The 57,671-nt window shown below is 57.4% G+C and carries 37 protein-coding genes and 3 pseudogenes (2 of these 40 running past the window's edge); 25 read left to right on the forward strand and 15 right to left on the reverse strand.

Going from position 1 to position 57,671, the window contains the following annotated elements:
- Window positions 1-221, forward strand: the 3' end of a protein-coding gene (locus RYC17_RS01195) for an ABC transporter ATP-binding protein (protein ID WP_316902397.1). 1,357 nt of this gene lie to the left of the window's left edge; only the last 221 of its 1,578 coding nucleotides appear in the window; its start codon lies beyond the left edge, outside the window; it ends in the stop codon at window positions 219-221.
- Between the two features lie 48 nt (window positions 222-269).
- Here the strand turns inward: RYC17_RS01195 and RYC17_RS01200 are convergent, their stop codons facing one another.
- Window positions 270-1,439, reverse strand: a complete 1,170-nt coding sequence (locus RYC17_RS01200; protein WP_230016303.1) for a PilT/PilU family type 4a pilus ATPase — start codon at window positions 1,437-1,439, stop codon at window positions 270-272.
- A gap of 123 nt (window positions 1,440-1,562) precedes the next feature.
- Here RYC17_RS01200 and RYC17_RS01205 point away from each other — a divergent pair, with 123 nt between their 5' ends.
- Window positions 1,563-1,838: a peptidylprolyl isomerase gene (locus tag RYC17_RS01205; RefSeq protein ID WP_002553334.1), complete on the forward strand. Its 276-nt coding sequence runs from the start codon at window positions 1,563-1,565 to the stop codon at window positions 1,836-1,838.
- A gap of 74 nt (window positions 1,839-1,912) precedes the next feature.
- Here RYC17_RS01205 and pgm read toward each other — a convergent pair whose 3' ends face one another.
- The 4 genes from pgm to RYC17_RS01225 all read right to left on the reverse strand — a co-directional run bounded on the left by pgm (window position 1,913) and on the right by RYC17_RS01225 (window position 9,108).
- Window positions 1,913-3,559 carry a phosphoglucomutase (alpha-D-glucose-1,6-bisphosphate-dependent) gene (gene pgm / locus RYC17_RS01210; RefSeq protein ID WP_316902272.1) on the reverse strand — a complete coding sequence of 549 codons (1,647 nt, stop codon included), beginning with the start codon at window positions 3,557-3,559 and terminating at the stop codon, window positions 1,913-1,915.
- A 115-nt stretch (window positions 3,560-3,674) separates the two neighbouring features.
- Entirely contained in the window at window positions 3,675-6,002 is a 2,328-nt protein-coding gene (locus RYC17_RS01215; RefSeq protein ID WP_316902274.1) for an ATP-dependent DNA helicase, read from the reverse strand.
- A 105-nt stretch (window positions 6,003-6,107) separates the two neighbouring features.
- Window positions 6,108-7,514 carry a PLP-dependent aminotransferase family protein gene (locus RYC17_RS01220; protein ID WP_316902276.1) on the reverse strand — a complete coding sequence of 469 codons (1,407 nt, stop codon included), beginning with the start codon at window positions 7,512-7,514 and terminating at the stop codon, window positions 6,108-6,110.
- A 91-nt stretch (window positions 7,515-7,605) separates the two neighbouring features.
- Window positions 7,606-9,108 (reverse strand): hypothetical protein, encoded by a 1,503-nt coding sequence (locus tag RYC17_RS01225; RefSeq protein ID WP_316902278.1) that lies wholly within the window; start codon window positions 9,106-9,108, stop codon window positions 7,606-7,608.
- 659 nt (window positions 9,109-9,767) lie between these two features.
- Between RYC17_RS01225 and RYC17_RS01230 the strand changes: the two genes are divergently transcribed.
- Window positions 9,768-17,594 (forward strand): neuraminidase-like domain-containing protein, encoded by a 7,827-nt coding sequence (locus tag RYC17_RS01230; protein ID WP_316902280.1) that lies wholly within the window; start codon window positions 9,768-9,770, stop codon window positions 17,592-17,594.
- A gap of 52 nt (window positions 17,595-17,646) precedes the next feature.
- On the opposite strand, the gene RYC17_RS01235 is transcribed toward RYC17_RS01230, so the two are convergent.
- A complete protein-coding gene (locus RYC17_RS01235; RefSeq protein ID WP_316902282.1) occupies window positions 17,647-18,669 on the reverse strand; it encodes a zinc-dependent alcohol dehydrogenase family protein in 1,023 nt (340 codons plus the stop codon).
- Between the two features lie 309 nt (window positions 18,670-18,978).
- Between RYC17_RS01235 and RYC17_RS01240 the strand changes: the two genes are divergently transcribed.
- The 3 genes and pseudogenes from RYC17_RS01240 to RYC17_RS01250 all read left to right on the forward strand — a co-directional run.
- Complete coding sequence (locus tag RYC17_RS01240) at window positions 18,979-19,893, forward strand: LysR family transcriptional regulator (protein WP_002553328.1); 915 nt, start codon at window positions 18,979-18,981, stop codon at window positions 19,891-19,893.
- A 288-nt stretch (window positions 19,894-20,181) separates the two neighbouring features.
- A complete protein-coding gene (locus tag RYC17_RS01245) occupies window positions 20,182-20,973 on the forward strand; it encodes a hypothetical protein (protein WP_058408125.1) in 792 nt (263 codons plus the stop codon).
- Window positions 20,974-21,033: 60 nt separating this feature from the next.
- Window positions 21,034-21,159: pseudogene (locus tag RYC17_RS01250) on the forward strand (IS5/IS1182 family transposase); the annotation flags it as partial.
- Window positions 21,160-21,515: 356 nt separating this feature from the next.
- Here the strand turns inward: RYC17_RS01250 and RYC17_RS01255 are convergent.
- From RYC17_RS01255 to RYC17_RS01270, 4 genes and pseudogenes are all read right to left on the reverse strand, one after another.
- Complete coding sequence (locus tag RYC17_RS01255; protein WP_316902284.1) at window positions 21,516-27,098, reverse strand: DUF3320 domain-containing protein; 5,583 nt, start codon at window positions 27,096-27,098, stop codon at window positions 21,516-21,518.
- Between the two features lie 457 nt (window positions 27,099-27,555).
- Window positions 27,556-27,840: pseudogene (locus tag RYC17_RS01260) on the reverse strand (integrase); the annotation flags it as partial.
- A 338-nt stretch (window positions 27,841-28,178) separates the two neighbouring features.
- Entirely contained in the window at window positions 28,179-29,831 is a 1,653-nt protein-coding gene (locus RYC17_RS01265) for a methyl-accepting chemotaxis protein (protein ID WP_410478440.1), read from the reverse strand.
- Window positions 29,832-29,929: 98 nt separating this feature from the next.
- The gene (locus tag RYC17_RS01270; RefSeq protein ID WP_316902399.1) at window positions 29,930-31,507 is read right to left on the reverse strand and encodes a sensor domain-containing diguanylate cyclase; all 1,578 of its coding nucleotides are present in this window, start codon (window positions 31,505-31,507) and stop codon (window positions 29,930-29,932) included.
- A 238-nt stretch (window positions 31,508-31,745) separates the two neighbouring features.
- Between RYC17_RS01270 and RYC17_RS01275 the strand changes: the two genes are divergently transcribed.
- Entirely contained in the window at window positions 31,746-32,438 is a 693-nt protein-coding gene (locus tag RYC17_RS01275) for a hypothetical protein (protein WP_044317378.1), read from the forward strand.
- Window positions 32,439-32,545: 107 nt separating this feature from the next.
- Here RYC17_RS01275 and RYC17_RS01280 read toward each other — a convergent pair whose 3' ends face one another.
- A complete protein-coding gene (locus RYC17_RS01280) occupies window positions 32,546-33,733 on the reverse strand; it encodes an MFS transporter (RefSeq protein WP_122280798.1) in 1,188 nt (395 codons plus the stop codon).
- A 110-nt stretch (window positions 33,734-33,843) separates the two neighbouring features.
- Between RYC17_RS01280 and RYC17_RS01285 the strand changes: the two genes are divergently transcribed.
- The 3 genes from RYC17_RS01285 to RYC17_RS01295 all read left to right on the forward strand — a co-directional run bounded on the left by RYC17_RS01285 (window position 33,844) and on the right by RYC17_RS01295 (window position 37,425).
- Window positions 33,844-34,470, forward strand: a complete 627-nt coding sequence (locus tag RYC17_RS01285; protein ID WP_058408130.1) for a TetR/AcrR family transcriptional regulator — start codon at window positions 33,844-33,846, stop codon at window positions 34,468-34,470.
- Between the two features lie 101 nt (window positions 34,471-34,571).
- Entirely contained in the window at window positions 34,572-36,425 is a 1,854-nt protein-coding gene (locus RYC17_RS01290) for an ABC transporter ATP-binding protein (protein WP_122260018.1), read from the forward strand.
- Between the two features lie 124 nt (window positions 36,426-36,549).
- Window positions 36,550-37,425: a LysR family transcriptional regulator gene (locus RYC17_RS01295; protein WP_122260058.1), complete on the forward strand. Its 876-nt coding sequence runs from the start codon at window positions 36,550-36,552 to the stop codon at window positions 37,423-37,425.
- 59 nt (window positions 37,426-37,484) lie between these two features.
- Here RYC17_RS01295 and RYC17_RS01300 read toward each other — a convergent pair whose 3' ends face one another.
- Window positions 37,485-37,910 carry a VOC family protein gene (locus RYC17_RS01300; RefSeq protein WP_024660034.1) on the reverse strand — a complete coding sequence of 142 codons (426 nt, stop codon included), beginning with the start codon at window positions 37,908-37,910 and terminating at the stop codon, window positions 37,485-37,487.
- A gap of 247 nt (window positions 37,911-38,157) precedes the next feature.
- On the opposite strand from RYC17_RS01300, the gene RYC17_RS01305 reads away from it, so the two are divergent.
- From RYC17_RS01305 to RYC17_RS01320, 4 genes are all read left to right on the forward strand, one after another.
- A complete protein-coding gene (locus tag RYC17_RS01305) occupies window positions 38,158-38,739 on the forward strand; it encodes a TetR/AcrR family transcriptional regulator (RefSeq protein WP_058408132.1) in 582 nt (193 codons plus the stop codon).
- Window positions 38,740-38,793: 54 nt separating this feature from the next.
- Window positions 38,794-39,897 (forward strand): alkene reductase, encoded by a 1,104-nt coding sequence (locus RYC17_RS01310; protein ID WP_122260019.1) that lies wholly within the window; start codon window positions 38,794-38,796, stop codon window positions 39,895-39,897.
- 47 nt (window positions 39,898-39,944) lie between these two features.
- Window positions 39,945-40,331 (forward strand): nuclear transport factor 2 family protein, encoded by a 387-nt coding sequence (locus RYC17_RS01315; RefSeq protein ID WP_058402302.1) that lies wholly within the window; start codon window positions 39,945-39,947, stop codon window positions 40,329-40,331.
- Window positions 40,332-40,392: 61 nt separating this feature from the next.
- Entirely contained in the window at window positions 40,393-41,049 is a 657-nt protein-coding gene (locus RYC17_RS01320; protein WP_122260020.1) for an NAD(P)H-binding protein, read from the forward strand.
- Between the two features lie 16 nt (window positions 41,050-41,065).
- On the opposite strand, the gene RYC17_RS01325 is transcribed toward RYC17_RS01320, so the two are convergent.
- Entirely contained in the window at window positions 41,066-42,163 is a 1,098-nt protein-coding gene (locus RYC17_RS01325) for an NADH:flavin oxidoreductase (protein WP_122260021.1), read from the reverse strand.
- A gap of 138 nt (window positions 42,164-42,301) precedes the next feature.
- Between RYC17_RS01325 and RYC17_RS01330 the strand changes: the two genes are divergently transcribed.
- From RYC17_RS01330 to RYC17_RS01370, 9 genes are all read left to right on the forward strand, one after another.
- On the forward strand, window positions 42,302-43,204 hold the full coding sequence (locus tag RYC17_RS01330) for a LysR family transcriptional regulator (RefSeq protein ID WP_122260022.1): 903 nt from the start codon (window positions 42,302-42,304) through the stop codon (window positions 43,202-43,204).
- 447 nt (window positions 43,205-43,651) lie between these two features.
- A complete protein-coding gene (locus RYC17_RS01335; protein WP_316902298.1) occupies window positions 43,652-45,283 on the forward strand; it encodes an ABC transporter substrate-binding protein in 1,632 nt (543 codons plus the stop codon).
- A complete protein-coding gene (locus RYC17_RS01340; RefSeq protein WP_316902300.1) occupies window positions 45,280-46,230 on the forward strand; it encodes an ABC transporter permease in 951 nt (316 codons plus the stop codon). Before RYC17_RS01335 ends, RYC17_RS01340 begins: the two co-directional genes overlap by 4 nt.
- A 4-nt stretch (window positions 46,231-46,234) precedes the next feature.
- Window positions 46,235-47,167: an ABC transporter permease gene (locus RYC17_RS01345; RefSeq protein WP_316902302.1), complete on the forward strand. Its 933-nt coding sequence runs from the start codon at window positions 46,235-46,237 to the stop codon at window positions 47,165-47,167.
- Window positions 47,164-48,807, forward strand: coding sequence for an ABC transporter ATP-binding protein (locus RYC17_RS01350; protein WP_316902303.1), 1,644 nt, complete (start codon window positions 47,164-47,166; stop codon window positions 48,805-48,807). The genes RYC17_RS01345 and RYC17_RS01350 overlap by 4 nt, the downstream gene beginning before the upstream one ends.
- A gap of 241 nt (window positions 48,808-49,048) precedes the next feature.
- Window positions 49,049-49,921 carry an ectoine/hydroxyectoine ABC transporter substrate-binding protein EhuB gene (gene ehuB / locus RYC17_RS01355; RefSeq protein ID WP_058408140.1) on the forward strand — a complete coding sequence of 291 codons (873 nt, stop codon included), beginning with the start codon at window positions 49,049-49,051 and terminating at the stop codon, window positions 49,919-49,921.
- 57 nt (window positions 49,922-49,978) lie between these two features.
- Window positions 49,979-50,656 carry an ectoine/hydroxyectoine ABC transporter permease subunit EhuC gene (ehuC, locus tag RYC17_RS01360; RefSeq protein WP_058408141.1) on the forward strand — a complete coding sequence of 226 codons (678 nt, stop codon included), beginning with the start codon at window positions 49,979-49,981 and terminating at the stop codon, window positions 50,654-50,656.
- 3 nt (window positions 50,657-50,659) lie between these two features.
- On the forward strand, window positions 50,660-51,310 hold the full coding sequence (ehuD, locus tag RYC17_RS01365) for an ectoine/hydroxyectoine ABC transporter permease subunit EhuD (protein WP_004664960.1): 651 nt from the start codon (window positions 50,660-50,662) through the stop codon (window positions 51,308-51,310).
- The gene (locus RYC17_RS01370; protein WP_058408142.1) at window positions 51,303-52,100 is read left to right on the forward strand and encodes an amino acid ABC transporter ATP-binding protein; all 798 of its coding nucleotides are present in this window, start codon (window positions 51,303-51,305) and stop codon (window positions 52,098-52,100) included. The genes ehuD and RYC17_RS01370 overlap by 8 nt, the downstream gene beginning before the upstream one ends.
- A 67-nt stretch (window positions 52,101-52,167) precedes the next feature.
- Here the strand turns inward: RYC17_RS01370 and RYC17_RS26835 are convergent, their stop codons facing one another.
- A complete protein-coding gene (locus RYC17_RS26835; RefSeq protein ID WP_404944469.1) occupies window positions 52,168-53,040 on the reverse strand; it encodes a methyl-accepting chemotaxis protein in 873 nt (290 codons plus the stop codon).
- Window positions 53,041-53,073: 33 nt separating this feature from the next.
- A pseudogene (locus tag RYC17_RS26840) lies at window positions 53,074-54,096 on the reverse strand (methyl-accepting chemotaxis protein); the annotation flags it as partial.
- Window positions 54,097-54,411: 315 nt separating this feature from the next.
- Between RYC17_RS26840 and mexE the strand changes: the two are divergent.
- Together mexE and RYC17_RS01385 are read left to right on the forward strand one after the other, a co-directional pair.
- Window positions 54,412-55,653 (forward strand): multidrug efflux RND transporter periplasmic adaptor subunit MexE, encoded by a 1,242-nt coding sequence (mexE, locus tag RYC17_RS01380; RefSeq protein WP_002553305.1) that lies wholly within the window; start codon window positions 54,412-54,414, stop codon window positions 55,651-55,653.
- A gap of 12 nt (window positions 55,654-55,665) precedes the next feature.
- Window positions 55,666-57,671, forward strand: partial view of an efflux RND transporter permease subunit gene (locus tag RYC17_RS01385; RefSeq protein ID WP_122280806.1) — the 5' portion only. 1,186 nt of this gene lie beyond the right edge of the window; the window shows 2,006 of its 3,192 coding nt (coding positions 1-2,006); the start codon lies at window positions 55,666-55,668; its stop codon lies beyond the right edge, outside the window.

Raw genomic sequence — 57,671 nt, forward strand, 5'->3', positions numbered from 1 at the left:
TGCAGAAACAAATCGTCGCACTGCTGCGCGAGCTTCAGGAAAAGCACGGCCTGACGTACCTGTTCATCAGTCATGACCTGGCGGTGGTCAAGGCGCTCGCCCATGATGTCATCGTGGTAAAGGACGGCAAGGTTGTCGAGCGCGGTGCCAGCCACGATGTGTTCGAATCACCGCAGCACCCCTATACACAGGAATTGCTGGCTGCTGCGCGCCCTGAATAAACTGGTCCACAACGAAGCTTCTGCCCGGAGCGCAGGAGCTTCACCGATTTACGCCTGCGGCCCCGGCGCGTCGTCATCGACCAGCCCCCACTCGGCGGTACTTGCCGTGCTGCTGCCGGTCGGGGCCGGGGGCGGCGTCGTCAGGCTGGCGACTCCGCCTTCACTGTGCAGTTTGAGGCGCAGACGAACGTTGTTCTGCGAGTCGGCATTCTTCAGCGCCTCCTCCTCGCTGATCGCCCCCTCGACGGCCAGATTGAACAACGCCGTGTCAAAGGTTTGCATACCGAGGCTGCCGGATTTCTCCATGATGCCCTTGAGTTCGGTCAGTTCATTGCGCTGGATCAGGTCGCGAATGGTCGGCGTGCCCATCATCACCTCCACCGCTGCGCGACGTTTGCCGTCCGGGGTTCTAACCAGCCGCTGGGACACGAACGCCTTGAGGTTATTGCCCAGGTCATGCAGCAACTGCGCACGACGCTCTTCCGGGAAGAAGTTGATGATCCGGTCCAGCGCCTGATTGGCGTTGTTGGCATGCAGGGTCGAGATCGCCAGGTGGCCGGTGTCGGCAAACGCCAGCGCATGCTCCATGGTCTCGCGGTCACGAATTTCGCCGATCAGAATCACATCCGGAGCCTGACGTAACGTGTTCTTCAGCGCCGCGCGGAAGCTTCGGGTATCGACCCCCACTTCGCGCTGGTTGACGATGGACTTCTTGTGCCGATGGATAAATTCGACCGGGTCTTCAATGGTGATGATATGGCCGCTGGCGTTGCGATTGCGGTAATCGATCAGCGCCGCCAGCGAGGTCGATTTGCCCGAACCGGTGGCACCGACGAACAACACCAGCCCGTGCTTTTCCATGATCACATCGAGCAGTACGGGCGGCAGGAACAGGTCCTCGAAACGCGGAATATCCAGCTTGATATTCCGCGCGACGATGGACACCTCGTTACGCTGCATGAAGATATTGATCCGGAACCGGCCGATGCCCGCCAGCGAAACGGCAAGGTTCATCTCCAGTTCGCGCAGGAATTCGAGCTTCTGCTCCTCGTCCATCAGCCCCTGAGCAATCAACGCCACCTCGCCAGGCTTGAGGGTTTCACTGCCCAGCGGCTTGAGCACGCCGTTGAACTTGGCGCACGGCGGCGCTCCGGTGGAAAGATACAGGTCCGATCCGTCCTGACTGGCCAGAATCTTCAACAGCGCCGGAAAATCCATAATCAATACCGTACAAAATGAAGTAAAAAGACGACGACCGTCATGACGGCACGCGTGACGCGCGGGCGTCGATCAGCAAGTGCAGGCATAATGGCAGCCTTTTGCAGCAGGTGATATTGCGACATGAAAGCCCAAGCCCGCCATATTCTGGTGAAGACCGCCGAAGAGGCCGAACAGCTCAAGCTGCGCATTGCCAAGGGTGAGGCGTTTGACGTGCTGGCTAAAAAGCATTCTAGCTGCCCGTCCGGCAAACGTGGCGGCGATCTGGGCGAAGTCCGGCCAGGGCAAATGGTCGGTGCCATCGATCAGGTGATCTTCAAGAAGCCGCTACGCGTGGTGCACGGCCCGATCAAAAGCAAATTCGGTTATCACCTGGTGCAGGTCTTCTATCGCGACTGAACCACAGGTCAAAAGCTGAAAAACCCCGAACCGGGTCAGGTTCGAGGTTTTTCGGGCGTTGACCAGAGCGGTGATTACTTCGGCGAAATCGCCCCGTCCACCAGCACTTGAGCTTCTGCTACCAGGCGCTTGAGGTGATCTTCGCTGACAAAACTCTCGGCGTAGATCTTGTAGATGTCCTCGGTGCCTGAAGGGCGTGCCGCAAACCAGCCGTTTTCGGTCATGACTTTCACGCCACCGAACGCCTGATCATTACCCGGTGCGTTGCTGAGTACCTTCTGAATCGGCTCACCCGCCAGTTCGGTGGAAGTCACCTGCTCTGGCGACAGCTTGCTCAGCAGCGCCTTCTGCTGCGGGTTGGCCTTGGCGTCGACGCGGGTCGAGAACGGCTCGCCCAGCTCGTCGGTCATGGTCTTGTACGTTTCGCTCGGGTCACGACCGGTACGGGCAGTCATTTCCGCAGCCAGCAAGGCCGGAATCAGACCGTCCTTGTCAGTGGTCCAGACCGTACCGTCGCGGCGCAGAAACGAGGCTCCAGCGCTTTCTTCACCGCCAAAGCCCAGCGAACCCTCGAACAGGCCCTGCGCGAAATACTTGAAGCCGACCGGCACTTCGTACAGGCGTCGGCCCAGGCGCGCAGCAACACGATCAATCATGCCGCTGCTGACCACCGTCTTGCCGACTGCCGCATCGGCGCGCCACTCAGGACGGTTCTGGAACAGGTAATCGATGGACACCGCCAGGTAGCTGTTAGGCGTCATCAGGCCACCGCTCGGAGTCACGATGCCGTGGCGGTCGTGGTCCGGGTCACAGGCAAATGCCACTTGATAACGGTCCTTGAGACCGATCAGGCTCTGCATGGCATGGCTGGAAGACGGGTCCATACGAATCTGGCCGTCCCAGTCAACGGTCATGAAACGGAACGTAGGGTCGACAAATTTATTGACCACATCCAGGTTCAGGCCGTAATGCTCGCCAATCGCCGACCAGTAGTTCACCCCGGCCCCACCCAGCGGGTCGACACCGAGACGCAGGCCCGAATCGCGAATAGCGTCCAGATCGATGACGTTCTTCAGGTCGGCTACGTAAGTGTTGACGTAATCATGGCGGTGAGTGGTGTCGGCACGCAGCGCTTTTTCATGGCTGATGCGTGAAACGCCAGTGACTTTCCCGGCCAGCAGTTCGTTGGCCTTGTTCTCGATCCACTTGGTGATATCACTGTCAGCCGGGCCGCCATTGGGCGGGTTGTACTTGAAGCCACCGCTTTGCGGCGGGTTGTGCGACGGCGTAATGACGATGCCATCAGCCAGCCCCGAAGTACGGCCACGGTTGTAACAGATAATGGCGTGAGACACGGCAGGGGTTGGCGTGTATTCATCGCCCTGCGAGATCATCACCTCAACGCCGTTGGCGGCCAGCACTTCAAGAGCAGTGGCAGCGGCTGGGGTGGACAACGCATGGGTATCAGCCCCAAGGAACAAAGGGCCGTCGATACCATTTGCCTTACGGTACAGGCAGATCGCCTGGCTGATAGCAAGCACGTGCCACTCGTTGAAGCCCAGATCGAACGACGTGCCACGGTGTCCGGAAGTGCCGAACGCAACGCGTTGAGTGGGCACCGATGCATCAGGCTGACCGGTGTAGTAAGCCGTGACCAGTCTCGGAATATCGACCAGTAACTGCGCAGGTGCCAGCTTGCCGGCGAAAGGACTGAGACTCATACAACCTCCACGAAGAAATGAAATACGGAGAAAAAATAAAGACTTGCTGCAGCTAAAAACATAATCGATGCGGCAGTTTACTGGCAGTTCGACAGCGCTGCTTGAGTATCGATCCCTAGGCCGTTGACGTTTCAGGCCGCCACCACGCCGGAAACAGCTGCTTGACCTTGTGCTCGGCAAAACGATCGTCGATCAGCATCACCACGCCACGATCACTCTGGCTGCGGATCACCCGCCCCGCTGCCTGCACCACCTTCTGCACGCCGGGGTAAAGATAGGTGTAGTCGTAGCCAGCACCGAACAATGCGGCCATACGCAGCTTGAACTGTTCGTTGACCGGGTTGAGCTGCGGCAGCCCCAGCGTGGCGATGAATGCGCCGATCAAACGCGCGCCCGGCAAGTCGATGCCCTCACCAAAGGCACCACCCAGTACGGCAAAACCGATGCCCTGACTGCTCAGGGTAAAGCGGTCGAGAAAAGCATGGCGCTCACTCTCGCCCATGCCCCGCGCCTGCTGCCAGAGGGTGATGTGCGGATGAGTCTGCGCCATCAGTTCAGCCACTTGTTGCAGGTAATCAAAACTGCTGAAAAACGCCAGATAGTTACCCGACCGCGCTTCGAACTGCTCGGCCATCAGCTCGACAATGGGTGCCAGCGAAGCCTGACGATGAGTGAAACGGGTGGAAATGCGGCTGACAATCCGCACGTCGAGTTGGTCGTGATTAAACGGTGATTCCACATCGATCCACGCGGTGTTGACCGGCAGCCCGAGCAGGTCCGCATAGTAATGCCGCGGGTTGAGCGTTGCGGAAAACAGCACGGCGCTGCGCGCGGCGGTCAGCCGCGGCCGGATGAAACGCGCCGGTACTACGTTGCGCAGGCTGAGGCGTGACAAAATGCGCTTGCCGCCCGCCTCGCGCCGGGTGATGTCGAATATGAAATGTTCGTCGAACAGCTCGGCGATGCGCGCAAAGCCGATGGCTTCCAGATAAAACCCCTGCAACGTGCCGTCCACTGCCTGCGGGTGCTCGTTGAAATGATCACCGATGGTCGAGATGCACTGGTTCAGGCTGCCGATGAATTTTTCCGGTGCCGCCGAATACGCCTGATAGGCAGCGGGCTGTACCTTGTGCAGCGCATTCCATTGCCGGTCCAGGCGCTGCAAGGCTTTTTTCACGGGCTCGGGCGACGTCTGGATCAAGGCTTTCAGCTGGCTCTGATCCAGACTGGCGCTGTACATCTGCCGGGCCCGCTCGACCATGTTGTGCGCTTCGTCGACCAGCACCGCCACCCGCCACTGATTGAGCTGGCCGAGGCCGAACAACAGCGCACTGAGGTCGAAGTAATAGTTGTAGTCAGCGATTACCACATCGGCCCAGCGTGCCAGTTCCTGACTTAGGTAATACGGACAGACCTGATGCCGCAGTGCGGCCTCGCGCACGCTGGCCTGATTCAGCCAGGGCGACTCAAGTGCAGCGGCGCGCGCCTCTGGCAGACGATCGTAAAAGCCATTGGCCAGTGGACAGGAATCTCCGTTACAAGCCTTGTCCAGATGCTCGCAGGCCTTGTCCCGCGCCACCAATTCCAGCACCCGCAGCTTTAGCTCCGGCGCACTGTGATTGATGACCTCAAGCGCATCCAGCGCCAACCGACGCCCGGGAGTCTTGGCGGTGAGAAAGAAAATCTTGTCGAGCTGCTGACCGGGCGCCGCCTTGAGCAATGGAAACAGCGTGCCCACCGTCTTGCCGATGCCCGTGGGTGCCTGAGCCATCAGACAACAGCCGGTGCTCACCGCCTTGTACACCGACTCGGCCAGCACCCGTTGCCCGGTTCGAAAGGACGCGTGAGGGAACTTCAGGCTGCCCAGCGTCTTGTGCAGCGCCTGCGTATGCGCCATCTGTTGCTGCGCCCAGCCGAGGAATATCGTGCACTGTTGCTCGAAGAACTGTTGCAGCGTCGTTGCACTGAATGGCTCGCGAATCAGGGTCTCCTGCTCGCTGACAATGTTGAAATACACCAGTGCCAGAGTTACTTGCTCAAGTTGCAGACGCTGGCAAAGCAGCCAGCCGTAGACCTTCACCTGTGCCCAGTGCAATCGACGATGGTTGGCGGGCATCGCATCCAGCTCGCCGCGATAGGTCTTCACTTCTTCCAATTGATTGCGACCGGCGTCGTACCCGTCCGCCCTGCCCCTTACCGTCAGCTCGCGATAATCGCCACTCAACGACAACTCGGCCTGATAATCAGCGCCACGACGCGACGCGACCGTGCGGTGTCCGGCAATCCCTTCCTGAGCCGTGGGCGATGGTGTGAAGCGCAGGTCAAGATCGCCGACCTTGGCGGTGAACTCGCACAGTGCGCGCACGGCCACGACATAATGCGCAGGCGAGTCGCTGATGAGGGCTTGCCCGGAATCGGGTTTTACAGGGGCGGTCGGAATCACTGCGCTGGGAAGCCGTAGGTTGTGAATACTGGACAGGCGTCCAGTTAACAGCCTTGAATCACGTCTGGCAAACATAAATGGATCGACGGCCTGCGATGTAAGTTTCTAGGGCAGACGCGCCTGTGCTAACGCTTCTCCCAACACGCCCAGGCGCGCGGCCGGATCCTGGCTCCAGTCGATGGCGTAGCTGATCCACAAATGCTGCCCGTAGCGGTTTTGCAGGCTGAACAGTTCGCCGGGAGTAATGACGATGCGCTGGGCCAGTAGCCTGTCGAAGACCTGGCGCATGTCCACGGGGTGTACGCTCTCGGCCCAGACGCCACAGCCGCCCTCGGGTACCTGATAACGCAACGTTCCACCCGTCTGTTCATCCAGTTGCCTTGTCATCGACTGCATGCGTCTGGCCAGGGTTTCTCGCAACGCCATCAGTTGCCTGTCCAGACGCCCACTGCTGCACAATCTGGCAATGGCTCGCTGACGAATCGGCGGCAGTTCGAATGCTCGCAGCCAGAAATACTGCTGCCAGCGCACCTCAAGGGTTTTGCACAGCAGGTAGCCGTAAGGAGCTTCAGGCCCAAGGCTCTTGTCAAATGCGCCGATAATCACCAGCCGTTGTGGGTCAACCCAGTGGCGCAAAGGGACCTGCTCGTGAGCAAATTGCACACCCGCATGGCTGTCATTTTCCAGCACCCAGACCTGGTGGCGGTTTAACGCTTGCGCAACGGCCTCGCTGTTACCCGGCGGGCGCAGGCTGCCTCGCACCGGGTTCAGTAAAGAAGGCAACACGGCAAGCCCGATATCATTGTCGCGCAACAGGCTATCGAGTCGAGCAGGATCAAGGCTGCCGGTCTCGTCCAGTGGCAGCTCGATAACGCGGATGTCGAACGATTGCAGCAAGCGCAGCAACGCCCAGGCGCAAGGCGACTCCACCAGCACCACAGCGCCGCGCAGCCCCAGCGTTTCGATAACGGCCTTGAACGCCCCATGCAGGTCCGGGGCGACATAGACATTGTCAGCGTGCCAGCAGTGTTCCGCGTCGCGGGTATAGCGGGCTGCCAGCGCGGTGCGCAGCTCTGGCTCGCCGAACGGCTGAAAACCTGGCTCCCGCAGGCGCGGATAACGGCGAACCAGTTCTTGCTCCATTGCCGGCAGCGGACTTTCCTGTGCATGTAGAAGGGTCGGTTCATCGCACCCCAGCAGCGACATGCCCGGGCGACGGGCGTTATCGCACAGTACGTGCAACAGATCGCCATCGCTGTCAGGGCATGCTCGCCCTTCCCTGTTCCCGCTGCACGGTGCCGAGTAATAGCCGGACTTGGGAAGCGAATAAACGCGCCCTTCCTTTTCCAGCAGCGAATAGGCGCTTTGTACCGTGGATATCGATACGTTCAGTCGCTGCGCCAGCTGTCGCAGTGACGGCATCTTCAGCGCCAGCTCGCCTTGCTGCTGGTCGACCAGCCGCACCAGATAGCGGTAAACCGCCTGATAGGCGAAATCCGTGTTGTTTTTCATCCAGGTATCCGCCGCTCAGCCAGACCAGGCTTCAGAAAATCGCGACATGACTGACGCCGGTTGCCGACAGCAGCCATGATCCGAAACCGGTTCAGCGCCCGGAAAGCATCTCGACCACTGCCTGACCGGTCACCGGGTCAACGGTCATGATTCGGCGTTTGTCAGGATCGGCAGCGCGAATTCTGGCGATGATCGAGTGCGGGTCATCGAAGTTCACCCGTTGTTTGCCGTAGAGGTTTTGCAGCGATTTGAGGTTCAGTCCGCTGATATCCACCAACCACTGCATCACTTGATCCGGGGCCGTCGAGCCTGACAGCGCCTTGTGCAGATCCGGCAGTGCCACCAGCATGCCGGGATGGCAGCGGCGCAGAAATGCTTCCAGGCCATCGCCCTGATTGACGAATGGCGAGAACAGCATGCAGACCAGTTGAGTCTCGTTCAGGCCAAACCCCTCCTGAGCGAAGCCTGAAGCCAGCTCGCGACGCGTCTCGATTCGCGCCCGCCCGGCATAAGCGCTGAGCGCCTGATCGATCAATCGCGGCGGCATCTGCTTTCTGCGCATCAGCGATGTTGCCAGTTCAAGGTATTCGGCTATCCCGTCGGCATAATTGCGCTCTTGCAGGTACTGCGCAGTCAGGCCACGCATATGAGCCATCAGCAAAGGATTGGCGCAATCGGACTCACTGAAGCCGAACGACAAATCATCGAAGCGAAAATCAAGAAATTCGGTCAGCAGATTCCAGTGCTCATCCGCCTTGCAACTGACCAGATCGGCGATGGTGATAAAGGCTGGCGCGTTGGCTTTTTCAGGAACCGCTATGGATCGGTTTGCCCGCGGGCTGTCTTCGCCGTCCCCGTACAGTTCGTGGTAATACGCCTGGCCGATCGTGTCGATGACCTTGAGTACGCCAGTCAGCGTCTGGTTGCCCCAACTGCCCGTGTACTGCCCGGTGCGCTGGGCCAGACGCATGATCCACGTCGCGTACTGCCGCTGCTCCCTGCGTGAATCGCCGCTGACCACAGCATCGACACCGTTACCCCAGCTCAACGCGCGCCCCAGAAATTCCGCCAGCCCCAGATAGCAGGTATTGCAAAACGTGGTGCGCGCGTCACCTGCGGACAGATGTCCACCGAGCAGCATGTCCAGGCGATTCTGCTCGCGCCCTGCGCTGGAAAAAGGCAGATCCGGCTCGAAGGCCTGGGTGTACTGGTTGTCGATCACCAGCGTTTCGACGCGCGGGTCGTCATACAGAAACAATGCTGAATAGGTGCGGTTGATGTTATCCATCACTGCGGGGGTCATGCCCGCGTGACGTCGGTTGGCGACCCGCAAATTGAACGTACCGGGCGATCGACAGGCAATGCTCAACTGGGCGGCGCGCAAAAAGGCCAGCGTGTAGGCACTGTCCTTGCCTCCGCCAAACGCCACCAGCACCTTGAAACCGGAAATTCGCTCGATCCCGCCAGCCGCGACAATCAATCGCTGAATCAACAACTGCAACGCCGTGCGTTCCGCACGGGTGAAATACCCCAGCAAACGTTGCAGCACTTGCTGATAGACGTAATTCATTGCCTGTTCATGGATAGAACTCATTGTGTGTCACCTGCCTGTCGCTCAAGACGCGACACGGTGCAGGCAGAACATTGAACATCAAGCTGACAACCAAGTTTATAGTCGAGCATGACTCATTCCCTGAGTGGTAATTACCGACGCATTATCAATATCTTCAAAACAATTACAATAGACAGTTTTCTTTTGAAAACAACGCAGAATGTTTACATAAGGCGGCCGTATTAGACAACGCGTTTAAACGCCTCACTCATTCAGCAGCCAAGGACTTATTATTTTGCCAATTATACTCCACGCCAGATCCCTCTATAGGAAGCTCCCGGCGAGCAAGAGCGTATCGACATGCAATGATGCTTTTACTCTGCCCTGTAGGAAACACCAGTGGCATTGTGCGCATTCTGACAGATTGATTAAACTTTAATACTCATGTCGCCCACAGCTCCATATTTACCTTCGTTCAGCGAAACTGAACCGGTACTTTCAATGAAGCCATAAAGAGCATCGTGCCCGACGCGGCATTGTCGAGGTGAAATATCACACAGCCGGCATTCAATTGTCTCGATCATCGCCAAAGGTTCTAAGCGGCACTCACCGACATCGACCCACTCTGTCCTAAGCTTGATCAATGCGCTCTGCATTAAAGACGCACAAGGAGTTTTCAAACCCAACAAGGACGTACAACCATGGCCATGCCATTCGCCTTATTCGACAACAGCTCATCCCCTACCTACGCCAGTCTGTTTCCGGAAAACCTAGCGCACACCACCTCCGCGGGCGCACTGGATTCCAGCGACGGGCCTCTCGCCTACCTGAGCGATCTGTATCAACGAGCCATCAAGCTGGAAATAATGGCCGACAACAAGGCCATCAAACTCGGTGTCCGACGCCCTGCGCTGGGCGATCTGCTGCTTGACGAAACCAGCGCCCACCAGACCGTATCCGCGCTAAAACTGGTGATCGATATACTCGCTCATCCCGCGCAGATGCTGGCCGGCATTACACCATTGCCGAATGCCATCGCCGCATCGGGCAGTCATGCAACGCTGCCATTCCATCTGGCTTTCCAGCAAATGCGGGCGGTGCTTGAGCAGAAGGGCATCACGCTGTTCGATGTGCACAAGCTTGCGTCTTATGATTATCCCAACTTCTGCTACCAGAATTTCCGCCAGAAAGACTTGCGCGCGGCCATACTCTCGGGCAGCGGCCTTGACCCGTCCCTGCACACACTGCTGCTGGACAATGAGACTGCGGCAAAAGCCGATTTTTTCAAAACTGCCTACGGCGTAGCCGGTAGCGCAACCGAGGCTCTGCTGGCGATCAGCGATGTAGCCCTGTTTCGCCACCAGACCGGACTGAGCGAACAGGACCTTTACGACCTGCTTGCCCTCAAAAGTACGGACGATGGAAAGCAGACCGGCTTCAGCACCACGGTAAAACGTTCCGAACACCTCCCTGTCGCATCGCAAACAGAGGTTGCAGCCAGTCAGGTTTACGGTGCCTCGTTTATCAACAATGCCAGCAGCCCGGCAATCGCCATTACAGTGCCCGCTGACAGCTCGTCAGGCCAGCAACTGACCAACGTCAGCGCCAGCCATTTCGCCCGCCTGCACAAGCTCATTCACTTGCAGCACTTCCTCGGCATGCCGTTCGCTGACGTCGATACGCTGGTAATGTCCGCCTTGCGTGCAGAAGGTCAAACCAAAGATTTCCACTTTACCGCCAACACGTTGCGAGCAATCAGCGTGTTCCGTTACCTGCATCGTGATTTCAAGGTCAGCGCATGGCAGTTTGCGACCATGCTTGGCGCGTTGCCGGTATATTCGGTGGGTCAGGCATTGCCCGCTCTGGATACCGTATTGGGTGCGCAGGCCGCCAACGGTAACGACAGCAATCAGACCCGAGTGATATTCGATGACGCTGAGTTCGATCTGGATACCGACGCGGGCCAGGCTACGCTGGCGCAGATGTGCTACGCATTGAAGATCGACGAACAGACCGCCAGAGATTTCGTTGCAACTACACAGCGATTCCAGCAACCCGCCGCAAAAGGCGCCCCGGCAAAACTGCCCAAACGATCACTGACCTTGTTTTCTGCGTTATATCGTCAGGTTTACCTGCCGCGCCTGTTGAGGCTATCGCCGCAGGCCGGGGCCGGTCTGATGTCGCTGCTGTTCATCGGCAACGACGACCTGCTCAAGCAACTGGCTGGCGCACCGACGCTTCTTGATAAAGACGATCAGCCGGACATCCTCGACGTGATAATGGCTGCGGTGAACCTCACTCAGTGGGCGAGGCTGCAAAACATCGGTCTGGATCTACTGGCGTTGCTGCTGACGCCCACGCCGGATATCGAGGCGAAAACGCTCCCCGCTCCGGCCGACTGGCTGGAATTGATCACGGAATCTGCAGATCGGCTGGGCAAATCATCGCTGACAGAAGCCAGACTTGCATCATTGGCCGCTGTGCAGCAGGTTGCACTCAAGGAGGACAAGAATACCTGGCTGCAGCTTTTCAACCCTCTGATTGACACAGATGGCTGGGTCAAGGCAATTCCCGTATTCCAGGGCCAGGACCGCTTGGCGGCGATCAATGCTCAGATTTCAATCTGTCTGACGGGCGCGTTAGCACAGAGTGATGCACTGGATGTAGATGCCTACCTCAAAACCGGTGAGGCCTTCGCCGCGCAGATCAATGGGGCGCTGATCGCTCAGGAAGATGTTATCAAGTCGTTGGGGGCGGCGCTGTCAGGCAATAGCAATCAGCCTGGTCGATCGGTATTGAGTGAACAGCACGTATTGCTCCTGTTGCGCTGGCTCGACATCAGTACCGCCACCTTGCTCAATGAAATAAAAAACAACGCAATTCAGGCGGGCAGCCAGAACACGTTCAGCAAAAGCGCATTCGTCATGTGGTCAGAGCTAAAACGCCATGCCGAACTGATCATGCGCTTCAACCTCAGCCCCGCCGGGCTTGAGTTGCTACTGGAATACCCTGAGCAAATGGCCTTGGACAAGTCGGGATCAAGCCTTGACCTGTGCTACCAGCTTTCATGCCTTGGCAATTGGGTCAAACGCGCTCAGGAGACTGGCTATCAGGAGTCCGATGTTCTGGATTATCTGCAGGCCATCAACAGCGATGGAGACGAGTCAACAGGACTTGAAGCGGCAGAGCGGCTGGCCAAGTTGATTGGCTGGAACGCTGAAGAAACGCTGTGTGCCGTGGGGACTACGTATCTGCCGGAGCCAAAGCCTGCGCCAGAGGCCACCAAAGTTATCGTCAAACCAGATCGTAAGACATTTGCCGATTACCTCGCCAGCCTGGACAAGAGCTCCAGAGACACCGTCAACGGGAATGGAGGAGTCTCATATATTGCACAAAACTATTATTGGACCCTGGACATCAACATTGTGTATTCAGGGATAAAGCCGATATTCATGTCGTTTCAAAAATTTTTAAGCGATAACCCTGGACCGCTGATCGTTAGTCCGGATGAGTTCACTGAAGTCTATTCGCAAAATAAGGAAAGAGCTGAGTACCTGAAGAAAAGTGGCAAACTCTTAAAATTTAAAGGTCAGATTCTCGGCTTTACTGACCGCACGCGAACCGGGGACCCTTTAAATGGGCTGCTGAACACGGCACCCAAAGAAGTAGCTGAAGCCAAACCGATTCAGAAGAGAGCTTTCAATGTCGCCGATGTCGATCAGGTCCTGCGCTTACAGTTGCTTTGCCAGAAGACAGGGCTGTCATGCCAGTCGCTTATCGCATTGACTGTACTGGATGCAAAATCATCCTATGGACAGGTTCAGTCACTTGCCACGCTGTTGTTCGCAAGTTGTGATGAGGCCGAGCAGCACGCTATCAATATTCCGCTCAACGAAGCGTGGCGAGATGCACTGGTTGGCTACCTGCTGATCAACTTGCCCAACACGCCTGACTACAGGTTTTCCACTGCTGCCGACGCCGACGATCTGTCCAACTTTCTGCTGACCGATGTGCAGGTTTCCAGTGAAGTCATGACCAGTCAGATGGCGCATGCGACGGCCAGTTTGCAACATTACCTCAGCCGATTTTTCGCACACCTGGAACCGGGTTACGACACAGCGGCGCGGAATATTATTGCTGACGCGGACGACGAATGGCGTCGCTATTGCAACCAGTACGCGCGCTGGCGCAGTTGGCACCAACAGGTCAACCATCCGGAAAACCTTATCCAGCCAGCCTTGCGGCCCGGCAAGAGCCAACCATTCGTCGAGCTGGAAAATGAACTGAATCAGGGCAAACTGACCAACGACATGGTGCAACTCGCGGTGGCTAACTACATCGGCAAGTTCGAGCACGTCAGCAACCTGCAAGTGGTCAGCGGCTACCTCGACGGCTTTGACCCGGTAAGCGATACCTACCATTTCATCGGCAAGACCAACGTCGAACCGACTGAGTACTACTGGCGATCGCTGGATATCAGCAAGCGCGATAATCTGGGGCAACTCAGCCCGCTGGCATGGAGTGAATGGGAGAAAATCGGCTTGCCTCTGAGCGGGCAGATCGTGCAAACACCAACCACAGATGGGCAAACGCTGGATGTGATTCGTCCGATCATCATCGCTGGGCGTCCCTATGTGATCTGGGTCGAACGCTCGACCACTCCGATACCCAGCGCAGACGAAACGAAGCAGACGCCTACAAAGTTCAGAAAAATTACCGTGCATTACTGCTATAAGCAGATAGATGGGCTATGGAGCCCAGCGAATGAGTTGCTGGCCCTGGACGGGACAAAGGATGGCAAGCGTTTAAAAGATGAAAATAACAATTACCTTAAAGACGACACTTACAAACCCGGGCTAATTGCTATTGTGGACGAACATGGCAAGCGCGAGAACGACCCCTGGTTGATCGCATTGCTTTACGATGCAACGACAGAAGACAAGCCTGAAAGAGAGAACCCTGTAAAAGGACAGCCAAAAATACCAGGTAAAAAGAAGGATGCGCTAGGAACGAAAGATTATGATTTTTTTGTTCAGGCACGTGATTTGTTGTTGATTGATGAAAAAGTGATAGGCGAAGAACACCAAAATGAAGAGGACAAGGAAAGCAAACTGCTTACTGCATTGCATACTGAGTACAACGATGCTAGAAGGATTCAGCACGTGTATGTAGGTGACATTTTATCCAGCCAATCCTACAAACTTGAGTTTCAACTTACTGAAAGCGACTTTCCTATAGAATCGACAACAGATTCAACCAAAGGTGAAAACCCCACCATCTTTACAAGAACATATGAAAGAGCAATTATAAATTTTTTCACTGACAGCACAGTACTTATACAGGACTCTGAACACATAAACGGGCTTGAAAATTATATCGCCGAAATACTCGAAGCCATAGGTATCTCGCCACCTACTAAAAATCAAAAAAAAATAGTTTTACAGTTAATGCTCGAATTATTTAACGACATCGGCAACGATAGAGGTAATGAATTTTTGACACGAAACCATTCAGAATTTTTTAAAATAAACAACACAATAAATACACCCGAATACTTAATTAAACACATAAAAACCTTAAACCTTAAAACTGCTTCAACAAACGGAAACTTAACTGTCGCACTACCTTTCACATCGAGCAAAATATCATACGAAAAACGTGTATTCACCACCCACGAGCATCTTGTCACCTTCGTCCCAGTCAAGGCGTCGCCGAGCACGCTATCGACTTATGTAAAAAGACCACTGAACAAAACCTTACGTATTTCATTCAACTTTTTGCAGCAAATACCGCTGCCCAACGGCGCATCGTCTGCCCTTCAGGGTGATGCCGCCTTTGCCTCCATACAGCTGAAAATCCTTACCAAAGCTGCCGCTGACGAAACGTTCGTAGAGCGGGCCAGGAAAGAGGTAGTGGCCAATGGAGAGGCTTTTATCGAAGCAGACCTTGATGAGATTTCACCTGGTACTTACCAGGTGGCGTTGGTGGGGGTGGACCACTGGGTGGTCAATCAACTCCATGAAGTCAAAATAGTCTCGTCTCGAACGTCTACTCTATGGGACTGCAAAATCACCCGCAACCCGGAACAGGCCCTTTACCTGGAACTCAGTGGTATGCAAGACCTCCCGTTCAGCACTATCCGGCTCAACACGTTGTTCGGCAAGCAACTGGTCAGCCGGGCCACGCAGTCGGTTGATCGTGTGCTGGCATGGGATACACAGATGCTACTGGAGCCTGCCATCGACGCCGAAAGTACAGTTTCGGTGGACTTCCATGGTGCCAACGGGCGCTACTTCCGTGAATTATTCCTGCATCTCCCGTTTCTGGTCACCACACGTCTCAGCGAGGAGAAACAGTTTCAGGAGGCGTTACGCTGGTGTACTGAGCACTTGTTTGACCCTTACCGCACTGGCACTGGAGAACATGACCAACCTGCGCTGTGGAGTACTAGGCCGCTTGCCGACATCAGCACAGGCACGTCGCAGCTTGATGATTCTGTCGACCCGGCGATACGGGCCTTCACCTCGTCCCGTCACTACCGGCAGGCAGTATTCCTGTTTCTGGTCGAACACTGGCAGCGCGAGGGTGATCATTATTATCGGCACCTCACCCGTGACAGCCTCACGCAGGCCTGGCTCAGCTATCAGCAGGCGCTCAAGCTGATCGGCCAGATTGCCGAAACATCAAGGGGAGACAGCTGGACGGCTCAACCGTTGAAAGGCATCACCGAAGGGGCGTTCCGTACCCCGCTCAACGCCCGCCTTACCGATCTGCGCAGCACCATCGAACAGCGCCTGTTCAACCTGCGCCACGGCCTGACGCTTGACGGCAAGACAATGCCATTTTTGCCACTCTACGCAACCGACGATCCGTTCAGCCATTCATCCGGGAAAGCCGGTGGACTCAGTTCCACCTATAATAGTGCCTTCGGCCTGATACCGGTCTATCGTTTTCCCGCACTGGTAACGAGGGTGCAGCAAGCAATAAGGGTGTTGACCGACATGGGTCGTCATCTGATGCATCTTATGGAGAGTGAATTTGACACATCACTGTCGGTGCAGCTACAGGACCAGCAAGTCCAGCTTGCTGACTTCACAATAAAGCTCCAGGCAGAAGCGCTCAACGCTGCCCAGGCAGGCAAACAGACGCTGATATCGGGTAAGCATGCAATAGATTTACGGCACACGTTTTATAGGGATCAGGTCTCCGAGGGGAAAACTGATCTTGAGTCTATAGCACTGCGTTGCAAGGTCGATGCTGCGTACATGGAAACTGCGACGTCGTTACCAGAGGCCGTGAAAGGAACGCTTGATGCGCTGCCCAATGTTTTCGGTATGGCAATGGGTGGTCAGGAATTTTCTGCTCCGGTGTCTGCCGCGATTGGTAGTGCTCATGCTTTGAGCAGAGCACTGGCCTTCGCGTCGGACAGATTGACTACCGAGGCCGAATACGAACGTCGCTCAAGAGGCTGGCAACTTGAAGTGGATCTCGCCGCTTTCGAAATGGCGACCCTGAACCAACAAATCGTCGAACAAGACATACTTATAAAATCTGCAGCAATCGCCGTCGAAGAAGCAAAAGCTCAGCGTATTGCAATGCAGGAAGCCTATGTGTCGATGACCACCGGCTTCACTATCATTCCTACCTACAACTGGCTGGTCGCGCGGATGAGCACTGTCTACGCCCCGGCCTACGATGCGGTATTGTCAATGGCTCTCGCCCTCGAAGGCGCCTGGCGCTATGAGATAGGCGACTACGAACATGCGCAGTTCATTCGCACCGGCGGTTGGAATGACAACTTCCGCGGCATGCTGGCCGGAGAGTCATTGCAACTGGATGTGCTGGAGATGGAAGCGGCTTACCTGCAGTCTTCCGAACGGCGCATGAACATTCGCAAAACGGTTTCGCTCAGATCCCAAGTAGGTATAACCGACGACGGTAAATGGCTTAAGACGTTGCAGGAACTGGGCACCAAGCCTCTGATGTTTTCCTTGAGAGCTGCTGACTTCGATCGTAACTATCCCGGGCATTATTTGCGTCAGCTCAAGCATGTGTCGGTGTCCTTCAAGTTGCAATCCAGTGATCCGGACGGCTTGCATAACCTCTGCGCTGTGCTTAACCAGACCGGCAGCACCACGCTGGTCAGACCGGATATCGAAGCCGCCAGGCTTTTGTACGGAACACGCAAGTCCAACCCGTACCTCAAGACCAATCTGCGCGCGCAACAGCAAATCGCGCTGTCTTCCAGCCTGTCGGACGACGGCCGGGGCATAGGCAGCGAAGACTGGCTGTGCGAGCTGATGTTCGACGATGGGCGCTATTTGCCTTTTGAAGGGACAGGCGCGATATCGAACTGGACGCTGGAATTTCCAGATGCAGAAGTTGTGAAGCAATTCATAGGAAAAGACAACAAAGCTGCAGTTACCGACATTCAACTGCACATCGTCTACACCGCCGCAGAGGGTGGCAGTCAGTTCGCGTCATCCATCAAGCAATTATTGAAGGAGCAGGAAACGCCAAACTCCTGAATGCAAAAGCCCTCCAGAACGGAGGGCTTTTTTATTACAGGGCAAAAAAATATTAGACCGACTCGACTTCCAGCACCGCACGCCCACCAATCGGGCAGACGTCCATGTAACGGTGCGCCTGCACCACCTGCTCGAACGGGAAGCTGCGCGTCTGCAACGGCGCAAGTACCTTGTCGGCGGTCATTTGATTGATCTGCTGCAAGGCGCGTTGCAGTGCAGCCTCATCCTGAGTAATACCCAGCTCAGGCTTGCCGGTGAAATTGCCCAGGCAGTGCACGTAGAACTGAATGTTTTTCTGGAACGCAGCGCAGGCCGGGAACGGCGTCTGATTACCGCCTTGCAGGCCATACAACACAAGGCTGCCGCGTGGCGCGAGCACATCACCCATGATCGACATCTGCGGGCCACCGAGGCCATCGAAAACGGCATCGACACCACGGTTTTCGGTGTATTTGTTGATCGCCATCAGCAAATCCTGCTCTTCGGTGACCACCACCTTGTCGGCACCCAGCGACTGTAAATACTCACGGGCATCTTCGGTTTTGGTCGCGGCGATCACCCGAACGCCCAGCGCCTTGCCCAACTGCACGAAAGCAGGACCGGAACAGTGGCTGGCGTCGGTGACCAGCACGGTTTGCCCGGACTTGATACGCGCCAGGTCAACATAGGCAAAGTACGCCACCAGATACGGTGTGTAATGCACGCTGGCCTCGACCGGCGAAAGCACATCCGGGTAGCGAGTCAATGCCCGACGCGGCAATACGATGGTTTCGCCATAGACCGGGTGCTGGTTGGCATCGGCTGCCGGAAAGCTGGCGACCTTGTCGCCGACTTGCAAATCGTCGACCCCATCGCCCAGCGCAGTCACCACGCCAGCCATCTCATAACCCAGGCCGGCAGGCAGCCGGGCATGGGTAGACGCGAGATTTTGTCGCCAGAGAACGTCGTACCAGCTGACACCGATGGCCTGGACGCGCACCTGCACCTCGCCGGTAACAGGCGACGCGACAGGATGCTCTTCGAGCTTGAGCACCTCGGCCGGGCCAAACTGGTGAAAACGGATCGTGCGGGACATTTAGAACCTCGCCTGGTAAACCTTGATGCCACAAACTTTATCCGGGCATTGCCGGGAACACTATCGGTGGCTATTGATAGTCGACATGCCTGTCATCGATTGTGTCCTGTGAGCTGCATGTCGCAGCCAGAAAGCGTCTGGAAGCCACGATGCGTAATGGCCGCCATTGTTCGCATGTCGACGAGACATTGCAAGCCATGTGGACATTCCGTGGCCTTGCCATTAATTTTCCCTGCGCCAGACCCGCATTTGCTCGTACTATCGCACCCTGCTCACGTCCCAACCGACAAATGGCCCGAGATATTCCGCATGAATCGTAACGACCTGCGTCGCGTCGACCTCAATCTGCTCATCGTTTTCGAAACCCTGATGCATGAGCGCAGCGTTACACGTGCGGCGGAAAAGCTGTTTCTGGGCCAGCCAGCCATCAGCGCAGCACTTTCTCGGCTGCGCGGCCTGTTCGATGACCCGTTGTTCGTGCGTACCGGGCGCAGCATGGAGCCCACCGCCCGCGCCACAGAGATATTCGGCCTGCTTTCCCCGGCACTCGACTCCATCTCGACAGCGGTCAGCCGTGCTTCAGAGTTCGACCCGGCCACCAGCACTTCGGTGTTCCGTATCGGTTTGTCGGACGACGTCGAGTTTGCCTTGCTGCCCACCCTGCTCAAACGCCTGCGCTCTGAAGCTCCGGGGATTGTGCTGGTGGTCAGACGCGTCAATTACATCCTCATGCCGCCATTGCTGGCCTCGGGTGAAATCTCGGTCGGCGTCAGCTACACCCAGGACCTGCCTGCAAACGCCAAGCGCAAGGTTCTGCGCAGGAGCAAGCCGCAATTGTTGCGCGCCGACTCGATACCCGGCCCCTTGAGCCTCGACGACTTCTGCGCCCGCCCCCACGCACTGGTCTCCTTCGCCGGCGACCTGAGCGGGTTCATTGACGAGCACCTGGAAAAAATCGACCGCAAACGCCACGTCGTCCTCGCCGTACCACAGTTCAATGGCCTGGCGACACTGCTGACCGGCACCGACATCATCGCCACCGTGCCTGACTATGCCGCGCAGGTACTAACAGCCGCTGGGGGCGTTCGGTCTGAAGACCTGCCGATTGAAACCCGCACGTTCGAACTGCACATGGCCTGGAGGGGCGCGCAGGATAATGACCCGGGAGAGCGTTGGTTGAGGTCGCGGATTCAGATGTTTTTTGGGGATCCGGATAGTCTGTAGGGGTCGGCAGGCAGGCCGTTCAGCTGATCATTTCTACCTTTTCATAGACCATGGAGATCCATTCAATTCCAGTGGATTGCTACATTCGGGGGCATATTTGAGGGCATGCTTTGGATGGTTTCAAAAGGATGCCCCCAGCCTAAGGCCGAGCAGACTATTGATGAGGATAGCTCCGACCGGACTCTCTGTGAGTCGATAGACTGGCCTGAGGCTTTCAGCTGAACGTTGAACATGCAGCCGATTGACTCTCCGACATCACCACCATACGAGCATGATTGAGGATTCAAGATGGCTGAAAACGAGAAATTATGTGCGCTTTGCAACGATGAGCATGATTTACAAGACAGCCATCTCTTGCCAAAGCACTTTTATAAATACATAGATCGAATGAAGAAAAAGGGGACAAAAACTCAGTTCAAGACGGACGACAATCGCCTTAACAATCTCGGACGTCAGGTGACGCAGTATCTGCTTGGTAAAAACTGCGAACGCCGTTTCTCCACATACGGAGAGGACTACTGCGCAAAGCTGATCGCGCCCAGACCAAATGAAATGCCCATCATATATGATCATCTCAAGGGACTTAAAGACTCAAGCCTCTATGCTAAAGATGTTCCAGGCCTAGAATCGAAGAAAATATACTACCTTGCGCTCAGCATCATCTGGAGAGCATCGCAAGAGGGCTGGCCAAACTACAATTCTATATCCTTGCCAGAAGAAGACTCTCTTGCCATCAAGGACTATTTACTGTCGGACGGCGCACCTAACTTCCCAGCAGGCTACTATTTGGAGGTTAGTGTTTCACCACCGACTGATATTTGGACAACAACTTTCCCCACGCGCCTGAAAGACGGCACAATTTTCTTCAACTATAACCATCTCGAATTTCATATCAAAAAAGATCAGTTCTTGTTCGACCTGTATTCGCATCCCAACCAAGGTGCCGTACCAATAATTTATAAGCTGAACAGCAAGCGATCCAAAAATTTGATGACAGGTCAGATGAGGGCGTATAAAAACGCCACAGCATCCAAAAAGGTAGTCAGACTGGGTCAAAATTCGGGGAATACCGAAGCTTAAGAATCCCAAAGCAGTGAGCTAGCACGTTGTGCTCACTCAATCAACTGTTGAGCCCATACTGTCAAGGTGAGATTTCGCGGGCTGGCCAAGAACCATGCACATAGAACCACTTTGTTTGCCTTGTCGAACCTATGGATGTCGCGGCGACGTTTATTGGACATGGCAGGACAGGTGCGTCCGCCATGAGACAAATGGGCCCGATGGCCCTTCTGCAAGGCAAAAAACGGGTTTGAAAAGCGTTTTTTCGGGCCGTTTTTCTGATTTGCTGTCCCCACTCAAGTAAATTTCACCTTGACTTGGGTATTCACGCCTGAATAGTCGCGTGCTTCAGACCATCCCTAGAAAACGCAATATTCCACTACTGTCATTATCCCTACCTTAAGTTGTGCCTGTAAGAGGTTACGCATACGAAAGGCTGATGCTCAGATTTCCACGCTAAATAACGGTCTGCCCAGCAGTCCTCATCGTGTCGCCAGACGCCTCACCGACCGCAAATGTCTTATGACACTCTAGGACCGGTCAGGACGCCCCCAAGAAAATAGCTACTCCGGAACTTTCAGGAGGCCTTCTTCATCAACCAAACGACCACAGGCGACGACGTGCTCGACCATCGCCGCCACACGTTCTCGTACCGAAGCCGAGATAGCTCGGATGCCGATGGCGCGCGCAACGCGTTCGATGACCTGATCGCGGTTCGCGCCAAAGTTACGCGCTACGACGATGACGATGGCCTCTGCAAGTTCTGCCTCCGGTAGATACTCCGCCCGGCGGAGCGCCAGTGAAGATACCTGCGAACGATCGCGTGGAACGACAGGCGCGCTGGCCATGGCGAGCCAAACGCCGTCACGCACCACAGAGTTCTGGCGGACAGCCACATCGATGGCCCTTTCGACGGCGTCCTGAATCCGGCTACCAGCTCGCTTGGCGCCCCAGGCGTCACGGATACGGGACACGACCTCATCGGTATGCACGGGTCCCTCTATACGCACAACATTAACCGCAATCTCGGTAAGAACGCCGGTCGGGGTATCGTGGATTTCTTCCGAACGATGTGTTGGCCGCTGTGGGTTCGCTTCGACATACGGTTCGAAGGTGAAATCACCGTCTTCCGTCCTCAGCTCCCGTTCGATGGCAGCTGCATCGACAGCCTGCTCTTTTGAAAGGACCTCCTCGACTACGCGCTCGTCGAACGCAGCACGAGCCGCATCGATCTGCCGGCAGACAAGGTCGAGTTGCTCTTGTGGACGCTGGAACCAATCGGTGCTCCAGATACGGTGGAGGTTCCAGCCATGATCGAGCAAAACCTGCTGGCGAAGACGGTCACGGTCCCGGGCGGACTGGGCGCTATGATACGACGCGCCATCGCACTCGATGCCCAGGAGGAAGCGACCCGGGCGCTCCGGATCAGTCACCGCAAGGTCGATAAAGAACCCAGCCAAGCCCACCTGACGCTGGACACTGTATCCGCGAGATTCGAGAGCCGAGGCAACCTGCTCTTCAAATATGGAATCAAAGTCCCGTCCCGTGACGGCAGCCGTGTCGAGCTTTCCCGTGCGGGCATAGCGGAGAAAGATACGGAATGCCTCGATACCTTTGCGGCTGGCGGAAAATGCAGGATCGATGTGCTCATCGGTCGTTGAGGAGAACACCTCGCATCGCTGCTTGGCGCGGCTGATCAGCACGTTGAGGCGACGCTCGCCGCCCTCGTTATTGAGAGGCCCGAAACGCATGGGTACTTTGCCGCCTGGTACGGTCGGTCCATAGCCAACCGAGATGAAGATGACATCCCGCTCGTCACCCTGAACGTTTTCAAGGTTCTTGATGAAGAAAGGCTCACTGTTGCGGCGGTTGAAGAACGCCTCCACCTCCGCTGGCAAACCACGGCGGAGTACTTCAAGCTCGTCGAAGATGGCACGGCTTTGCGACGCGGAGAACGCTGCTACACCCAACGACAGATTCGGATGCATACGGGCGTGCTGGACGATAGCCTCAGCGACTACCTTGGCCTCTGGCCCGTTGACGCTCTTTACCGGTGAACCGAAGACGCCATCCCGAACATGGTGGAAGCGCAGGCCACGCCCACCCTCCTGAGTCCAGGGGCTAGGCACGATGAATAGCTTGTTTTCATAGAACTGGCGGTTGCTGACTGCAATGAGCGACTGGTGGCGACTACGGTAATGCCAGCGGAGCATGCGCATAGGCAGGCCGCGTGCGGTAAACAGCCCAAGGATGCTTTCAACGTCGCTGACCTTCGTTGGCTCATCCTCGTCAATGTCTTCATCGCCACTGGTGAGCTTGGCAAAGAAACTGGTTGGCGGTAGCTGACGAGGGTCACCGACCACAACCACCTGCTTCGCACGAGCCACCGCACCGAGGGCGTCGACCGGCTGAATCTGGCTCGCTTCGTCCATCACGAGCAGGTCGAACTCAAGTGCACCGGGCGGCAGGAACTGCGCGACCGACAACGGGCTCATCATGAAGACTGGCTTCAGGGCGGTGAGCGCAGGTGCCGCGCGTTCGACCAGCTTTCGCAGGGCCATGTGACCCTTCTTCTTCTGAATTTCCCCCCGAAGCACCCCGAGTGGGCCAATCGAACCACTGTCTCTTCGAGGAACATTCTGGTGGTGAGCCTGAACGACTTCGCCTGCCGCCGCTGCGATACGCAGGCGGTCAAGCTCGGCGAACTCGCGGACAATATGGCCGTGGGCGACGCCATCGAAGCGGCCCAGAGCCGGTTCAGCCTTCAGCACCCGACGGTATTGCCCTTCAAAATAAGCGAACTCGAACGCAGCGACCGCGCTCGTTGTCGATAGCCGTCCATCAGCAAGTCGGGCGACGAAATCCGCGCAACCGTCGCGAACGGCCCGTGCAGCACGATCGCGATAGGCCAGCCACCGGTGGAGTTCTTCCTGCTCGGTAACCCAGCGTGATAGCCGCCCTGTCAGGGAATCCAGATGCGCCTCATGGATGAGCGGCGCACCAACACTTGCTGATAGATCGAGTGCAAGCTCATCTGCGATGGCGTGGAAGGCGGTAGCGAGATGCACGGCCTGTTCGTCGAGAGCCTTGGCGCGAGGAATGAGAGCCTCACGCTCATGGACTCGACCGGCCAGCGCGCGGATGTCTCCATTGACTTTGAGCCAGCCAGCGGCTGTCGAGAGGGCGTCCCAATCACTGTCGAGCCCTCGCCACGCGGAGCCGAATAGTGCGCGGCCGAGGCTATCCCCATCTCGTACTCCCTGACGCGCCTCGCGTCCCGCATCGAGCCTTTCAAAAACGGCACAGACTGATTCTGCGCTAGTGGGGGCCTGGATCAGGAAGCCGCTTACCGTCGACCAGGCATTCGTGTGGCGGACGGCGAGCTGCAACAACGACTCGAGGTCGAGTTGTTCAGGCGCGGTGGCGTCGCCGAACGCCTGCGTTGCCTGTGTAAGAAAATCGACATGGACGCCGGACAGGTCGGGAGCGACCTGCGAGAGCAAAAGGCTTACGTACTTCGAACGCTGGGCGACATCATTCTTCTCAGGACCGCGGGAAGCGATGAGACGGGGTTCGGCCCCGAGCCCGCGCAGGGACCGCATCCATTCAACCAAAGCCACGAGCGGCGCGGAGACCGAGCTATCGCCTTGCCAGTCATCACCGAAGGCTGCCTTGCCAAAACTGTCTTCATTGCGCAGGACGCGCCGCGCTTCCTGACCGCGGATCAGGGTATCGAGAGAAGCCAGGGTCACCGGGAGAGGTTGGGCGGGCTGAACCAGGACCGAGCGCATGAGCTTGTTGGCTGCACGCCAGTCGCCACTGAGGAAGCGGAATAGGCTTGTGCCCTTCGCAGCGAGCGCGGCGCGGGCGGGACCTACGTCGATATCCCAAGCGAGCTCCTGGAGCTGACCTGCCAGTGACGTACGAACCCCTTCGAGCTCAGCGACGGTATGGGCGATCTGCCCGGCCCGCTCTACGCCTCCCTCCCATAGCTCGGAAGCGAACGTTTCGGGGCTCGCCGGTGGCGCATTTGCAACCCGCTCGCCGATCTTGGCGAGGCGGGCAAATTCGCCAGCGGTCGGCGCGCATTCGCGGCCCAGTGCGTGAGACAGACCGCGGGCAGCCTGCAATAACGCCGGGATGGCGTCGCGAACGGCGCAGAGGCGGCGAACGGCATCCGCATTGAAGTCACCAGGGCATTCGGTGAGCGCCTGCTGCGCCTCGTGGGTGTCCTCGTCCCATGCCTCAACATTGACTTCGGTCGACAGCGATTGGCGCAAGGCGGCAAAGCGGTGACCCAACGCTAGCAATGTATCGACCATCGAAACGTTTGACCAACCGTCATCTGCCATGGCAGCGGCATCAAGCACAGGCGCCACACTGATGCGCCGGGCGAGTGCGCTGACAGGGACCAGCTCTTTGAGCGTGCGCGGAAACTCGGCTTCAAGCAAACTGGCAGTAGCATTCATGTACTGGCGGGCGTTCTGGAGCTGGCCGCGCAGGGTTTCGATACGAGCGACGAGACGCTCACGATCGGTTGGTAGCATCGCTTCGATGCCCACCCCGGTAAAAGCGTGGTCGTCGGGTGTGCCGATGATCTCAATCCGTGTGACAAGGTCGCTCAGAAGTGTATGGCGCCGTTCGAAACCATCCGCCCCCCAAGCGTCGATTCCCTCCAGAACGACATCGTTGGGCATCACCCCCGCTTGCCGCAGGCGCGCGAGATGACCCATGACCTGGAATGGGGACAGACTGGATGCTGGGTCGACAGCATGGAGCCGCGCTACATGGCCGTTCAACTCGTCCCGCGCTTCGGTCAGGCGAGCAATTAGACTTCCGGTGGGAGCTGACTTCGGAGCTCCGAGATCCCAAGTGCGTCGGAGCTCATCCAGTACCGCGCGCTTGTTAGCCTTGTTGCTGTGGAGTTCCAGACAAGCATCGCCCACGCCCTTTTCATCAAGGCGACGTTTTACCACCTCGAGAGCAGCCATCTTCTCCGCCACAAACAGAACAGTTTTGCCGTCCTTAATGGCCGACGCAACGATATTGGCAATCGTCTGGCTCTTACCGGTGCCAGGAGGGCCCTGAATCACCATGTCGCGACCGCGACGCACCTCATGGATGGCAATAGCTTGCGAACTATCGCAATCGAGGATGTGGAGCATCTCCGCCGGCGGGATGACCGGATCGATGTTGGCGCTCTCGTCGAGCATACCCTCTCCACCAGGGAAGCCGTCGGAGAGCAGGCCTTTGATGAGTGGGCGATCAACGAGTGTGTTGCCCTTAGGCCACACGGCGGGGTCGAGGTCTCTATACATCAGGAATTTGGCAAAGGAGAAGAACCCGACGGTCATCTCATCCCGCAGCACTTCCCACTGGGGCTTGTCCGCCACCGCAGCCGCAACATCCGTAAAATAGGAATCGATATCGAAGCTATCGCTGGCTTCGAAGGCGGGCATACGAAGCTTGTGAATGCGGTCGAGGTATGCTTCCAACGACAGGTTAGATGCGACATCTTCAGCGCGAGCCTTGAGTCGGAATTTCTCGCCCGCCGTTCCGCGGTTCAACTCGACGGGAATCAGGATCAGGGGAGCATGGCGGACGTTCGCTGCATTGTTCGGATCGATCCACTTGAGAGCGCCAAGGGAGGCAAAGAGGACGTTCACGCCCTGTTCTTCTTCGAGCGTCTTTGAATTCAGGTACAGCTCGAGCAGGTGTTTTTGCAGACCCGTGCCCGTGAGCCGAGTCTGGAGCCTTGTGTCGCTGTGACGGGTGAGTACGCCCCTCTCGTCGACGCTGTCGTCGGGTTGGGCAAGCTGGTCGATTTCATCGGACTCAATGGCCGGCTTTGTGTCGTCGGCTGCCGAATCGTCATCGGACTCATCAGTCGCCGCCTTGCCGGCCAGGAAGGTAAACGCCTTTCCCTCCCGAACGAGGAGGCGATAGACCTCGGATGTCTTCTCATCAACGATCGCTATCGCCGAGGTACGGCTCGATCGCGGCATATTAAGGAGTCGATTTCGCGCTGAGAGGTCAAGCAACTGTGTACGCGCCTGCTCAAGCTTCTCGGCGTTGGGGAGCGTGCTCTGGAAAATCGATGCATCCATGGTCGAGCCGGGCGTTGCTGCTTCTGTCTTACTGTCCATCGTCATGTCCCTGGCGGACAATTTCCGCCGAACGAGCCCTTCATTGGGCGATCAGTCTATTTTCGCATCTCGGGCGGACATACGTTGGCTGCCGATAAGGCCAGGAGCCAAGTTGCGACCAGAAATCTCCTTCCAACATCGAAACTGCGTGCGCCTGTTCCAGATAGCATCCATATTAATCCACTGGGAGGCACTTCCAGTACGGTGATTTGATGTCGAGCAATCAATTTATGTAGAGGGCTGGATACGTGTGTCCATGCCGCTTCCTCTGTCACACCATTTGATAGGCTTTAGTGCGCCGTCCTCGGTGTGCGCTTGCCGACGTTTTCGCACAACCCGTTAAAACCAGGGACGACCACGCATGACTATGGTTTTCCTCATGCTCACTGTATCGCGACCTCGGCGACATCACCCCCGGACAGAGCTTGACGACTAGATTGACTTGGCCTTCTTCGTCCTCAAGATATTTGGCATGGTTATAGGCCGAACCCACCTTATTCGGATCAGCATGGGAACAACTGCGCATCTACCCAGATCTTGGGGTAGCCGATCTCTTTCAGTTCTATCGAAATGGTTCCGCGGATGCCGTAGCCAGTTATAAGACTCTCGTAATCCATTCGCTTCAAAGCTGCGTTGGGGGTGTTCTCGCTGATGCGTTTTTTGAGTTCGCGGTGGTGCGCAAGCAGGTGTTTCTTGGCTGGGCGCATTGCTTGCCTTAGAGATCGTAAATCTCGATCGCCCGTATATCCCGCGCTACGTGGGGCACAACTGGGGGCATAGTTTAGTTTTTCCGACCTGAAAATACTGCGCTAGGACCCAGTCAAAATGTTCTTCGGCGATCCCGATATTCTGTAGGGGTCGGCAGGCAGGCCGTTCAGCTGATCATTTCTGCGTTTCCACAAACCATAGAGCTCCATCCACCTCCAGTGGATTTCTACATTGGGGGCACATCTGAGGGCATGCTTTACCTCACTGCACACACGGGCGGCTGTAACTTGATCAAGCAATCAAGCCCTGCGGTGGAAGACCTACTCCTCAAGGCGTTCATGCTGGAACTGGATACAGCCCCCAAAACCGTTCTTACACAACAAACCGATTAACCAACTGATTCAGATTAACCGCCAGCTTCGACATTTCACCGCACGCACTCGCGGTTTGCGCGGCTCCCGCAGCACTCTGTGTCGCAAGCTCACGAATGCTGACCAGATTTCGGTCCACCTCTCGAGCGACGTGAGACTGTTCTTCAGAAGCGGTCGCGATCATGAGGTTGCGTTCATTGATTTGAATGATGGCCGTTGATATTTGATCCAGCGAGGTACTGGCCTCCTGGGCAACGCCAAGTGATTCGGTCGCAAGGTCTCTGCTCGTATTCATCGCCTTCACGGCCAGGTCAGAATCGCTCTGGATGGCAGCAATCATCTGCTCGATTTCTTGAGTAGACACCTGGGTGCGATGGGCTAAAGCCCTTACTTCGTCAGCCACCACCGCAAATCCACGGCCTTGCTCGCCCGCCCGTGCGGCTTCGATGGCGGCGTTCAACGCCAACAGGTTGGTTTGCTCTGCAATGGCCCTGATTACCTCGACAACCTTGGTGATGCTCTGAGCACGGTCTGACAACCCTTGAATCTGCTCGCTCGTGTTTTCAACGTTACCGTTCAGCTTTTCAATTGACTCTAACGTCTGAGCCACCCGCGCCAAACCTACCTCGGTATAGCCTTGGGTACGTTTTGACTCTTCGGAAGCTGACTCGGCATTACGAGCGACCTCATCAACAGCAGCGCTCATTTCTGTGACCGCTGTTGCTGCCTGATTGACTTCATCGTTCTGGGAAACAAGGCCGCGACTCGACTCCTCGGTAACCGCCGTCATCTCTTCAGACGCAGACGCCAACTGATTAGAGGAATCGGATATCTGCATGATGGTGTTTCGCAGGTTTGCCTGCATCTGCGCGAGCGCTTTCAACAGTCTCCCCGCTTCATCAGTCCCGCTTACCAAGACCTCCTTGGAGAGGTCACTGGCCGCGATGCGCTCAGCGACAGACAGCGCGTCATTAATCGGGGAGGTAATACTTTTCGTCAGCAGTAATGCCAAACCGACCGTCAAGATAACGACACCCGCTATCAGGCCTACAACAAGCCACAGGCCGTTTTCATAGAGATCCGTCGCAGTTTGCCCGGCCCGTGCAGCGCCTTCGTTGTTAAAGTTGGTGAGGTCTTTGATCTGCACCTCCATAGTGTTCGTCATTGGACGGATGCTGGTACTCACCAGGCTGACCGCAGCCGCAATATCACCCTGTCTCATCAACGGCTCAAGAATATCCAGTTGCTTGGAATAGGCATCGGCACTGTTTTTTACCGGAATATAAAGCGAGCGCTCCTTTTCATCGGCGATGAGGGGCTCATAGTTCGCCACCGCTTCGGTGAATGCCTTACGGTAGCCAGCGAAGCTTTCAATATTCTTTTGAATGGATTGAGGGTCAGCAAGGCCTCGCTGCGTTTCGAGCCTCAGGCGAAGGGTCGTGGTGTTCATCAACGACGTTTGGCGGATGCTGGCCATCCAATTGAGTTCGACGTCTTTCTCGGCGTCTCTGAGCTTGCCCATTTGCAGGACTGCAAATACCCCCAGCACGAATACCAATGCGATGATTGACGCGAAAAACAAGGCAGCTCGTGGAGCTAAATTGAGGTTTCGGAGGCGCATGCGAGATTCCTGCTTTTCAATGATGGCTGACATATTAAAGAGGCTATCGACCCAAATCTGGAAACTTTAAGCTCGTCGTCGAAAGGCCCTTTGGATGGTAGAAAGCGGTCACGACTTTACAAGACCTCAACTCAGCAGTGGCCTGAATCCAGAACGGGCTGGCCTATGAACTGCTTTCGTGTGGAATGGGCCATCGACCGCCCCTCGACGCAGTTGCGACCTCTGGTTTTGGCGCAGTAAAGAAGTCGATCTGCTTCCCTCAGGGCCGCTGTGTAACCCTCCTTCTCGAGTGCGTTGATCGCAACCACGCCCGAGCTGATTGTTACGTTCCCCAGCGGGCTGGCGGAGTGCTCTATCAGTGCGTTTTCAATGGATAACCTGACCTCTTCGGCAACGCTTAAAGCACCCGTTAAATCTGTGCCAGGCAACAGAATCACAAACTCTTCTCCGCCATATCGTGCGGCCAGGTCGCCAGGCCGCTTGATACCGCTTCCGATAAGCCCCGCTACCTGGCTTAGGCAGTCGTCGCCCCGCAGATGGCCGTAGCAGTCGTTGTATTGTTTGAACCAGTCAATATCCAACAAAATAAGGGCGATGGATGAGTTATCTCGGGAAGCTCGTTCCCACTCCAGTTGAAAGGTAGCGTCGAAACAACGCCGATTGGCCAGATGCGTCAAACTGTCGGTCCTGGCGATGATCTCGAGGTCGGCTCTGGCGATACTCAACTCATTTTCCGCAGTGATCAGGTGCCGGATTTGCCTGTATAGCAAGATGCCGAGTAAAACCAGGGTCAAACTGATCATGCCGACCAGCGCCATGGATCGATATGCATAAGCCCACCAAGGGGCGAATACATGCTCGCAGGACACACCAGCGGCGGCGACGATAGGCAATCCGGACACCCGCCGATAGGCATAAATTCTTTCCACGCCATCCACTACAGACTTGAACACAGCGGTGCCGCTCTCGCTGTATGGCAGATAGCGAGTGAACAGATCACCTTTGGCGATATTGGTGGTCATCAATGCTGCCAGCGTCGGTCGTCGAGCCAGCAGGTCGCCATTGTTCAGCGCGAGGAAAATAACGCCCTTGTCGTCCACATCCATGCGTTTGAAGAATGATTGAAAATAGGCCACAGGCACAGTCGCCAGAGCCACACCTGCGAATGTGCCATCCGCAGTATTGATACGTCGGCTGATCGGGATGACCCGGTCTCCCGTGCTGCGGCTCTCAATGATGGAACCGATGTGGATGGACTCGTCGGCGTTGTCGCGGTGATAGACGAAGTACGCGCGGTCACCGTTGTTTTTTACCTGTATACCTTGAGAAAAAGAGTTGGCGACCCAGTTGCCTTGAGCGTCGTAGATAAAAAGCCCCTGAATGCCGTTGACGTTCAACACGTCCTGAGCCATTCGCTTCGCCAGTCGAGCTTGCTGAGGCCCTTCTACACCATCGTGCTCCACGCGTTCCACGAGATCACGCAGCGTATTATCAGCCTGTCGTACCGTATCCTGAGCTTGCTGCTCGGCAGCAAGAACGATGTTTGAAACCGTAATTGTGGCGGTAGCGACACGCTCACGCCTGGACTGGTTCATCTGCCAGGCTGTAGCCAAAACCAGCGATACACACACCAGGGCAATAAAGCCAATCAGTGCTTTGGTGAGCATGGAAGGCGCGAGCCTGACCGAGGAACGATAAACATGCTTCATGGGGGCGTCATCAAATTGACTTTTGAACGCTTTATGCATCTTTCGTACCCTGATAGCGGGTCTGGCCAGTGCCTTCACTTCTTGCTTGTCTTCGGTTAAAGCCGAGGTGCTGACTGGACCTCCTGGCTAATGGTCCGTGACATCCTCGCGTTGCTCAACTAAATTACGCCCCCCGAAACGCCCTGAGCCTTTCGCGCCTCAAACCTGAAATGCCTCAAACCTGAAATAGTGAAATTCAATGCCTGATTCCCAGACCAACGAAGCCCTGACCTCCTCCAAGCTGGAATACGAAAGCGCAATTGGTCTTTCCCAGCACGTGCCGCAGGCCAAGACCATCAGCGAGATGGTGCTTGATGCGTTTCAGACCGCCAAGGAAAGCGAAGAAATCCGTGAGCTGCGTGCCGCCATTCGTCTGGCGCAGGATGAGCACGATGACGACAAAGCCTACGAACTGATGGGCCAACTGAAACGCCTCAAGGATGCCGAAGCGGCAGACAGCGCAGCACTGGCCGATCTTGGCACGCAGTTCCCGATCAGCCGTATTCTGTCCAGCTACAAGAATGACCCGGCATTTCAGGAACTGGTCTACGGCTTGGCGCTCAAGGTGCTGAACCAGACGCATCAGGCGATCAGCAACCCCACTACCGCCAAGAGCAAGACAACGCGTGCCCGCAAGGAAGCCGAGGTCTACACCATCAGCAAGGATGGCCAGAGTGTCAGCCTGCCGTTGCGCACCCCGCGTTCCAACCTTAATGTCGACCGCGAAGCCCTCGAGTTTCTTGGCTTCACCTTTGTCGGTGAAGGCGATACCGCCGAACTGCAGGAAACAACCTTCGTCGACAATGAAGGCAGCGAGCTGCCGGTGACCCGTAAAAACATCGTCACCGCGCTGCAACAGGGCAAGGCATTCAACGCTTACAGCATCGCCTGATGAATGATCGGCCGGTGACCCGATCACGCCATCGCGGTCGCCTGGCCGACCGCCGTCTGTTGAGCGAAAAGCAAGTCCAGTGGTTGCCTCCAGCCACTGGCACCGATTTACTCCAGAAGCCGATCGCCTCGCGCAAAACCATGAACCCGCGCCCGTAGCGCAATAATCAGGCTCAGCACTGACAACACAAACAAGACCCAGGGAAATACACCCACGCCCCAATGTCCAAGCAGCACACCACCCAGTAACCCACCGCCTGCAATAGCGCTGTTCCAGACGACGACATTCATCGAAAGCGCCACGTCAGCGCCCTCGCCTGCCGAGTCGGCGAGCGCGGTTTGCAGAAGCGTAGCGGCACCGCCAAAGGTCAGACCCCAGATAAATACGCCTGCATAGATGGCCAGGGCCGAGCCAGAAAACACACCCAGGAACACCGAAACCGCCGCGAAGCTCGCGAGGCTGGCCAACACCGTCTTGCGTAAATGACGATCAACCAGCCGACCCGTTACCCAGATGCCCGCCAGCGCAGCGACACCGAATGCCAGCAATACCAAATCGACGTCCCTCGCCAACCCGGCCTCGGAAACAAACGGCGCGACGTAGGTATAAAGAATGTTGTGAGCCAGCATCCAGGTGAAGACCACTCCCAGTACCGAGCGCACGCCCGGGGTGAAAAAGACCTGACGCAATGCCATGCGCCTTGACGCGGACTGGCCAGGATAGTCCGGCACTTTGATCAGCACCCAGACGATCAACAGCAGGGTCATTGCGGACATCAATCCGAATGCCATGCGCCAGCCCATCAATCCGCCCAGCCAGGTTCCCAGAGGCACGCCCAATGACAACGCGATGGGCGTTCCCACCATTGCGATCGCCAGCGCGCGGCCCTGCAATTGGGGAACAACCATACGTCGTGCGTAACCCGCGATAAGGCTCCAGGCCAGCCCCGCAGAGACGCCAGCGAAAAACCTCGCGATCAGGGTCAGCCAGTAGCTGGAAGACAGCGCAGTGACGGAATTGAACACCAGGAAGCCGACAATCGTCAGCAACAAGACTGTTCGGCGACGCCAGCTTTGCGTAGCGATGGTCAGCGGAATGGCTGCCAGCAGTGAGCCCAACGCGTAAACAGTCACCATTTGCCCTGCAAACGATGCCGAGACTCCCAGGCCACTGCCGATTTCGGGCAGCAAACCCGCAGGCAACGTCTCGGTCACGATGCAAATGAACCCTGTCATCGCCAAAGCCAGCAATGCCCCGAGCGGAAGTTTTTCGCTCTGTTTCTCGTCTGTCGTCATTCGAATCTCCCCACTAATATACTGATCGATACAAATATAGGCAGAACACCCCAGGTGGTCAACGACTTATGTATCGACTAGTATTTAAATAATTCTGGAGGAGACCCGGCATGGCACAGATGGGACGTCCGCGCACGTTTGACCGTGACGTGGCAATCACTCAGGCGCTGCATTTGTTCTGGGAGCATGGATACGATGCGACATCCCTGAGCCAATTGAAGGCGAACATAGGCGGAGGCATTACCGCACCAAGCTTTTACGCCGCTTTTGGCTCGAAACAGGCACTGTTCAATGAGGTGATGGAGCGCTATCTCGCCACCCACGGTCGGGTTACCGACAGCCTGTTTGACAACACTCTGCCGCCCAGGGAGGCGATTGAACTCACCCTTCGCCGGTCCGCAAAAATGCAGTGCGAGCCCGATCATCCCAAGGGCTGCCTGGTGGCGTTAGGTCTGATGAGCACGTGCTCGGAAGAGAGCAAGGCGATTTCCGCACCGCTCGCAAAAGCCAGGAACCTGAATCGTGCGGGTATCGTTGCCTGCATCCACCGCGCCATTGCTACAGGGGAATTGCCCGCGACGGTGATACCGGAGGCTCTCGCTGCTGCGTTCGACAGTTTTCTTCTGGGCTTGTCTACACTGGCTCGCGACGATGTTCCACATGCCACACTGGATGCCGCAGTCACTCAAATGATGGGCCTGTGGGATAGTCTGCGTAGTGTTACCGACGACCAATGACCCGCAGGTCCAGACTCATCTGCATTCCCTGGTAACGCCTTGATGCATTGCGCATAGGCGTCCAATGCCAGAATCCTCACCAAATCCTTTCGGAGACCACCATGCTTCGCGCGTTTGAAAAATGGCTCGACCCCTTCCCGCCCGACGAAGTGCCGCCGCCTCCTGACGGTCTGGTGCGGTTTCTCTGGGCCTGCACACGGGGAGCCCGTGGCTACATCCTGGCGCTTGCGCTACTGAGTGCCGGCGTATCGATTTACGAAGCCTGGCTGTTTTCTTTTCTCGGGCAGGTCGTGGACCTGCTGTCGGCCTGGAAGGCCGGCGACGATACGGCCATGCAGGAAAGCAGCGTGCTGTGGGGCATCGGCCTGGTATTGCTGGCCAGCATCGGGCTGGTCGCGTTGCGTACGATGGTCCAGCACCAGGTATTGGCGATCAACCTGCCATTGCGGCTGCGCTGGGATTTCCATCGGTTGATGTTGCGCCAAAGCCTTTCTTTTTTCTCCGATGAGTTCTCTGGCCGCGTCACCACCAAGGTGATGCAGACGGCACTGTCGGTGCGTGAGGTGCTGTTCACACTCATCGAAATCGCGCCCGGAATCGGGGTGTACTTTATCGCGATCATTGCATTGGCCGGCGGCTTCGACCTGAAGCTGATGCTGCCTTTCATTGCCTGGATCGCCCTGTTCGGTCTGGCCATGCTGTATTTCGTGCCCCGCCTGGGCAAAGTCGGACAGGAGCAGGCTAACGCGCGCTCATCGATGACCGGGCGTATCTCGGACGCCTACACCAACATCACCACGGTAAAGCTGTTCTCCCACTCCAAACGTGAAGCGCACTTCGCACGCGCTGCGATGGAAGACTTCAAGCTGACCGGCTTTCGCCAGATGCGTCTGGTCAGCCAGTTCGAGATCGTCAATCAGGTACTGGTGGTCGCGTTGATCATGGGTGCAGGTGGTTATGCACTATGGCTGTGGCACCAAGGTCAGGTCGGCACCGGTGCCGTAGCGGCGATTACCGCCATGGCGTTGCGCGTCAATGGCATGTCGCACTGGATCATGTGGCAAATGACCTCGCTGTTCGAGAACATTGGCACCGTACAGGACGGTATGGAAACCTTGACCCGCGGCCCCAAGGTTGAGGATGCGCCGGATGCAGCCGCCCTGGTCACCACGGGTGGTGCGGTAACCTTTGACAATGTGAGTTTCAATTACAACGGCGAACGTCAGGTGCTCGATGCCCTGAACCTGACCATTCGGCCGGGTGAAAAAATCGGCCTTGTGGGTCGCTCCGGCGCCGGGAAATCCACACTCATCAACCTGCTGTTGCGCTTCTATGACGTAGATGAAGGAGCAATCAGCATCGACGGGCAAAATATTGCGCACGTCACCCAGGACAGCCTGCGTAGTGCCATCGGCATGGTCACTCAGGACACATCCCTGCTGCACCGTTCCATCCGCGACAACATCGCCTATGGCCGTCCCGATGCGACTGACGCGCAAATCCACAGCGCCGCGGCCAGCGCCCAGGCCGATGGGTTCATCAGCCAACTGAGCGACAAGCAGGGCAATAGCGGCTACGACACCCTGGTGGGTGAGCGTGGCATCAAACTGTCGGGCGGTCAGCGTCAACGTGTCGCAATTGCCCGGGTGATGCTCAAGAACGCGCCGATCCTGCTGCTGGACGAGGCCACCAGCGCGCTGGACTCGGAAGTCGAAGTGGCAATCCAGGAAAGCCTCGATGAAATGATGAAAGGCAAGACCGTGATCGCCATCGCCCATCGCCTGTCTACCATCGCAGCCATGGACCGGCTCATTGTCATGGACGACGGTCGCATCATCGAACAAGGCACCCACTCCGAACTGCTCGGCAAGAACGGAACCTATGCGCGGCTGTGGCATCACCAGAGCGGCGGGTTTCTCGGCGAAGATCAGGGTTTGACCGAGGCCATGGAGTAGGTACAAGTGTGAGCGGTCCGCAATGACTGTCGCCATTCGTGATCGCTCACATACGGGCGGGGCAACCCGCCAATAACAAATTTAATAAATGCGTTTTCAGTCAAAATACAATTATTATTTGACCATGATTAAAGAACTGAAAACATTTATTGCCGTGGCCAGAGAAGGGACTTTTGCGGCTGCCGGCAGCAAGATAGGGCTCACTCAGGCCGCCGTCAGTGCGCAGATGCAACGTCTGGAGGCGGAACTCGGTGTCGAGCTGTTTGACCGAAAAGGACGTTCAGCCCAACTCAACCGAATGGGCCAACAGGTGCTGTTACAGGGGCAGGACCTGGTGCGCCAATTCAACGCCCTGGGCACTGCTACGGTGGGGTTGCCCGCTAACGTATTGGTGACTATCGGCGCGATTGCCTCTGTACAGCGCTCATTTCTGCCGCAGGCGCTTGCCGAGTTTCACCAACGATTCGCCGCGTGCAGGACGCGTGTCATCCCGGGGCTGTCCATGGATCTGGTCAATCAGGTGGACGCTGGCGAGATCGACATGGCCGCGATCATTCGCCCACCCTTCTCGCTGCACAGTGACTTGCGATGGACTACCTTGGTGCGCGAGCCCTACCGGCTTATCGTCCCTGCCGATACGCCGGGGGATGACTGGTCGGAGCTGGTTTCAGCTCACCCATTCATTCGCTACGACCGATCGTCGTTTGGCGGCCGTCAGGTTGACCGGTTCCTGCGGCAAACCCATGTCTCGCTGCGCGAGGTATGCGAGCTTGATGAACTGGATGCGATCATCAAACTGGTGGCCAATGGCGTGGGTGTCGCACTGGTCCCAGAAACCGCGAGCAGTCAGGACTGGCCTGCTGGTGTGCGTTCCATCGATTTGCAACAACACACCTTTCATCGCGATATCGGGCTGGTACATCGCGCTCGTCGCAGCCTGAGCGAGCCCGTGCAAGCGCTGGTCGGACTGATTAACCAGCAGGCCCTGAACAAGCACTGACTCAGGACTTGCTGATCACTCAAGAGGGTCTGGCACAATGTTGCGCGCCAGGCCTTTTATCATTTTGCGAAGAGCTGGCTCATGTCTTTGAAGGCCTTGAACTCAAGGGCATTACCACAGGGATCGAACAGGAACATGGTCGCCTGTTCACCGACCTGGCCTTTGAATCGAATGTAGGGTTCGATGACGAACTCGGTGCCGAAGGATTTCAAGCGTTCCGCCAGGGCCTCCCACTGGGCCCATTCCAGAATGATGCCGAAGTGCGGGACCGGTACGTCATGACCGTCCACCGGGTTGCTGTGAACACTCTCTTGAGAAGCGGTTTTCGGGTGCTCGTGAATCACTAACTGGTGGCCGTAGAAGTCGAAATCGACCCACTGGGCGCTGGAGCGTCCTTCGGAAAGACCGAACACTTCGCCGTAAAAGGTACGTGTCGCGGCCAGATCGTAAACAGGGATTGCAAGATGGAAAGGAGAAAGACTCATCAGGACTCCGATTACAGCTCTTATTGGCTTATGAGGTCGGACGGTACGATCCCTGCCCGACGGCTTTTTCAAGGTAGCTTCATGCTAAAGCGACGCTAACCTAAAATAAATCAATATAAATTTTTCATAAGCACAAATTATTTTTGTTTATGAGCTGCGCTATTGCCACCGATTGCGGTTTTTCCATGCAGTAAATTTCGATTTTTTGTAGACGACTGGTCTATTTCAATTTAGGATGCTCGACATTATGAAGAAACCAGCCCAAGACATGCGACAGCACATCATCAATGTGGCCAGATCGCTCATGACGAACAAAGGCTATACCGCCGTCGGCCTCGCTGAGGTTTTAAGCACGGCCGGTGTACCCAAGGGTTCGTTCTATTACTATTTCAAATCGAAAGAAGAATTCGGTCAGGCACTGCTGGAAGAGTATTTTTCCGAATACCTGGGCCGAATCGATGCACTTATGGCGCGTCCCGGCAGCGGAGCCGAGCGGCTGCTGGCCTACTTTAATTACTGGGCAGAAACCCAAGGCACCGAACTTCCCGAAGGCAAGTGCCTGGTCGTCAAGCTGGGAGCGGAAGTTTGCGACTTGTCCGAGGACATGCGTGGCGTGCTCGAAGTCGGTACAGCCAGAATTATCAAACGTATTACTGCTTGCGTAGACATGGGTGCGGCCGATGGCAGCATTCATCCCGAGGGAGACCATGAAGGCTTCGCGCAATCCCTCTACCAACTCTGGCTTGGTGCTTCCCTTCTGGTGAAGGTGAACAAGTCCACAGAGTCTTTCGATAAAGCACTGACCATGACCAAGCGCCTGCTGCGTTAGCACGCGTTTTTTTAATTTTTTAGTAGACGACCGGTCCACTAACAGAGGTAATTGATGAACGACTCACGCACTACCACCGACCTTTTCTCACCCATGCAGATGGGCTCGATCAAGCTGGCCAACCGTATTGTCATGGCCCCCGTCACTCGCAGTCGCTACGACGAGGACGGCGTTCCCGATCAATTACACGCAACCTACTACGCACAGCGCGCTACAGCAGGGTTGATTGTGAGCGAAGCGACAAACATTTCCGCTCAAGGTCGAGGCTATGCCGCAACGCCTGGCATCTGGAGCGAAGAGCAAGTGGCGGGCTGGAGGAAAGTCACAGATGCGGTACACGCCGCTGGAGGCAGGATCGTCAGCCAGCTTTGGCACGTAGGTCGTTTCTCCAGTGTCGACCTGCAACCCAATGGTGAGGCACCGGTCGCTCCCTCCGCCATCAAGGCCGAGGGCAATACCTACACCGTCGACGGGTTCGTAGCGGTGTCCATGCCGCGCGCGCTTGAAACTGACGAAATCCCCGGGATCATCGAGCAATACAAACACGCGGCAGAAAACGCCAAGCGTGCCGGGTTCGATGGCGTTGAAGTCCACTCGGCGAACAGCTACCTGCTGGACCAGTTTCTGCGCGACTCCACCAATCAGCGAACCGATCAGTACGGCGGCTCGATAGAAAACCGCGCCCGCCTGACGCTTGAAGTAACCAGGGCCATCGTGGATATCTGGGGCAGTGAGCGCGTAGGTATTCGCCTGTCGCCGGTGACGCCGGATGCCGGTAACACCGCCCCTGACAGCAACGTCATGGGCCTTCATGGTTATCTCATCCAGCAACTGAACACACTCAATCTCGCCTACCTGCACTTTGTCGAAGGCGCCACTGCCACGTCCCGTGAAGTGCCTGAAGGTGTCGACATGGACGCGCTAAGTGCCCAGTTCAATGGCCCGTTCATTGGCAACAATAACTATGACCTGAAGATGGCGGTAGAGCGACGCGCACAAGGCAAGATCGACGCAGTGGCTTTCGGCCGCTTGTTTATCTCCAACCCCGATCTCGTTGCGCGTCTGCGCCATGGTGCCGAACTGACCATTGCCCCGCGTGACTCTTACTACGGTGGTGGTGCCAAGGGCTATACGGACTGGCCACCGGGTAACTATTGAAACCACAGCAGCACCAGAATCAGTTTGTTTTAAACCAGGAGCCCCCCATGAGCAAAAACATCAAAACAGTCCCGACCAACGACTACAACGCAGTTATCGCAACGGCCAGCAAGTACGTAGACGGCTTGCGCACAGGCAGCGTTGCCGCTATCGCAGAAGCTTTTCACAAGGACGCTGTGATGTATGGCTTCACCAATGGTCAACTACTGGGCGGACCGATCAGCAACCTGTACACATTCGTCGAAAGCAACGGTACCGCTCCAGACATCACAACGCGTCTGGATGTCCTTGCCATCACGCCAACCACGGCAGTGGTGCGGATTGATATGGAAAAGGACGCTATCGGTGCGGACTACAATGACTACCTGACTCTGATAAAAATCGACGGCAGTTGGAAAGTGATTGCCAAGGTTTACCATCAGTTCGAAGGTTAACCCGGCTGAAATGCGCCGACGCTACTCAGCAGCGGCGCACGACTCACCAGAGGAAGATCTCATGTCAAAAATTTTCGTCATCGGCGCCGCCGGAAAGATCGGCCGACGCCTTGTAAAAAACCTTGCCGACAACGGTCACGAAGTGCTCGCACTGCACCGCAAGGAAGAGCAGTCAGCGGCCATAAAAGACACCGGCGCCCTGCCCTTGCTAGGCAACCTCAGCGAGCTGGATGCGTCTCGACTGGCCGGTTTGATGGCAGGCAGCGATGTGGTGGTTTTCACTGCCGGGGCTGGCGGCGCGGGCATCGAGCTGACCAATGCCATCGATGGCAAGGGCCTGGAAACCGCCGTGGCAGCCGCGTTGCTTGCCAAGGCAAATCGCTTCCTGCTGGTGTCGGCATTTCCTGAAGCTGCGCGCGGCACAGACACTTCAGCCGGTTTCGAGAATTACATGCGGGTTAAAAAACAAGCCGATGTGTATCTGGCATCTTCAGAACTGGACTGGGTGATTCTCAGACCGGGCACCCTGGTCGACAGCCAGGGCAGCGGTAAGGTCAGCGCAGGCCTGGCCATTGCGTATGGCGAAATACCACGCGACGACGTAGCCGCCGTCCTGGCTGCTCTGGTCGAACGACCCGGGATATCCCGGCAGATCATCGAACTGACCCAGGGCGCAACGCCTATCGACTTGGCATTAAGCACGCTGAGCAAGCGCTGATACTCATCAGAAGCAATCAGACCAGTTCGCTGTCCTTGATGTTGGCAATCGGCCCGAGGATGGCCGGATCAAAGTCGCGGGCTGCTCGGCCTTCGAGCTGCAGCCGCGGCAGGTCCGGGTTTGCCAGGGCGCCCTTGCCCACGGCGATGATGTCTGCACCCTCGCGCAGCACCTGCTCGGCTTTTTCCGGGTCGTGCAGGCCGCCATTGGCGATCAGCGCAACATCGGGCGCGTAGCGACGGGCCAGTTTGACCAGACTGGCGTCACCCTGGGCAAAAGCAGGTTGCCATGCTTCGTGTTCCGTCACATGAATGTAATCGACTCCGGCATCTGCCAGCGTATCGAAAATGATCTCGGCATCGCGCTCGCCTCCCGCCCATTTATGTTGGAAGTCGTTGACCTTGCCCTGTGAAAGGCGCACACCGACCGGTGCCTGCCCGGCCATTTTTTTCACTTCGGCAATGACATCGAGCGTCAGGCGCAGGCGCTGCTGAACATCACCTCCCCATCGATCGGTACGCTGATTGCTGTAGTCGGTCAGAAACTGGTCCAGCAAATAACCATTTGCGCCGTGAATCTCGACACCGTCAAAGCCCGCAGTGCCCAAAGCCAGCTGCGTGGCACGGGCGAACCCGTCGATGGCCTCGGCGATATCCTTGTCGCTCATGGCTCGCGGAATCCGGTAGCTGCCCGCGCCGTAATAGAACGCCATCTGCTCGCCCTTGGGACGAATGGCCGAAGGGCCAGCCGACTCGTTGACGAAACGATTGGCCTGGCTGAGTGCCCCCGCGTGCATGATCTGCGCAATCATCGCACTGCCATGGCGATGAACGGCATCGGTGGCAGCACGCCATGCCTGAGCCTGCTCGTCATCGGTGAGCCCGGGCTGGAAGCGGTAGCCTTGGGAAGAACTGCGATCTGTATAGCTGCCCTCGGTGATGATCAGGCCAAAACCACCCTTGGCGAACCGCTCGTAATAGCGCGTCATGTTCTGCGTTGCATTGCCCTGCTCGTCCGCGCTCACGCGTGTCATGGGTGCTACCGCAAACCTGTTCTTCAGTTTCAGATGACCCATGTCGAACGGGGCTGTAACGTGTTTGTTTATCTCGCTCATACTTCAAACCCTCACTGTGCAGATCGCCTGCGAATTGCCCGCAGCAGCTGACATAACCTGCATGACGGTAAGTGCTGTGGCAGCCCATTGGAACCCAGCCGTTCAGATAAGGCGCTTTAACGGAAATGGATAGAACCTGTGCAAATTTCTGACATAGAGGTATTTGCGGCCATTGCATCCAGCAGGAGCCTGTCCGAAGCGGCCCGTCGACTCGGGTTATCTCCCATGGCGGTTTCCAGACGTTTGGCAGCGCTGGAAAACGACCTGAGCGTGAGGCTGGTTCACCGTACAACCCGCTCGGTATCGCTGACGGCGGAAGGCGAAGTTTTTCTGCCTCATGCCAAAACCATGCTGGAAGCAAGCGAGACCGCTCGCACCACGCTGAAGGCTGATGCAGGCTCTGCCAACGGCGTTTTGCGGGTCACGGCACCGAGTGTGTTTGGTCAGACAGTCATCATGCCGCTGCTGCCCGCATTGATGCTGGAAAACCCGGCACTGAGTATCGACCTGACGCTGTCGGACAGCATTGTCGACATCGCCGGACTGGGAATCGATGTCGCCATCCGGATTGCCACGATACGCGACTCGGCTCTGGTGGCCAGGTCGCTGGCGCCCAACCCACGGGTGGTGTGTGCAAGCCCAGACTACCTGGCGAGGCACGGCAAACCAGCGCTACTCGACGAACTCAGACACCACCCGTGCATTGCCTTGCACGCAATGCCCTGGTGGTCGTTCACAAAAAACGGCGAGCCCATCACCATTCGCGCTCAGGGCCCCTTCTCTGCCAACAGCGTCGAGGCCGTGCGCACGGCATGTAAACAAGGTATGGGACTGGCCATGCTGACCTATTGGGATGTCCGACAGGAAATCAACGAAGGCAGCCTTCAGCAGGTGGACTTCGAAGATGCCATGCCCGAACAGCTGTCTGTCACGGCAGTGCTGCCAACACGCCAGCGCGTTCCCCACAGGGTGCGCCTGTTCATTGACCGCCTTGAAGCAGAGCTCAAGAGCAAGGCAGGCGCGGCGGGAGCCACCTTGTAAACGAACGAACCGGCATCAAGCCGGTTCGCAAACCATCCACTGCAATCAGACCTGCCTGGGCTGCGTGATGAGGATACTCAGCGACAATTCCGCTGCTGGATTCGCCTGCGCGCCCTGATGCTGCGGGCTGACTCACCCGTAAAATCAGCAATGGGTGGCAATCAGGAAAGAACAGGTTCCACCCCGCTTCTCCCTGGAATCGCTGCGAACCTACACCGCAGACATTAGCCAAGCACCACAAAATACCTATAAAGCATAATAAATTATCAAATAAATCATAAAAACCTATATTAGCTTAGAAGAAAAAATACTTTTACAGCCTCTTTCCATAAGCATACGGTCTTAAAACCAGCCGGATCGCTGCGCTCGACTTGAAGAGGACTTTTCCATGCATCGCACTCAACCCTCGACTTTCACCCACGGATTCGTATATCGGAGGACAGCGCGATGACCGTGCGCCCTCTTCTTGCACGCCTGTTATTCGTCGCCATTACTGCCCTCACCCTGCTCGGCTGCTCGCCCTCTGGTCAGGAAGGCCAGGCAAGCAAGACGCTCAAAGTCGCTTTCTTCAGAGACAACACCACGCTGGTCAGCCTTGATCCGTTCCAGGTGTACTGGCTCGAGCACCGCGTGGTGCTGCGTAATGTCGCCGAGTCGCTGACCGATCAGAACCCACAGACCGGCACTATCATTCCCTGGCTGGCAGAGCGCTGGGACGTCAGTGAAAACGCGCTGGAGTACACCTTCCACTTGCGCAAGGATGTGACGTTCAGCAATGGCACGCGCTTCGACGCACAGGCCGTAAAAACCGCCTACGACAGCAATAAAGCGTTTGCCGCGCAATTACCTGCAACCTTTGGCGCGACCTACCTGAAGGGTTATGACCACGCCGAAGTCGTGGACGATTTCACTGTAAAACTGGTGCTGGCCACGCCAAATGCGGGCTTTCTGCAAGCCACCTCCACCACCAACCTTGCCATTCTCGCCCCGGAGTCCTACACACTCAGCGTCAAGCAACGCTCGCTGGGTGCAATCATTGGCACCGGGCCATTCGTGCTGGAGCGCTACACGCCTGAAAGCGGTTTGCGCCTGATCAAACGCAAGGGCTATGCCTGGCCATCGGCCAATGCGCAGAACAGGGGTGAGGCGCATCTGGATGCGGTCGAAGTCAGTTACGTTCCGGAAGAGAGCGTGCGCAATGGCCAGTTCGTTCAAGGCCAGGTCGACATCCTCTGGCCACGCAACCCGTTTTCCGAAGTGGACCTGAACCTGTTCAAATCCAGGGGCGCGACCATCCAGAGCCGCTCGCTGCCAGGGCCGGCCCTGAACATGTACCCCAACACGCGCGGCAATCGCATCCTCGCTGACCGCAATGTGCGTCTGGCCCTGCAAAAGGCCATCGACCGCAAGACCTACGCCGCCACTGTCTACAACCCGCAATTTCCGGTGGTGTCGGGTATCTACGACGTCACCACGCCGTTTTACAAAAATCAATCCGACAGACTGGCCTATGATCCTCAGGGTGCAGAGCGCTTGCTCGACGAAGCTGGCTGGCAGAAGAACGCCGACGGCTATCGGTACAAGGACGGCAAACGACTGAAGCTGGCCTACAACCTGTCCCCCGCTGAAACCGCTGGTGATGTGCTGATTCAGGATCAGCTGCGCAAGGTGGGTATCGAGCTCAAGCTCAACGTGGTTACTACCGCCGAATGGGCAGCTGCCAATGCGGCAGGCAATTATGACCTGACGTCCACCTACATGACCCGCGCCGACCCGATCATCCTGCAGACCATCATCGACCCGCGCAGCGCCAACAGCTCGACATTGGCGACCAATCTTTACGCACCGCAAACACTGGCCAAAGCCCTGGAACTGTTTGACGCCGGGCTGACCGCCACGCGCAGCGAACAACGCGCAAAAGCCTATGGCGACCTGCAGGACCTGCTGATCGATGAAGGTTCGGCATTCCCGGTCTACGAGCGGGTCTGGCAAGCCGCCACGGCGAAAAACGTGCGTAACTTCCACTGGACGGCGGAAGGCTTTGCGCTGTTCAACGACATCGAGATCGTCACGCCATGAGCCGTTATATCCTCAGCCGGATCGCCCAGGCGCTGCTGGTACTCTGGGGTGCCTACAGCATCACCTATTTCATTCTGTATCTGCTGCCCGGCGATACCCTGTCGATCATGCTCAGCGCCTCAGGTGTCGAAATCGACTCCCTGTCCGCGCAGGACCTGGCTCAAGCCAAGCTCTATTACGGGCTGGACAGAGGCGTCTTCGAGCAATATCTCGACCTGCTGTGGGGCGCTGTTCAGGGTGACTTCGGCAATTCGCTGACACTCAATCGTCCGGTTTCGGAACTGCTGGTCGAACGTTTGCCGCAAACCCTGAGCCTGGCGGGGATGGCCATTGTTCTGTCGCTCATAGGTGGCGTCGGGCTGGCTTATCTCACCGCCTACGTGCGCTGGCAGCCGTTGAAGGTCGCCTTGTCCCGGCTGCCGTCGCTTGGTTTTTCAGTGCCGGTGTTCTGGATGGGCCTGTTGTTCATTCAGCTGTTCGCATTCAGCCTTGGCTGGTTTCCAGCGACCGGCAATCAGGGCTTTTCCAGCCTGATATTGCCCGCTGTCACACTGGCGATCCCCAGCGCTGCAGTGTACGCGCAGGTTTTGCAACGCGGCTTTCAGGGCGTCTGGAAAGAGCCCTACATCATTACCGCCTACGCCAAGGGCCTGACGCGCGCCCAGGTCCAGGCACGCCATGCGTTCAAGAACGCTGCTTTACCGCTGTTGACGCTGATCGGTCTGCAAGTGGGCAACACAGTGTCCGGTGCCGTGCTGGTGGAAACCATTTTCGCTCGCGCCGGGGTCGGTCGTCTTGCCCAGGAGGCCGTGCTGCGCCAGGACATTCCGGTGGTGCTGGCCATCGTTGCAGTCTCGGCAGCGGCTTTCGTCGTGGTCAATCTGATCGTTGATCTGTTGTACCCCGCGCTGGATCCGCGCATCGCCCACACGCCAAAGGTCTCCTGACGCCATGACTATCTTCGACAACCGCCTTGCGCGCCTGACCCGCCTTGTTGATTCCGCTCAAAACCTTCCCGGCAAAAACGCACCTGCCGCGCAGTGGCGGCGACGCAGCAGCCTGAGTCGCGCCGTGGAGGCCGCGAGGCCCCTGCTGCGCCGCCCGGGGTTTATGCTCGCTGTGGCAATGGTCGCTTTTGCATTACTGGCCGCGCTGGCACCCAACCTGCTGAGCAGCTACGCACCTTACGCCACCTCGCCCAGCGACAAACTCACCGCGCCAAATGCAGCGCACTGGTTCGGTACCGACGAACTGGGCCGTGATCTCTACACCCGCGTGGTACACGGGTCGAGCCTGTCGGTACAGGCCGCATTGCTGGCGGTGGGCATCGCCATGGCCGGAGGCCTGAGCCTGGGGGTGATTTCCGGTTTTGCAGGCGGGCGCATAGATGCGGTGATCATGCGCCTGATCGATGTATTGCTGGCCCTGCCCGGCCTGTTACTGGCGCTGGCGATTGTCACCGCCATCGGTTTCGGCACCATTCCGGTGGCCATCGCGGTGGGTGTAGGGATCATTCCCGGCTTCGCCCGCACAACCCGCGCCGAAGTGCTACGCGTCAAGACCCTGCCTTACGTCGAAGCGGCGCGTCTGGGCGGTGCCAGCTGGACCCGAACCCTGCTGCGCCACATTCTGCCTAACGCCTGGGGCCCAGTGGCAGTGCTTGCCACACTGGATTTCGGTGCAGCGATTCTGGCGACCGCGGGGCTGAGCTTCCTCGGCTTCGGTGCCGAACCACCGGCTGCCGAATGGGGCACGCTGATCGCCAACGGTCGTCACTTCCTGATGACCGCACCCTGGGTGTCGCTGCTGCCGGGTCTGTTCGTGGTTGGCGTAGTGTTCAGCTTCAATCACATCGCCCGCACTCTGGAAGAGACTCAACGATGACCGATACCGCTCACCTGATCGACATTCGTCATCTGAGTGTCGCCTACCGTTTCGACGGCCAGACCACCCAGGCCGTACGCGGCGTCTCGTTTCAGGTGGCCAGGGGTGAAACCGTGGCCATTGTCGGAGAATCCGGGTCCGGCAAGTCGACCCTGGCCAACGCCATACTCGGCCTTTTGCCAGACAACGCGACCGTCACCGGCGGCGAGCTGCACGTCGATGGTCACGACCTGAGCCACGCCTGCGAGCGAGAAAAACGTCGGGTTCGCGGCAGCGTGATCGGTCTGGTCCCGCAAGACCCGATGGTCGGCCTCAACCCTACCCTGCGCATCGGCCGGCAAATTGCCGAAGCATTGATTCAAGCCCACGGCCGGCGTTACCCGGCAGTGGATGCCGATGTGCTGGAATTACTGCAGCAGGTCGGTCTGGACAAGCCGGTATTGCGCGCCCGCCAGTATCCGCACGAACTGTCCGGTGGCATGCGCCAGCGCGTGCTGATCGCCATTGCATTGGCGGGCAATCCGCGCCTGATCATCGCCGATGAGCCCAGCAGCGCTCTGGACGTGACAGTGCAACGCAAGATCCTCGATCACCTGCAACGTCTGGTGGCCGAACGTGGCATTTCCCTGCTGATCATTACCCACGATCTTGGCGTGGCTGCCGATCGTGCTGACCGTGTGCTGGTAATGAACAAGGGCGAGCTGGTCGAACAAGGCCCGCCGCAACAGATACTCATCACACCGCGCCATACCTACACACGCGCACTGATCGCGGCAGCACCGGCTTTCGGCCAGCGCAAGAGCCCGGCAACAGTGCGCCCGGTCGCGAGCAGCGACACACCTCTGCTGACCCTGAGCAACATCGGAAAGACCTATCGTCTGCCCTACGTTAAAGGTGAAGACGCAGACTTTCAGGCATTGCATGACGTTAACTTCAAGGTGTATCCCGGCCAGACCCTGGCCATCGTTGGCGAGTCCGGCTCTGGCAAAAGTACTGCACTGCGCATTGCGCTGGGCCTGGAAAAACCCACGCACGGGCGAGTTTTGCTGGACGGCCAGGATGTCACCGACCTGGGCTGGCGCGAGTTCAGACCACTGCGGCGGCGTATCCAGTTAGTGCAACAAAACCCGTTCGCGGCACTTGATCCGCGCTTCACGCTATTCGAGAGCATCGTCGAGCCACTGGTCTCGTTTGGCCTGCTCAAAGGCCGCGAACTGGAGCAGGCCGCGCGCCAGTTGATTGAGCGAGTGCACTTGCCCGTGGCGTATCTGGACCGGCTGCCCCGCGAGCTTTCCGGTGGCCAGCGTCAGCGCGTAGCAATTGCCAGAGCGCTGGCCCTGCAACCGGATCTGCTGCTGCTCGATGAGCCGGTTTCGGCACTGGACGTGTCGGTGCAGGCGCAGATTCTCGACTTGCTGGTCGAACTGCAATCCGAATCCGGCATCGCCTACGTGCTGGTTTCCCACGACCTGGCAGTCGTCGCCAGCGTTGCCCACCAGGTACTGGTGCTCAAGCATGGCAAGACCGTCGAGCAGGGTCTGGCCGAGGATGTTTTTGCCAGACCTGAAGCGGCTTACACCCAGGAATTGATTGCTGCGATACCTGGCCGGCGTCTGGAGTTACAAACAGGGATGCACTGACAAATACCTGGGCTTACATCAATTGGTCGCACGACGTTTGAAACCCATAGCCTCGGCGACTGCGTATATGCATATTCCTTATCGATATTTAAATTATCTTTTTAATAGCTATAGAGTTTCGCCCTATGCACCAAACGTTGCCGAAGCAGGATGCAGGCAAGACCAGGCTACCTTGCGCACATGACTCGCATGTTCAGGCCGCATCAGCAAGAAGCCCTATCCCCTACTTCGAGCACCCGCAATGAAAGGCATCAACCCCCTGTCGTTCCCAGCCCTGATGGGTTCAGCGCTGTTGCTGAATGCCGTTATTTCGTTTCCCGCCCTGGCCGGACTGCTGGAAAAAGGCCGCACTGACGGCCTGACCGCTGGCATCGCCAACGAACAGCCCTATGCCTACATCGGCACCGATGGCAAAGCGACCGGGGCCAACGTCGAGATACTGCGTGCAATCCTTGAACCGCTGGGCATCAAGCAGATCGAGACGCCCATCACTGACTTCGGTTCGCTGGTGCCGGGTCTGGCAGCAGGTCGTTTCGACTTGATCGGTGCAGGCCTGTTCATCAATCCGAATCGCTGCAAGGTCATCGCGTTCTCCAACCCGGTGACGCGATCCGGCGGTGCGTTCATTGTCAAAACCGGCAACCCGCTGAACCTGCACAGCCTCAAGGACGTCGCCAGCAACGCCAAGGTGCGCCTGGCCACGCAACCTGGCAGCAATCAGGTTCAGGAAGCCAAAGACAGCGGTATCGCCAACGGCAACGTGGTGTTGTTCGACAAGGACACCGAGGCATTGGCCGCCTTGCAGGCGGGTCGCGTGGACGTGGTGTATTTCCCGGATGCCGAAGTCATCAGTCTGATCAAGAAATCCAACAGTCCGGACATCGAGCGCGCCTTGCCTTTCGAGCAGATTCCGGACGCCAGTGGCAAACCGGGCTGGAATTACCACGCCTACGGCCTGCCAAAAAACGATCCGGCCTTCGAACAGGCTTTCAACGAACAACTGGCCAAACTCCGGGCGTCGGGCGAGCTGCTGAAAATCCTGCAGAAGTACGGCTACACCGAAAACGAACTGGCTGACCCGGCCATCACCGCAGCCCAACGCTGCAACCCATGATCTGCCCCGTCCCGCAAGGGCGCGCAGTAAACGGCCCTGACCCACACGAGTACGGCCATGCCTGTTGATGCTGCAACACTGGAAACCGCAGGTTTCATTGCCAGACAACTGGCCCACGGCGCTTGGATCACCCTGCAGATCACTGTGCTTGCCGAACTGCTGGTGCTGGTGCTCTCGTTTGTAATCGCCCTGATGCGCCTGTCGCCATTCAGGGCGTTACGCTGGTTCGCCATGGTGTATGTCGAGGTGCTGCGTGGCATCTCGGCATTGGTGCTGCTGTTTTACCTGTTCTTCATTCTGCCGCTGTTCGGCATCCGCCTGTCCCCCATGACCACTGGTGTGCTGGGGCTGGGCCTGACGTTTTCGGCGTATGGCGCGGAAATCATTCGCTCGGCACTGATCAACGTCAGCCAGGGCCAACGTGATGCCGTGCGTGCGCTGGACTTCGGGCCGATAAGCGCGTTTCGGCGAATCATTCTGCCGCAGGCCCTGCCGTTCATGATCCCGCCGATGGGTAATCAATTGGTCGAGCTGCTGAAAACCACGTCACTGGTCTCACTCATCACCCTCACCGACCTGACCTTTACCGGCAGTCAATTGATAACCACGCTGGGCCAGCAAACGCTGATCTGGAGCATCGTGCTGATCTGCTACTTCGTGATGGCCTGGCCGTTGAGCTGGCTGGTCAAGCGTTATGAGCAGCACGCCACCGCGTGGCGCACGGCCAGGGGATGAACGATGGAGTTTGATATAGCATTCGCCTGGTCGATTCTGCCGGAGCTGTTTCAGGGCTTGCTGGTGACCGTGCAGGTCGTGGTGCTGGGGTTCCTGCTCGCGGTTTTGCTCGGTCTGATCCTGGCCCTGACACTGCGCTCGCAGATAACCATCGTGCATCGCCTGAGCAAAGGCTACCTGAGCTTTTTCCGTAATACGCCGTTGATGGTCCAGTTGTATGTGCTGTTCTTCGCGCTGCCGCTGGCGGGCATCACCTTCCCGGCCATAACCACCGGTGTGATAGGTCTTGGCTGCTATTACGCGGCCTACATTGCCGAAGCGTATCGCGGTGCCATCGATGACATCCCTGCCGGGCAATGGGAAGCCGCACGCGCGCTGGACTTCAGCCGTGGCGACACCTGGCGGCGCATTATCCTGCCGCAGGCGTTGAAACCCATGCTGCCGGTGCTCGGCAATTACCTGATCGGCATGTTCAAGGAAACGCCGCTTCTGGCGGTGATTACCATCCCTGAACTGTTTCAGGCTGCCAAGCAGATCGCCGGCATGACCTATCGTTACAACGAACCGTACACAGTGATGGCGCTGATGTTTCTGGCGATCAGTGTGCCGACCTCGTTGCTGTTCAAATACCTGGAAAGGCGCAGCCATGTCTGATCTCGCACACACCGCAATCCTACCCGTCACCACTGCGCAGATACAGCTGAAACACGTGGTCAAGGACTTCGGCCGCAACCGGATCATCGACCGTCTGGACCTGAGCATTCCTCAAGGTCAGAAAGTCGCCTTGATCGGCCCCAGTGGCTCGGGTAAATCAACGGTATTGCGCCTCATCAAGGGGCTGGAAAACTATCAGCAAGGCAGCATAGAAGTCGCAGGCGAAGCAGTGCCCGCGCGCACATCCGGATGGCACTGGCCTGGCGCACGCAAGGCTCCGGTGGAACATCGGGTAGGCATGGTGTTCCAGCAGTTCAATCTGTTCCCACACCTCACCGTGCAGGAAAATGTCACCGAAGCACCACTACGGGTACTCAGACTGCCTCGCGAAGAGGCCCTTGAACGCGCGCATCAATACCTTGGGCTGGTCGGGCTCGCTCACAAGGCCGATGCCTACCCGAGCCAGCTTTCCGGTGGTCAGCAACAACGTGTAGCGATTGCCAGAGCGCTGGCCATGCGCCCGCAGGTCATGTTGTTCGATGAAGTCACCTCGGCGCTCGACCCGGAGCTGGTCGGCGAGGTGCTGTCAGTGATTCGCTCGATTGCCCACGAGTTTCAGATGACCATGTTACTGGTGACCCACGAGATGAAATTCGCTCAGGACATCGCTGACCGGGTGCTGTTCATGGAGGGAGGCCGCATCGTGGCAGACGGCACCCCGGGCGAAATTCTGCTGAATCCGCAAAACGAGCGAACCCGAAGGTTTTTGCAGTTGGTGGAGCAGCGCTGATTGCCAGCGCTGCTCTTTTTGCAGGGTGAGACTTTTGGGCCTCGCGACTTTTTGAAAGTGGCGGCAATCAGATCCGGAAGCGCGCAACCATGTCCTGCAGGTTGCTGCCCAGGCGCGCCAGTTCCACGGTAGACGCCGCGCTCTGCTCAGTGGCCGTGGCCGACTGATCGGCGATGTCCCGTACGCTGATGACACTGCGATTGATTTCGTCGGTGACGGCGCTCTGCTCTTCAGCGGCAGCAGAAATCTGTTGGCTCATCTGTTCGATGGTCCCAATCGAATGAGTGATTTCAAGCAGCGATTCTTCGGCCTGCCGCGCCAGCGCCACGGTGCCTTCGGTACGTTGACGGCTGGCATTCATCAGATCCGATGCCGCGCCGGTGCCATCCTGCAAGGACTTTATCAGCGCCTCGATTTCAGTCGTGGATGACTGTGTACGCTGAGCCAGCGAGCGCACCTCATCGGCCACCACGGCAAAGCCGCGCCCCTGCTCACCCGCACGTGCGGCTTCGATCGCCGCGTTGAGGGCCAACAGGTTGGTTTGTTCCGCGACCGCCTTGATCACATCAATGACACCGCCGATCTTGTCACTGTCCTGTATCAGGCGCTGCATGGCCTCGCCCAGTTGCCCCACTTCACCGGCAAGCTGGCTGATTTCACGCGTGGCGTGTTGCACCACGCTGCTGCCATGAGCAGCACGATCACTGGCTTGTCTGGCGGCCTGCGATGCATCTTCAGTGTTCTGCGCCACTTCCTGAACGGTAGACGCCATCTGGTTCATGGCGGTCGCCACCTGATCGACTTCCAGTTTCTGCTGAGTGACGCCCGCGCTGGTCTGTTCGCTGACGGCTGAAAGCTCCTCGGCCGCCGTGGCGATCTGTGTCACACCATTGCTGATACCGCCAATCAGGGTACGCAGCGATACGGTCATGTGTTGCATGGTGTTTTGCAGCAGGCCCAGCTCATCCTGGCGAGTGGTGCTGAGGTCATTGGTCAGATCGCCGTCGGCAATTCGACGCGCAGCGATCACCGTGGAATCGAGCGGACGAGTAATCTGACGGGTAATCAGGATCGCCGCGAAGATGCCCAGCAGCAATACGATCACCGCCACCATGAGCAACTGGGTGACCGCGCTGTCTTTTTCTTTATTGGCACTGACCACCTGGCCCGCCATCAGCTTTTCGGTACTTGTGACGATGTCCATTGACTGCTGGCGAAGGCTGTCGCGAATCTGATCGTTCTGTTGCATCAGCTGCGAGATGGAGACCATCAACGATTTGTACTGTTGCAGTGCCCTGAGCGCCTCATCCACTGCCGGGCCGGCCTTGTTCGGCAATTGGTTGCGCGCACTGCTCACCTTAGCGATCAGTGAGTCGGCAGCATCGAAGGTGATCTGCCTGTTTTCAGCGGTCGGGATACTGATATAACGGCGAAACACCAGGCGAAAACTGGTCATGCCATTGCGCAGGTCGCCGGCAATCTTTACCTGGTCGATACCGCTTTGATCCAGCGAGCGGGAAACGTCGTCGAAGGTCTTTTGCAGGAGTGTCTCGAAGCTTCCGCTCACCTGCTCGGAAATGGTGATCAACGGCTGCATGGCCTGATCAATTTGCCGATTATTATCGACCAACTGGCTGAACGTTTGTTTCAAGCCACCCACCTGATCGCGAATACCTCTGAGAATATCGGCATTGGCCGGAACAGTCAGAAGCTTCAGGCCGTCCTCGATGGTCTTGCCCAGGTTGTCCAAAGCGACCGTGTAGCCCTGCGAATTGCTCGCGTCAGGCTTGGCAGTATAGGCCTGCGCAGCGATCCTGAGGCTTAGCGCATCGGCCTTTACTTCAGAAACTTTGGCTGCCTTGCCCAGCCGCTCGATCAGCAGGTTGGTGCTGAGGTAGCCGATCGCGGTGACCGTCAGCACGCCCAGTAGTATCAGACCGAAGCCTATACTCAGCTTTTTGCTGACCTTCAAATTGTCCAGCCATGTCGACTTCATCAAACTTTTCCTCGGGATTTATCGTAATACTCAAGGATCGACTGTTCGCTGGACAACTTGATAGCGGCGGCGATTGCAAAGATTGATCGAAGAGATAGCAATATGACATGAGCTTTTTGGCTCGCCATAAGGGGAGCATTCTCAGCCCCGAATGCCTGGCCACCATCCACCTTGCGGGTCACCCGGAGGTAGGTTTTCGAAGACCTATGGGTACTCATCATTGCCAGTGATAGTAACCTTCGGTTTATTCGATTCGTTAATAACACCCTGTGCGCAACAGAATCCGCCCATTCTTTACTATCGGCGGAACTTCCCATGCATCAGACACTCAGCCATCTGCGCTACCCCCTCACCGCCCTCGCCCTTATCGTTATCAGTGCTTGCGGCCGGGCGCCGGAAGCCACCAGTGCGCCTGGCGCAGCCAAGGTCAGCGTGGCCAAGGTGCTGGAGCAGCCGATCAACGAATGGGATGAATTCACGGGTCGTCTTGAAGCACCGGAAACCGTCGAGGTTCGCCCAAGGGTATCTGGTCAGATCGATCAGGTAGCGTTCACCGACGGTTCGCTGGTCAAGAAAGGCGACCTGCTGTTCCAGATTGACCCGCGTCCGTTCCAGTCCGAAGTTCGTCGTCTTGAGGCACAACTGCAACAGGCCCGTGCCGTCGCACTGCGCAGTGACAATGAAGCCCAGCGCGGCGAGCGTCTGCGTACCAACAACGCGATTTCCGCCGAGCTGGCCGACTCGCGCACCACCTCGGCGCAGGAAGCCAAGGCCGGTGTCGCGGCCATTCAGGCGCAGCTGGATCTGGCTCGACTGAACCTCAGTTTTACCCGTGTTACCGCACCGATTACAGGTCGTGTCAGTCGCGCAGAAATCACTGCTGGCAACATTGTGACTGCAGATGTCACCGCGCTGACCAGCGTGGTCTCCACCGACAAGGTCTACGCCTACTTCGACGCTGACGAACGCGTGTTCCTCAAGTACACCGAGCTGGCCCGCAAAGGCCAGCGCGGCCAGACCACTCCGGTGTACCTGGGCCTGTCCAATGAAACCGGCAACCCGCACCTGGGCCAGATGAACTTTGTCGACAACCAGGTCAACCCCAGGACCGGCACCATTCGCGGTCGTGCGGTGTTCGATAACGCCGACGGGGATTTCACCCCCGGCCTGTATGCCCGTCTGAAACTGGTGGGCAGCGGCACTTACTCGGCGGTGCTGATCAATGACGAAGCGGTGGGTACCGACCTGGGCAAGAAGTTTGTGCTGGTCATGGACAAGGACAACAAACCTGCCTATCGGGCTGTCGAGCTGGGCCCGAAAATCGAAGGTCTGCGCATTGTGCGCAACGGTCTGGGCAAGGACGACACCATCGTCGTCAAAGGCTTGCAACGCGTGCGTCCCGGCCAGCCTGTGGACCCTGAGGTGACACCGATGGCCAGCGCCGACACCCTCGCAGCATTGCTCAAACAACGCCAGGCCCTCGAAGCCAGCAACCTGCCACAAGTGGCGCCCAAAGCGGCCGTCAAAATCGCCAGCGCCACTGCGCCGCGCGGCTAAGGGACTCGTCCGATGAACTTCTCCAAATTCTTTATTTCCCGGCCGATCTTTGCCGCAGTGCTGTCGCTGCTGATCCTGATCGCCGGTGCTATCTCACTGTTCCAGCTGCCGATCAGTGAATACCCGGAAGTAGTGCCGCCCACAGTAGTCGTACGCGCCAACTTTCCCGGCGCCAACCCCAAGGTCATCGGCGAAACCGTGGCCTCGCCACTGGAACAGGCGATTACCGGTGTCGAAGGCATGCTCTATATGTCTTCGCAGGCCACTGCCGATGGCAAGCTGACCCTCACTATCACCTTTGCACTGGGTACTGACCTGGACAATGCGCAGGTGCAGGTGCAGAACCGCGTGACCCGCAGCGAGCCGAAGCTGCCTGAAGAAGTGACGCGCATCGGCATTACCGTGGACAAGGCCTCCCCCGACCTGACCATGGTTGTGCACTTGACCTCGCCGGACCAGCGCTATGACATGCTGTACCTGTCCAACTACGCCGTGCTCAACATCAAGGATGAGCTCGCGCGACTGGGCGGTGTCGGTGACGTGCAACTGTTCGGTATGGGCGACTATTCGCTGCGGGTCTGGCTGGACCCGAACAAGACTGCCTCACGCAACCTGACCGCCACCGATGTGGTCAATGCGATTCGCGAGCAGAACCGTCAGGTTGCAGCAGGTCAGCTGGGCTCCCCGCCCTCGCCGAATGCCACCAGTTTTCAGATGTCGATCAACACCCAGGGCCGTCTGGTCACCGAGGAGGAGTTCGAAAACGTTGTGGTTCGTGCAGGCGCCGACGGCGAAATCACTCGTCTGAAGGACGTTGCGCGCATCGAGCTGGGCTCCAGCCAGTATGCGCTGCGCTCGCTGCTGAACAATCAGCCTGCCGTGGCCATCCCTATTTTCCAGCGGCCCGGCTCCAACGCCATCGACATCTCCAACGATGTACGGGCCAGAATGGCCGAGCTGAAAAAGAGCTTCCCGGAAGGCATGGACTACAGCATCGTCTATGACCCGACGATCTTCGTGCGCGGCTCCATCGAGGCGGTGATTCACACCCTGTTTGAAGCACTGATCCTGGTCGTGCTGGTGGTGATCCTGTTCCTGCAGACCTGGCGCGCTTCGATCATCCCGCTGGTGGCCGTACCGGTATCGCTGATCGGCACCTTTGCCGTCATGCACATGTTCGGCTTCTCTCTGAACGCGCTGTCATTGTTCGGGCTGGTGCTGGCCATCGGCATCGTGGTGGACGACGCCATCGTGGTGGTGGAGAACGTCGAACGAAACATCGAGCTGGGGCTTGAACCGGTTGAGGCCACGCACAAGGCCATGGCCGAAGTGACCGGACCGATCATCGCCACCGCGCTGGTGCTGTGCGCGGTGTTCGTACCGGCAGCGTTCATTTCCGGCCTGACCGGACAGTTCTACAAGCAGTTCGCACTGACCATCGCCATCTCGACAGTGATTTCGGCCTTCAACTCGCTGACCCTGTCGCCTGCGCTGGCCGCGGTACTGCTCAAAGGCCACGATGCACCCAAGGATCGTTTCTCGCGTTTCCTTGACAGAATCCTTGGCGGCTGGCTGTTCCGTCCGTTCAACCGCTTCTTCGAAAAAGCCAGTCATGGCTATGTCGGCACCGTCGCGAGGGTCATTCGCAGCAGCGGCATCGCGCTGTTGGTGTATGCAGGCCTGATGGTCCTGACCTGGCTGGGTTTCGCCAGCACGCCGACCGGTTTTGTACCCAGCCAGGACAAGCAATACCTGGTGGCCTTTGCCCAACTGCCGGATGCTGCCAGCCTCGACCGAACCGAAGATGTCATCAAGCGCATGTCCGAGCTGGCACTCAAACAGCCGGGCGTGGAAAACGCGATTGCCTTCCCCGGCCTGTCGATCAACGGCTTCACCAACAGCCCGAACAACGGCGTGGTGTTCGTCGCCCTCAAACCGTTTGACGAGCGCAAGGACCCCAGCCTGTCGGCCAACGCCATTGCCGGCGCCCTGAACGGCCAGTTCGCCTCTATCCAGGA

It is taken from the genome of Pseudomonas syringae group sp. J248-6, assembly GCF_032586995.1.
GTDB lineage: Bacteria > Pseudomonadota > Gammaproteobacteria > Pseudomonadales > Pseudomonadaceae > Aquipseudomonas > Aquipseudomonas amygdali.

What these genes read in the sequence shown, in the direction of transcription:
- RYC17_RS01200 (WP_230016303.1), bottom strand. Translation starts at nt 1,439, where the DNA reads ATGGATTTTCCGGCGCTGTTGAAGATTCTGGCCAGTCAGGACGGATCG.
- RYC17_RS01205 (WP_002553334.1), top strand. Translation starts at nt 1,563, where the DNA reads ATGAAAGCCCAAGCCCGCCATATTCTGGTGAAGACCGCCGAAGAGGCC.
- pgm (WP_316902272.1), bottom strand. Translation starts at nt 3,559, where the DNA reads ATGAGTCTCAGTCCTTTCGCCGGCAAGCTGGCACCTGCGCAGTTACTG.
- RYC17_RS01220 (WP_316902276.1), bottom strand. Translation starts at nt 7,514, where the DNA reads ATGAAAAACAACACGGATTTCGCCTATCAGGCGGTTTACCGCTATCTG.
- RYC17_RS01225 (WP_316902278.1), bottom strand. Translation starts at nt 9,108, where the DNA reads ATGAGTTCTATCCATGAACAGGCAATGAATTACGTCTATCAGCAAGTG.
- RYC17_RS01230 (WP_316902280.1), top strand. Translation starts at nt 9,768, where the DNA reads ATGGCCATGCCATTCGCCTTATTCGACAACAGCTCATCCCCTACCTAC.
- RYC17_RS01235 (WP_316902282.1), bottom strand. Translation starts at nt 18,669, where the DNA reads ATGTCCCGCACGATCCGTTTTCACCAGTTTGGCCCGGCCGAGGTGCTC.
- RYC17_RS01240 (WP_002553328.1), top strand. Translation starts at nt 18,979, where the DNA reads ATGAATCGTAACGACCTGCGTCGCGTCGACCTCAATCTGCTCATCGTT.
- RYC17_RS01245 (WP_058408125.1), top strand. Translation starts at nt 20,182, where the DNA reads ATGGCTGAAAACGAGAAATTATGTGCGCTTTGCAACGATGAGCATGAT.
- RYC17_RS01255 (WP_316902284.1), bottom strand. Translation starts at nt 27,098, where the DNA reads ATGGACAGTAAGACAGAAGCAGCAACGCCCGGCTCGACCATGGATGCA.
- RYC17_RS01265 (WP_410478440.1), bottom strand. Translation starts at nt 29,831, where the DNA reads ATGTCAGCCATCATTGAAAAGCAGGAATCTCGCATGCGCCTCCGAAAC.
- RYC17_RS01270 (WP_316902399.1), bottom strand. Translation starts at nt 31,507, where the DNA reads ATGAAGCATGTTTATCGTTCCTCGGTCAGGCTCGCGCCTTCCATGCTC.
- RYC17_RS01275 (WP_044317378.1), top strand. Translation starts at nt 31,746, where the DNA reads ATGCCTGATTCCCAGACCAACGAAGCCCTGACCTCCTCCAAGCTGGAA.
- RYC17_RS01280 (WP_122280798.1), bottom strand. Translation starts at nt 33,733, where the DNA reads ATGACGACAGACGAGAAACAGAGCGAAAAACTTCCGCTCGGGGCATTG.
- RYC17_RS01285 (WP_058408130.1), top strand. Translation starts at nt 33,844, where the DNA reads ATGGCACAGATGGGACGTCCGCGCACGTTTGACCGTGACGTGGCAATC.
- RYC17_RS01290 (WP_122260018.1), top strand. Translation starts at nt 34,572, where the DNA reads ATGCTTCGCGCGTTTGAAAAATGGCTCGACCCCTTCCCGCCCGACGAA.
- RYC17_RS01295 (WP_122260058.1), top strand. Translation starts at nt 36,550, where the DNA reads ATGATTAAAGAACTGAAAACATTTATTGCCGTGGCCAGAGAAGGGACT.
- RYC17_RS01300 (WP_024660034.1), bottom strand. Translation starts at nt 37,910, where the DNA reads ATGAGTCTTTCTCCTTTCCATCTTGCAATCCCTGTTTACGATCTGGCC.
- RYC17_RS01305 (WP_058408132.1), top strand. Translation starts at nt 38,158, where the DNA reads ATGAAGAAACCAGCCCAAGACATGCGACAGCACATCATCAATGTGGCC.
- RYC17_RS01310 (WP_122260019.1), top strand. Translation starts at nt 38,794, where the DNA reads ATGAACGACTCACGCACTACCACCGACCTTTTCTCACCCATGCAGATG.
- RYC17_RS01315 (WP_058402302.1), top strand. Translation starts at nt 39,945, where the DNA reads ATGAGCAAAAACATCAAAACAGTCCCGACCAACGACTACAACGCAGTT.
- RYC17_RS01320 (WP_122260020.1), top strand. Translation starts at nt 40,393, where the DNA reads ATGTCAAAAATTTTCGTCATCGGCGCCGCCGGAAAGATCGGCCGACGC.
- RYC17_RS01325 (WP_122260021.1), bottom strand. Translation starts at nt 42,163, where the DNA reads ATGAGCGAGATAAACAAACACGTTACAGCCCCGTTCGACATGGGTCAT.
- RYC17_RS01335 (WP_316902298.1), top strand. Translation starts at nt 43,652, where the DNA reads ATGACCGTGCGCCCTCTTCTTGCACGCCTGTTATTCGTCGCCATTACT.
- RYC17_RS01340 (WP_316902300.1), top strand. Translation starts at nt 45,280, where the DNA reads ATGAGCCGTTATATCCTCAGCCGGATCGCCCAGGCGCTGCTGGTACTC.
- RYC17_RS01345 (WP_316902302.1), top strand. Translation starts at nt 46,235, where the DNA reads ATGACTATCTTCGACAACCGCCTTGCGCGCCTGACCCGCCTTGTTGAT.
- RYC17_RS01350 (WP_316902303.1), top strand. Translation starts at nt 47,164, where the DNA reads ATGACCGATACCGCTCACCTGATCGACATTCGTCATCTGAGTGTCGCC.
- ehuB (WP_058408140.1), top strand. Translation starts at nt 49,049, where the DNA reads ATGAAAGGCATCAACCCCCTGTCGTTCCCAGCCCTGATGGGTTCAGCG.
- ehuC (WP_058408141.1), top strand. Translation starts at nt 49,979, where the DNA reads ATGCCTGTTGATGCTGCAACACTGGAAACCGCAGGTTTCATTGCCAGA.
- ehuD (WP_004664960.1), top strand. Translation starts at nt 50,660, where the DNA reads ATGGAGTTTGATATAGCATTCGCCTGGTCGATTCTGCCGGAGCTGTTT.
- RYC17_RS01370 (WP_058408142.1), top strand. Translation starts at nt 51,303, where the DNA reads ATGTCTGATCTCGCACACACCGCAATCCTACCCGTCACCACTGCGCAG.
- RYC17_RS26835 (WP_404944469.1), bottom strand. Translation starts at nt 53,040, where the DNA reads ATGCAACACATGACCGTATCGCTGCGTACCCTGATTGGCGGTATCAGC.
- mexE (WP_002553305.1), top strand. Translation starts at nt 54,412, where the DNA reads ATGCATCAGACACTCAGCCATCTGCGCTACCCCCTCACCGCCCTCGCC.